A 54,895-nucleotide genomic window follows, 5' to 3' on the forward strand; every position below is an offset into this window, starting at 1 on the left:
ACCCTGGCTTACAAATGTCACGGTCGGCTCCTTCAATCAAGACTTGAATGACTCACAACCAGCCTGACTTAGAGGGGGCGTTTCGGTTTTGGATGCAGGAGGTGAGCGGGCGTTTCGGTTTTGGATGCAGGAGGTGAGCGGGCGTCCCGGGGAGGGTCTTTTCCGCCAGCGCGGGCGTAGGATTCATCCCGTAGGAGGTGGCCACATGAACCTTAGAATGAACACAGCCACAACCATCCTGCCGGTCGATGATGCAGCCCGCGCCCGCGCTTTCTACACTGAAAAGCTCGGACTTCCGCACCGCGGCAAGGCGGAGGACGGCAGCGAACTACTCGGCGCCGACGGCGGTCCCATGCTGCAGCTGATGCCGGTGGCGGACGGCAAGCATTCCGAGCACACGGCCTTGAGTTTTGAGGTTTCGGACATCGAGGCGACCGTCCGGGACATGGAAGCCAGGGGCGTGATGTTCCAGGATTACGACCTCCCCACGCTGCGGACGGAAAACCACATCTGCACCACCGAGTCGGAGAAGTGCGCTTGGTTCATGGATACGGAACACAACATCCTGTGCGTCCACCAGAACCTCGGCGGCAAGCTCGAGTACCAGGTCTAGTCAGGCACCAGGCCAAAACAAAGCAGCAGGGGTGCCCCGGTCCAACCGGGGCACCCCTGCTGCTTGTTTTCGTAAGGCCTTAGCTTTCGGCGCCGCCATGCAGGCCGTCGTCGCTGCTGTCATCCTCGGGACCCGTGCCGCGGCCGCCTTCGCTGCGGTCGGAAAGGTCCATGTTGCCGCGGGCCTCGTCCATGGTGGGGCCGCCGGAGGGGACGCTGTAAGTGTCCGGGCGGATGCCGTGCGACTGTTCCTCGATCAGGGCCTGCTCCTCGCTGAAGCGGATCACATTGGCCTCGTCGCCGGCGTCGCCGGGAACGTCCTCGCGGATCTTTGAGGGGTCCGGAATGATGAATCCGGCATCGGGTTCTTCCTTGGGGTGGCTCATGTTCTTTTCCTTCCTATCGGGTGGTTGTGCTGGCGGGCCGGTCGGTAAGGTCCACCTTGATATCCAAACTTTGATCGCCGCGCTTGACCTTGAAGCCTACGGTGTCGCCGGGGTTGCGCTTGCGCAGTTCCGCCAGGAGCTTCTCCGGCGTGGTGAGCTCCACGCCCTCAATGGACTGCAGGACGTCGCCCGGGCGGATCCCGGCACGCCCGGCAGGGCCGTCACTGTCCGCCGCGAGCACCACGACGCCGGCACCTTCCTGGATTCCCAGCTGGTCGGCGATCTGGGCCGTCAGTTCTCCCGGAGTGAGGCCCAGGTACGCGTGCTTGGCGCTGCCGTTGGCCAGCAGCTCTTCAGCCACGTCCACGGCGGTGGCGGCGGGAATCGCAAAGCCAAGTGACACAGCCCCGGCCGACGGCGGGATGTAGGCCTCGCTGATGCCGATCACTTCACCGCGCATATTGATCACCGCGCCGCCGGAGTTGCCGGGGCTGATGGGCGCGTCCGTCTGGATGAGGTCCACCAGCGAGAGGCTGTTCGACGCGGAGCCGGGGATGGAACGGTGGAGGCCGGAGATAATGCCGGCGGTGGCCGTGTTCTCGAAGCCAAGGGGGGAACCCAGGACCAGGGCGCCTTCGCCCACCTTGGGCAGGTCGCTCTGATAGGTGGGCTTCGGCAGGCCGGTGCGCTTGGCCTGCACCAGCGCAAGGTCCGTCACGGCGTCGCTGGCCTTGACGGTCCCTTCCACCCGCTGCCCGTCGGCGAACCCCACCTCAACGCTGGTGGCGCCGCGGATCACGTGCTCGTTGGTCAGGATCAGTCCGTCCGCCGAGTACACCACGCCGCTGCCCAGGCCGCCCTCCGTGAAGATGGTGACGACGGACGGCGAGAGGTTCTCCACGAGCTGCGGCAGGTTGGCCGCCGCCGTCCCGGAGCCGCCTTCCACCGGCGCAGCCGAACCTGGGGCGGAGGACACCGGTGCGGTGTTGGCGGAGGTCGACGACGGCGCCTGGCTTGAGGAGGTGCCGCTGGGGGCCGGGGGACTTGGCGTACCCGTGCAGCCGCTGAGTGCCAGGGCGGCCGTAAGGACGCCGCCGCCCAGCACTGTACGCAGGCGGCGTGAACGCTGCGGGTCGCTGGCCTGGCTCATCAGTACCTCCCTGCGGATGCTGGCTTTCTACCACCGTAGCCGGGGAGCGGGGAAAATACCAAGCACGCTTATTATCGCCGCCAGGGAGCCGGCTGCGAGCTTCCTACACGTCCGAGTGCAGGCCGTCGAACGCCATGGTGATGACGTCGTCGGCCAGCCGCTGCGGCGACAGGGAACCGCCCGGCTTGTACCACTCGACGATCGAGTTGATCATGCCGAACAGCAGCCGTGAGACCGTCCGTGGGTCGATGTCCTGGCGGAGCGAGCCTTCGTCGCGGGCAGCGGAAATCAGGGCCGCCACCTTGTGGTCGAAGGTGCGCCGCCGTTCCAGCGCGTCCCGCTCGATCTCGGTGTTGCCGCGGAGGCGCAGGAGGAGCGTGACAAAGGGCAGGCGGTCAACCAGCACAGCCACCGTCTGCCGCAGCACGAACTCCAGCCGTGCGTCGGCAGCTCCCGACGTTGCCTGCGGCTGCTCCAGGATGGACTCGAGGCCGCCCAGTGCGTGGTCAAGGGCGAGCTTGAGGAGATCGCCCTTGGACGGCACGTGGTGGTAGATCGCCGACTTTGAGATGCCCAGGTTGTCCGCCAGGATCCCCATTGACGTCGCGTCGTAGCCGTGGCGGTTGAAGACGTCGACGGCGATGCGCAGCACCGACTGTTGGTCGTACCCGGGCCGGCCCCGCTTCGCTGTGCCATTACCGGCGGTGCCGTTGGTGCTGGTGGTCTCAGTGGTGCGGGGCATAGTGGCTAGTTTCTCATGAACGGTCGGTCAGTCGGCGCAGGGCCGGCTACCCCTTGGGACGCAGGTCGTAAATCCGGCGCAGCTTGCCGTTGGACCGCTCGAGCGAACCCGGTTCCACGACGTTCACGGTGCACGAAGAACCCACGTGGATCTTGATCTGCTCCTTCAAGGTGCGTGCCGCCGTCGTGCCCTGCTCAACACTCACCGCGTCCCGGCGCTCGATCTTGACCGTCATCTGGTCCATCCGCTGGCCCTCGGGGCGGGTCAGTTCGAGCTGGAAGTGCGGGCTGAGCTCGGGGATCCGCAAAGCGATTTCCTCGATCTGGGACGGAAAGACGTTGACGCCGCGGAGGATGATCATGTCATCGCTGCGGCCGGTGATGCGGCCCATCCGGCGGTGCGAGGGGCGGGCCGTGCCGGGGAGCAGGCGGGTGAGGTCCTTGGTGCGGTAGCGGATGATGGGGAGGGCTTCCTTGGTGAGCGACGTGAACACGAGTTCGCCGTGCTCGCCGTCCCGCAGGACGTTTTCCTTGCCAACCACCGGGTTGAACGCGTCGATGATTTCGGGGCGGAAGTGGTCCTCCCAGATGTGGCTGCCGTCCTGGGTCTCCACGGCTTCGCCGGCGACGCCCGGGCCCATCACTTCGGACAGGCCGTAGATGTCGCACGCCTTGATGTTCATGGTGACCTCGAGCTCGTGCCGCATCTCCTCAGTCCACGGTTCGGCGCCCAGCACTGCGTACTTGAGGGAGGTGGAGGCGGGGTCGATCCCCATGTGGGCCATGGCGTCCGCGATGGTCAGCAGGTAGGTGGGGGTGGCCAGGATGGCGTCGGGCTTGAAGTCCTGGATCAGCTGGATCTGGCGTTCGGTCTGGCCTCCGGAGATGGGGATGACGGTGCAGCCCAGGGCTTCGGCTCCGGCGTGCGCACCCAGGCCGCCGGTGAAGAGGCCGTAACCGTAGGCGTTGTGGACCTTCATGCCCGGGCGGACGCCGGACGCGCGCAGGCTGCGGGCCACCAGCTTGGCCCAGTCCGCCAGATCCTGCTTGGTGTATCCGACGACGGTGGGCCGGCCCGTGGTGCCCGAGCTGGCGTGCACGCGGGCTACTTCAGCCTGTGGGACGGCGAACATGCCGAACGGGTATTCCTCGCGCAGGTCGTCCTTGGTGGTGAAGGGGAAGTTCCCCAAGTCGCTGAGCTCGCGCAGGTCGTTGGGGTGGATCCCGGCAGCGTCGAACTTGCGCTTGTACAGCGGCACGCGGTCATACGCATAGGCCACGGTGTGCTGCAGGCGGCTGAGCTGGAGGGCTTCGAGCTCATCCCGGGAGATGGTTTCCTCGCGGTCCAGGACGGCGTCGGTGCCGGCGGGTGCGGTTTCGGGGGCATGCAGGGTCATGGTTTTCCTACTTCTTGGGGATGGTGCGGCTGCGTCCGCGGAACTCGGCGATGAGCTCGCCCGGGGAACTGGGTTGGGTCTCGGCGGCCGGCACGGCGGCGTCGGCGGCAAAGATCTGGATGTCGTACAGGCCGCTGCGCCCGGCACTGGAGCGGCGGTCGGCGACGGCGGTCAACACCTGGCCGCGGAAGGCGGGCTTGAGGAAGTTGATGTCGACGCCGGAGGCCACGGTGATGGTGCCTTCTTCGCCGGGTGCAGGGTGGATGGGGTTGCACGCGAGGGCGAAGGCGGTGTCCCCGAACGCGAAGATCATTCCGCCGTGGGCCATGCCGAATCCGTTGAGCATTTCCTGCCGGAGGGTCATCCGGATGGTGGCGTGCCCGTCGCTGAGGGCGAGGACCTCGATTCCCATCCATTCGGAGGCGTAGTCGTTTTCCAGGATGGGGTGGGTGGCCCCGGAAAGTGTTGCTTCAGCCATGCGTCATTGCCTCCAGCTTTATTTACCGAATGTTCATTAGGTAATCCCATGAGGGGGTCCGGTGTCAAGAGGAAGCGGGATAAGGCACGACGTCGGGACGCACCTTGCGCGGCTGGGCCGCCCCTTCATCGATTGCTGCGTATCTGCCGTTTTCAGCGCCTAAAACGGCAGTTACGGAGCAGTCGACGCTGGGTCAGGCGCCCCGCGCACGGCCTCGGAGTGCAAGGATGGGGGGACCGGCACCAGCAAGAACAGCAAAGGGCGGACCATGGCAAAAGGCATCTACGTCAGCGCAACCACCCCGGGATCGGGCAAGTCCCTGATAGCCCTGGGCCTGGCCGATACGCTGCACCGGCACGCGGACAGGATCGGCTTCTTCAAGCCGGTGGTCCACGGGCCCTCCGCGGCGAATGACCCCATGCTGGCACTGATGAAGTCCCGCTTCGCCCTGGATGATGACCGGTGCCGCGGCGGCCTGACCTACGACGAGGTCCGCACGCTGCTCGCCGAGGGGAACCGGGCGGAGATCGACGCCAGGTGTGTGGAGATCTTCGCGGACATCGCCCGTCACTGCGACGTGGTGATCGTCGAAGGCACCGACCTGGTGGGCCAGGACTCCGCCGTCGAATTCGACCTCAACGCCCGGCTCGCCAACAACCTCGCCACACCCGTGGTGGCCGTGGTGGGCGCCAAGGGGCGGACCGTTCCCGAGACTGCTGCCGCCGTCGAAGTTGCGCGGAAGGAACTTGCCGCCGAAAAATGCGCGCTCCTGGCCATCATGGTCAACCGGGCGGACGCCGATGACCTGGACGCCATTGCGGCTGCCCTGAAGCCGGGTGCCTCCGGCCGGCCCGTGTACATCCTGCCGGAGCTGGAGGAGATCGCCCGGCCCACCACCGGCGAGGTGGCCCTGGCGCTGGGCGTGCGGCAGATCGCGGGGACGCCGGACATGGAACGCGACGTCAGGGACATCAAGGTGGCCGCCATGAACGTGGGCAACTTCCTTAATGTGCTCGATGAAGGCGCCCTGGTGATCGTGCCGGGGGACCGGGCGGACGTGATGGTGGCCTGTCTGGCATCCTCCTTCTCGCCGGAGTTCCCGGTGGCCTCGGCGCTCATCCTCACCGGCGGCCTGGCCCCGGACGCTAACATCTACCCGCTCCTGGCGCAGGCGCCGTTCCCGGTGTTCGCCACGGAAGATGACACGTACCAGACCGCCCGCCGGGTCTCCGAGGTCCGCAGCGAGATCTGGTCCGGCCACCGGCGCAAGGTTGCCTCCGCCCTGGGGCTCTGGTCCCGCCGCGTGGATGAGGCCGAGCTGGTGGAGCGCCTGCACCTGCCGAGGGCCGAGCGGATGACCCCGCTGCGGTTCCTCCACGACCTCATCGAGCGCGCCCGCGCGCAGCGGCGCCACGTGGTCCTGCCGGAGGGAACCGACGTCCGGATCCTGCGTGCAGCGGAAATCCTGCACCGCCGGGATGTCTGCGACCTGACACTGCTGGGCCCCGAATCCGACATCCGGGAACTGGCTGCTGCCAACGGCATCGATCTGTCCGGCATCAACGTCATCGACCCGGCCACCTCCGAGCTGCGCCTGAAGTTCGCCGAAAAGTACGCCGAACTGCGGGCACACAAGGGCGTGGACCTGCCCAAGGCCCTGGAAATCATGCAGGACGTGAGCTACTTCGGCACCATGATGGTCCAGCTGGGTGTAGTGGACGGCATGGTGTCCGGTGCGGCCCACACCACCGCCCACACCATCCGGCCGGCCCTGGAGTTCGTGAAGACCCGTGAGGGCGTGAAGATCGTGTCCTCGGTGTTCCTGATGCTCATGCCGGACCGGGTGCTGGTCTATGGCGACTGCGCAGTGAACCCGGATCCCAACGTGGAGCAGCTGGCGGACATTGCCCTGGCCTCGGCAGAGACCGCCGCCCAGTTCGGCGTGGAGCCGCGGGTTGCCATGCTCTCCTATTCCACCGGCGGCTCGGGCTCGGGGGAGGCCGTGGATGAGGTACGGCAGGCCACCGAGCTGGTGCGCACGCGCCGCCCTGACCTGGCAGTTGAGGGCCCCATCCAGTACGACGCCGCCGTGGACGCCTCGATCGCCGCGTCCAAGATGCCGGGCTCCTCGGTGGCCGGGCAGGCCACGGTGTTCATCTTCCCGGACCTGAACACCGGCAACAACACGTACAAAGCGGTGCAGCAGAGCTCGGGCGCCGTGGCCGTGGGCCCCGTCCTGCAGGGGCTGCGGAAGCCGGTCAACGACCTCTCCCGCGGCTGCACCGTGGAGGACATCGTGAACACGGTGGCCATCACGGCCATCCAGGCTCAGGTGCCGGTTCCGGTTCCGGCAACGCTTTAAACGTACGACGCCGGCACTTTGGCGAGTGCCGGCGTCGTCCCTTTGCTGAGGGCTGGGGAAACCTAGGCGGCTGCCGGGACCTTCAGCGGCTCGATCTTGCCAATCACGAACAGGTAGTTCGCGGCGCCAATGAGGGAGATTGCGCCGATGACCGCCAGCGGCGCCACGAAGGAGCCGGTCTGGTCAACCAGCACGCCGATCAGGATGGGCGTGAAGATGCCGGCCAGGTTGGACGCGAAGTTCTGCAGCCCGCCGATGGAGCCGACGTGGCGGGAGCTGGGCGCGACGTCCGCCGGCAGTGACCAGATGCCGGTTGCTGCCACGGTGAGGCTGGAGTAGGCGACGGACAGCAGTGCCAGCGCCATCCAGGCTTCCGGAACGAGCGCGGCAAACATGATGACCGAGCCGCCCGCCAGGCCGCCGGCAATGGCAGTCTTGCGGACCTTGCTGACGGGGGAGCCGGCCCGGACGGCGCGGTCGGCAAGGTAGCCCCCGAGCCAGCCGAACAGGACGGCGCAGATGCCGGGGATGGCGCCGAAGAAGCCCAGCTTGAGCAGGTCGAAGCCGCGTTCCTTGACCAGGTAGCTGGGGAAGAACGTGATGAAGAAGTAGATGGCGCTGTTCAGGCAGAAGAAGCCGAACATCATGCTCAGGATGGTGCGGTACTTGAAGAGCGAACGCCAGGGGAGTTTGGCCGCGCCTTCGTCATCGCTTGCCGCGCCGCGGGCGCCGCCCTCCTGGATGTAGGTGACTTCTGCGGCGTTGGCGCCGGCGTGCTCCTCCGGGCTGCGGTAATACTTCCACCAGACGGCGGCCCAGATGATGCCCAGGACGCCGATGATGATGAATACCGCGTGCCAGGAGGTGAAGGCGACGATCAGGGTGACGATCGGCAGCGCGATGACCGCTCCGACGCGCGAACCGGAGTCCCAGATGCTGGTGGCAAAGGCCCGTTCGCGGACCGGGAACCAGGTGGCCACCACCTTTGCCGCCGTGCTGGGTGCCGGGCTCTCGCCGACGCCGAGCAGGAAGCGGGCGGCGAACAGGGACCAGAAGCTGGACGCCGCTGCCGTAACCATGGTGAAGACGGACCACCACACGGCGGCCAGGGAGAACGAGCGGCGCGGGCCCACCTTGTCCACGTACCAGCCGGCTGCGAGCTGGAAGAAGTCATAGGCCCAGAAGAAGGCCGCAAAGATCAGCCCCTGTTGGGTGGCGGTGAGTTCAAAGTCCTTGCCCATGAACGGCAGGGCGACGCTAAGGCTGGAGCGGTCCAGGTAGTTGATGCTGAGGCCTATGAAGGCGAGCCAGATGATGACCCAGCGTTTGCGGGTCATCAGTCGGGGCTGCCGGGCGGGGTTGGCAGTGGATGTCTTACTTCCGAGCGTAGTCATGCGGTCTCCTTCGACATATACATGGCTTCGGGTGCGATATGCACGGGCGGGAGGGGGAGACGCGGAAGATGTCAGCGCCAAAATCATATAGGAATCTGGTTAATCATATAGATATTGTGATCCAGATCAAGTGTTGCTTCTGAAAAGGGGCGGAAGAAGAGGCCGGCCGTGCGTGGCTTATGATTCCCCCAGCAGCTCCAGAGCAATCAAAGCCCGTTCAACCAATGCAAGAGGTAATTGCGTGCCCCCACGTCAACCATCAGAACTTCCACGCGGCAAGGCTGCCGTTCCGGACGTCTACACGGCCATGCGGGCCTCCATCCTGGACGGCGAAATTGCCCCGGGCACCCGTATCAACATTGATGCCGTGGCCCGGAGCCTGGGGGTTTCGCAGACGCCTGTCCGCGAGGTGCTGCAGCGACTCGAGGGCGACAACCTGGTGGTGTACAACCCCGGGCGCGGTTACAGCACCACTCCGCTCCTGGGCCTGCCGGAGCTGCGCTCGCTGTTCGAGTTCAGGCTCCTGGTGGAACCCTGGGCGGCGCGTGCGGCCGCTGTGGACCGTCTGGCCAATCCGGCTGGGACGCTGGAAAAGGAACTGGCAGGCTTCCGGGACGCCATGAAGCGCAGCAGCAAGGACCTGCGGCAGGATCTGGTGGCCCACGACACCCGCTTCCACGACGCCATCCTGGCCGCGTCCGGAAACCCCGTGGTCCGTCATGCCTTTGCCCAGACGCACTGCCACCTGCACACCTTCAGGCTTTACCCTGCAGACGTGGACGGCGCCATCACGGTGGCTGAACACACCGCTGTGCGGGAGGCAATCGAGGCCTGCGATCCCGAGCGGGCAGAAGCGGCCATGACCACCCATATCCGCAACTCCTTCGACAGGTTTGCCAAGGCGTTCGACGGTGAGCTTGCTCCCCTGGAGGACAGCGGCCCGCCGCGGCGGCGGATTGTCACCGGCTAGCTCACGGCCGCGCGGCCCCGGTCCTTGGAGGGGCCGGGGCTTTTTCGCGCCTTGCGGCTATGGCAAATGACAGGCGGGGCTTGACCTGAATCACAGGTCCTATATGATTTTAGAAATTCGTATAGGAATCGAATCTTTCCCCTTCCCGCACAGTTGCCATCCGAAAGTTGAGATCCATGCCTTCCATTACGTCCGTCAAGACCCAGGACGTCCGTTTTCCCACATCCCTTGAACTTGACGGTTCCGATGCGGTCAACGTCGACCCCGATTACTCCGCCGCCTACGTGGTCATCCGCACCGATGCGGGCGACGAGGGCCACGGCTTTGTCTTCAGCTGCGGCCGCGGCAACGAGATCCTGACATCGGCCATCGATGCCTACGGGCGCCTGCTGGTGGGCCGCGACATCGACGAGCTGATCTCCGACCTGGGCGGCGCCTCCAGGCTCCTGGTCCACGACTCCCAGCTCCGCTGGCTGGGACCCGAAAAGGGTGTCACCCAGATGGCGTGCGGCGCCCTGGTCAGTGCCCTGTGGGACATCCGTGCCCGCCGCGAAAACAAGCCGCTCTGGCTCCTCCTTGCTGAGATGACGCCCGAGGAACTGGTGAGCGTGGTGGACTTCACCCACATCCGCGACGCCCTCAGCCCGGAGGAAGCCCTGGAGATCCTCCGCGCCGGCCAGGAAGGCAAGGCCGAACGGATCGCCGCGCTCAAGGCGGACGGCTTCCCGGCCTACACCACCTCCCCGGGCTGGCTCGGCTACAGCGACGAGAAGCTGGTCCGGCTGAGCAAGGAGGCCGCGGCAGAGGGCTTCTCCATGATCAAGCTCAAAGTAGGCGGTGACATCAACGATGACCGCAGGCGCATGGCCCTGGCCCGCGAGGCCGTGGGCGCCCTGCCCATCGCGATCGACGCCAACCAGCGCTGGGAGGTGTCCGAGGCCATCGAGTGGGTCAACCAGCTGGCCGAATTCAACCCCTACTGGATTGAAGAGCCCACCAGCACGGACGACATCCTGGGCCATGCCGAAATCCGCAGGGGTGTCACCCCGGTGCGGGTTGCCACCGGAGAGGCCGTGGCCAGCCGGATCGTCTTCAAGCAGCTCCTCCAGGCCGGCGCCATCGACGTCCTCCAGCTTGACTCCACCCGCGTGGCCGGCGTCAACGAGAACATCGCCATCCTGCTGCTGGCGGCAAAGTTCGGGGTTCCCGTCTGCCCGCACGCCGGGGGAGTGGGCCTGTGCGAACTGGTCCAGCACTTCTCCTTCTTCGACTACGCCGTGGTGGCCCGCAGTCAGGAAAACCGCATGATCGAATTCGTGGACCACCTGCACGAGCACTTCGCTGAACCCGTCCGTATCGTCGACGGCCGCTATGCCGCCCCGGCACTGCCCGGCACCGGCGCCGAAATGTTTGCCGCCTCCCGCACCCGCTGGGAATTCCCCAACGGCGCAGGTTGGCAGGAAGTGGGCAACCGGGCCGCTGTCACCGGCGGCTCCCTGGCCCCGGCAGCAGGAACCGGCCGATGAACGCGGCCCGGGAAGCAACGGCCGTCCTTGCTGCCCCCACCACCGTGGAGCAGCTGGACGCGGCGGTCACTGCCGCCCACCGTGGCTTTGAACAAGCCCGGTTGGCGGATCCGCAGCGGCGCGCGGGCTGGCTTGACGCCATTGCCGCCGGCCTGGAACAGGATGCTGCGGGGCTGGTGGAGGCCGCCGTCGCGGAAACGCACCTTGGGGCGGTCCGGCTGGAAGGGGAACTGAAGCGCACCGTGTTCCAGCTGCGGCTCTTCGCTGCGGAAATCCGCCAGGGTGAGCACTTCGACGCCACCATCGACCACGCCGACCCCAACTGGCCCATGGGCCCGCGCCCTGACCTTCGGCGCTGCAACGTTCCGCTCGGCGTGGTTGGCGTTTTCGGTGCCTCCAACTTCCCGTTTGCGTTCAGCGTGATGGGCGGGGACAGCGCCTCGGCCCTGGCCGCGGGCTGCGCAGTGGTCCACAAGGCGCACGACGCGCATGCGGGCCTTGCTGCCCGGACCGCGCGCACGGTGATCGATGCGCTGGAAGGTGCCGGGGCGCCGTCGGGCCTGTTCGCCGTGGTGACGGGACGGCAGGCGGGCGAGGCACTCGTGGACCACCACCTGGTCAAGGCCATCGGGTTCACCGGCTCCACCGCCGGCGGCCGGGCCCTGCTCAACCGGATCGCTGCCCGCCCGGAACCCATCCCGTTCTTCGGTGAGCTGGGCGGCATCAACGCCGTCTTCGTCACGGGCAAGGCCTGGGCAACCCGGCGGGCGGAAATCCTCACCGGCTACGCTGCCTCGTTCACCCTGGGAATGGGCCAGTTCTGCACCAAACCCGGGCTGCTGTTCGTCCCCGCCGGGCAGGCTGACGGCATCCGCCGCGAGCTGGAGCAGGCCCTGTCAGGGTTTACCCCCGCCCGGCTGCTCAGCCCCCGCCTGCACGACGGTTACGCCGATGCCGTCACCCGGCTCCGGGACAGCGGCGGAGTGAAGGTCCTGGTGGAAGGCAACTTTGCCGACGAGCCGGCCCCCACGGTCCTGCTCACCACCGCAACGGAGGTCCGGAAGAACCCGGACCTGCTCCGGCAGGAGATGTTCGGCCCGGCCAGCCTGGTGGTCGAATACGGCAACGAATCCGAGTTGCCGGACCTGGCGGGGCTCCTGGAAGGGCAGCTGACCACCACGCTGCAGGCCGAAGCTGACGACGACGTGGACGCCCTCGCCGCCAGGCTGGCGGACATCAGCGGCAGGGTCCTGTGGAACGGCTGGCCCACCGGCGTCACCGTCAGCTACGCCCAGCACCACGGCGGGCCCTACCCGGCCACCACCTCCAACACCACCTCGGTGGGGACGGCCGCGATCCGCCGCTTCCTGCGGCCCGTGGCCTACCAGTCATTCCCGGCGCAGCGGCTGCCCGAACCGCTGCGGGACAACAATCCCTGGCAGGTGCCGCAAAGGGTCGACGGCGTCTGGCAGCGTCCGTCCGGCCCCGCAGCCGGGTCCGTGACCACCCGGGAGGACAAGCAGTGAACGCCATAAGCCCTGAAGACGTCCAGGAAGTCCAAGGGGTCCTTCCCGAGGACGCGGACCAGGCCCTGCTGATCGGGCGGGTCTGGGATGTGGAGAGCGGCGGCCCGCGCGTTGTCGCCGTCAGCGGGGGCAGCATCTTTGACCTGCACCGCGTGGCCGGAACCGTCGCGGAGCTTCTCGAGCTGCCGGACCCCGCTGCTGCCGTCCGCTCCGCCCTCGCTGACCCCACCCTGGCCGAACCACGGTGGGAAACGGCCGCCGTCGTCAACGCTTCCCTGGCCGGTGACAGCAGCCGGACCAGGCTGCTGGCCCCCGTGGACCTCCAGGTCATCAAGGCCTGCGGCGTCACGTTCGTGGACAGCATGATCGAGCGGGTCATCGAGGAGCGCTGCGCCGGTGATGCCGGCCGTGCAGCCGAGGTCCGGGAACTGGTGGGCCTCGCCCTGGGCGGAAGCATCTCCGACCTGCGGCCGGGATCGCCGGAAGCCGCCGAGGCCAAACGCGTCCTGATCGCCGAAGGCCTGTGGTCGCAGTACCTGGAGGTGGGGATCGGCCCGGACCCGGAGGTCTTCACCAAGGCCCCGGTCCTGTCCTCGGTGGGCCTGGGCGCCGGCATCGGCATCCCGGCCTTTTCGTCCTGGAACAACCCCGAGCCGGAGCTGGTCCTGATCGCCACCTCCGCCGGCAAGGTGGTGGGCGCCACCCTGGGCAACGACGTGAACCTGCGCGACGTGGAAGGCAGGAGCGCGCTGCTGCTGGGCAAGGCCAAGGACAACAACGCCTCCAGCGCGCTGGGCCCGTTCATCCGGCTCTTCGACGGCACCTTCACCCTGGATACCCTGCGCGATGAGGAAATCCTGCTGCGCGTGGAAGGACCGGACGGCTACCTGCTGGAGGGCCGGAACAGCGTTTCCCGGATCAGCAGGCCCTTCGAGGAGCTGGTGGCGGCTACGTATGGAAAGCACCACCAGTACCCGGACGGGTTCGCGCTCTTCACGGGGACGCTGTTCGCCCCAACGCAGGACCGCGACATGCCGGGGCAGGGCTTCACCCACAAACGCGGCGACCTGGTGACCATCCGCAGCCGGCACCTCGGTGCCCTGATGAACAGGGTGGGCCCGTCCGAGGAACTGCCGGAATGGTCGTTCGGCCTTCGCCGGCTGCTCGCTTACTTGGCCGCGCAGCGGCAAGGGGCCCGCGCATAGTTGCCATGCAGAAAAGTACGACGCCGGCACTTTGGAAAGTGCCGGCGTCGTACTTTTTGCGCTGGTGTCCTTAGCTGTTGTCCGGCTTGGCCAGGCTGTCCGGGTCCTCCTGCTTGGCAGCTTCATCCGAGAGGCCCTGCGGGGTGAGGTCCAGGTCTTCCCGGTTCTCGGGTGCCTCGGGCGCTTCCCCAGTCTCCGCGGCCTTAAGGTTGCCGGTGTCATCCAGGGCCGGATTGGCGCCCTCCACGCCCGTGGGATCATTCTTGCTGCCGGAGTCCGGCTGCGCGTTGAGCGGGGCCGTGCTGCTGGATCCCGTGTTGGTGGGGTCGTTCTCGTCGATCGAATTGGGCTCGTTCGTCATGGAATTGTCCTCTCGGCGTGGTCCAGCCTTGTCCGCCGACCATAGGCACAGCCGCGCCCGATCCGCAAGGAATCAGCCGTGCGGCGCGGCACATATAGTGGGGGTTGAACTGCAGACGCCAGGCTGAGGAGGCCCCGCATGCTCGTGCTCGTCATCAACTCCGGTTCGTCGTCGCTGAAGTACCAGGTCCGTGATGTGGCCGCCGGGACGGTCCTCACCGAGGGGCTGATCGAGAAGATCGGCATGGGCAACGGCGGCGGCGGTGACGGCGAGATCGAGGGGCCGCGGGACCACGCGGAGGCGCTGGAGCAGGTGGACGCGGCGATCCACCAGGAGCTGGGCGACCTTGAGCTCGGCGCCGTGGGGCACCGGGTGGTCCACGGGGGCGAGCGGTTCGCCGAACCCGTGCTGGTGGACAACGAGATCACCCGTGCCATCGAACGGCTCAACCCGCTGGCGCCGCTGCACAACCCCGCCAACGTCCTGGGCATCCGCGCCATCACCAAAAAGTGGCCCACAATGCCGCAGGTGGCCGTTTTCGACACCGCCTTCCACCGCACGCTGCCCGAGCACGCCTGGCGGTACGCCGTCCCGGACGAGCTGTACACCAACCACGGCATCCGCCGCTACGGCTTCCACGGGACCTCGCACGAGTACGTGGCGCGCCGGTCGGCCGCGCTGCTGGACCTCCCCATCGAGGAGTTCGACGGCGTCATCGCCCACCTGGGCAACGGCGCCTCCGTCACCGCCATACGTGGAGGGCGGTCCGTGGACACGTCCATGGGCTTCACTCCTCTCGAGGGCCTGGTCATGGGCACCCGCTCCGGCGACCTGGACCCCTCCATCCTGGTGTTCCTTGGCCGCGCCGGCTGGACACCCGAGGACATCGACACCATGCTCAACCGGGAATCGGGGCTGAAGGGCCTGGCCGGCAACAACGACATGCGCTCGGTGGTGGAAGCCTCCGAGTCAGGTGACGGGAAGGCCGCGATGGCGCTCGCCGTGGCGTCCTACCGGCTGGCCAAATACATCGGCGGCTACCACGTGGCCGTCGGCGGGGCCAAGGCGCTGGTGTTCACCGCCGGGATCGGCGAGAACTCGCACCAGTTCCGTGCTTTGGTGGCGGACAAACTGGGCGCCTTGGGCATCGAGCTCGACGCCGGCCTGAACGCCGAGCGGTCAAAGGAGCCGCGCGTCATTTCCACGCCGTCCTCCGCCATTCCCGTCCTGGTGGTCCCGACGGATGAGGAACGTGCCATCGCGGAGGCGACTGCCGCCGTCGTCGGATCATCGACTGCTCCGTAACTGTCCTTTTGGGCGTGCAAAACGACGTTTTTGGAGCAATCGATGAACCATGGGTTAGCCTCGGTCCATGCCGCACATCAGCCTGCCGATCCGCACTGAACGGCTGGTCCTTCGCCGGTTCCACGGCGGCGACCTGGACGCCTTCCACGCCTACCACTCGTTGCCGGAGACCGCCCGGTTCCTGCCGGGCCCGGCCAAAAGCTACACACAGTCGATGGAGCGGGTGGGCCGGTACGCCAACTTTGCCTTTGATAAGGAAGGGGACTGGGTGGCCCTTGCCATTGAGGCGGCGGATGAGACCGGGCTGCAGGGTGAAGTGGTGCTCAAATGGCTGCCCGGGCGCGGCCAGGGCGAAGTGGGGTGGACCTTGGCGCCCGGAGCCCGCGGAAAGGGCTACGGCACGGAAGCCGCGGGGGCCGTCCTTAATCTCGGTTTCGGGGAGCTGGGCATGCACCGGATCGAAGCCCGGCTGGACGAGCTCAACGTGGCGTCGGCGTCACTGTGCAGCCGGCTGGGCATGCGGCTGGAGGCCCGGCACATCGACAAGTGGCACTACAAAGGCCAGTGGGCCACCGAGCTCATCTACGCCATCCTCGCCGATGAGTGGCGCATCGGCTCCGCCCGCTAGTTTTACGCCCGGCCCTTGAGGATCAGGTTCCAGTAGATTTTCGGGAACAGGTCCCGGTCCACCACCCAGGACAGTTTGCTCTCATTCCAGGTGGGCACCCGGGGAATGGTGGGCATGGGACGGTACCGGTCGTCGAATTCGGCGAAAACCACGGTGTCCCGCGACACGGTGAACGGACACACCGAGTAGCCGTTGTACTTCGCCGGCATCGGCTTGCCTTTCCGGGCTGCCACCAGGTTCTTCGCCACCACCTTTGTCTGCTTGCGCAGCGCCCCGCCCGACTTGGAGTTGGTGGTGCCTGCGGCGTCGCCCAGGGACCACACATTGGGGTAGCGCAGATGCCGGAGGGTTTGCCGGTCCACTTCCACGAACCCGCCCGCGTCACCGCCGGCCGGCAGATCCGTGGCCTTCAGCCAGTCCGGGGCCGACTGCGGCGGGACGGCATTGAGGACGTCATATACCAGGTCCTCGGTGATGTTGGCGGCGTTGTCCCGGATGGTTGCCCTGCGGCCGGCGGCGCTCACGGACACCAGTTCGCTGTTGGTCCGCAGTTCGATCCCGTACTCGGCGATCTTCCGGTCCAGCTCCCGGTCCACTTCCGGAACCCCGAACACCGTGGGGTAGGGCTGCACCATCACCACGCGGATCTTGTCCAGGACCCCCTGTTCACGCCAGTAGTCGCAGGCCAGGTACATGGGTTTCTGGGCTGCGCCGCCGCACTTGATGGGTCCGGCGGGCATCGTGAAGACGGCGGTGCCAGAGGTCATGCCGCTGAGCAGCGTCCAGGCCTTGGGGGCAAGATCGAACTCATAGTGGGAGGCGCCGTGGGGCGAGTGGACGGCCTCGGCCAGGCCCGGAACTGCGTCCCAGTCATACTGCAGCCCGGGGCACACCACCAGCTGGCCGTAGGCCACCGAGGCCCCGGACTCCAGGGCGACGGTGTTGGCATTGGCGTCCACGCCCGCCGCCGCATCCCGGATCCAGGTGACGCCCTGGGGGACAACCGAGTCCTGGGGCCGGATGGCTTCCTTGGCCTGGGCCCGGCCGCCTGCGATATGTGAAAACAACGGCTGGTACAGGTGGTGGTCCCGTGGCTCGATCACGGCCACGTCCTTGACGCCGTAGCGCTGCAACCTGGCGGCCAGCGAAATGCCGGCATTGCCGCCGCCGATGATGACCACCTCATGCTGGGCAGGCACGGCGCTACTTCTTCTCAGTCAGCGCGGATGCCTTGTGGGCCGCACGGGCGCCGGTCTTCTCCGACTCCACCACGTACTGCGGCTCATCCTCAGAGGCGCGATGCGTATTGCCATCGAGGTCGAAGTCGCTGGTCTTCTTTTCCACAATCCGGCCGTGCGTCTTGCCCTGCGAAGTGTTCCACTCCACGTGCGTTCCCTTGCTCAATGACATGCCCGCTCCTCTGGTCCCTGCGGAAAACAAGTGCCCCACAATAGTAAGCATGGTTAGCTTTTTCGGGGTACGCGGTTCGCCCATCCATTGCTCCGTAGCTGCCATTTAGCGGGCCGAAAACGACAGTTACGGAGCAATCGATGGGTTACTTCAGGTCAGGGGGCCGGTGGGGAGCAGTCGATGGGTTACTTCAGGCCGGCGCCGGGCAGCAGTTCGGTGGCGCCCAGGGCGTCGGCGATGAAGGCGTAGTCCCAGGCCCTTTCCCGCCACTGCACGTACCGGCCGGAGGCGCCGCCGTGTCCGCCGTCCATCTCGATCTTCATCACGATCGGTTCAGCTCCGGTGGTCTTGTTCCGCAGTTCCTGCACCCACTTGGCCGGCTCAACGTAGAGGACCCGGGTGTCGTTGAAGGACGTCACGGCGGCAATCTTGGGGTAGGCCACCTCGCGCACGTTCTCGTAGGGGGAGTAGGACTTCATGTAGGCGTAGGCCTGGGGGTCCGTGATGGGGTTGCCCCACTCCTCCCACTCCAGTGCGGACAACGGCAGGTCGGGGTCCAGGATGCTGGTGAGCGGGTCCACGAACGGCACCTGCGCCACGATGGCCGCGTACTTCTCCGGCGCCATATTGGCCACCGCGCCCATCAGGAGCCCGCCGGCCGAACCGCCCAGTGCAGCGATGCGGGAGGGATCCACCCATCCCGAGTTGGCCAGCCAGTCGGTGGCGTCCACGAAGTCGGTGAAGGTGTTTTTCTTGGTGAGCTTCTTGCCGTCCTCATACCAGTGCCGGCCCAGCTCGCCGCCGCCGCGGATGTGGGCGATCACGAACACCACGCCGCGGTCCAGCAGGGACAGCCGTGCGATACCGAAGCCGGGGTCCATGCTCATCTCGTAGGAGCCGTAGCCGTAGACCAGGCCCGCCGCCGTCGAATCCTGTTTCACGGCCTTGTGCCGCAGGACCGACAGCGGGATGCGCGTGCCGTCACCGGCCGTGGCCCATTCCCGCGTTGCCACGTAATCGCTGCCGTCATACCCGCCCAGCACGGGGCTTTCCTTGCGGAGCAGCAGCTCGCCGCTGGGCTGCTCCGGGGTGGGCAGGACGAAGTCGTAGATGCGCGACGGCGTGAAGTAGGACGTGTAGCCCAGCCGGATCACGGGCGCCTCGTAGTCAGAACCGCCCACCCCGGCGGTGTAGAGCTCCTCGTCGAACGCCGGTTCCACGGGCGCCTGTTGCGCGGGCGTGCCCAGCCCGGCCAGCCCCATCACCTGGACGCGCTCGATGGTGTCCTTGCGGATGGACACGATGAGGTGCGTGGCAGTGACGCCGGCACCGTTGACCCGGACGTCACCGGAATGTTCGACGACGGTCTGCCAGGCCTGTTCCGCCAGCGGCTTTTCCAGCTCGGCCGGGTCCGCCAGGGAGACCATGGAGTTGATGGCGCCGTGGTTGTGCGTGAGCAGGATCTTCTCTGCTTTTTCCCCGTTGGGGCCGTCCAGGAGGAAGGGCTCGGCCTCATACAGGATGCGCTCGTTCCGGGAAATCACCGTGCTGACGGCCTGATCGGGGTCGTCAAAGCGCAGCAGGCGGGTTTCGCTGTACTCCGAGCACCCGATGCCCAGCACCAGGTAGCGCCGGTCCGCGGAGAGCTCGAAGCCCAGCCACATGGCGGCGTCGTCCTCCTGGTACACCACCACATCGTCCGCCACGGGAGTGCCCAGGACGTGCGCCTTCAACTGGTACGGGCGCCAGGACTCGTCCACCACGGTATAGAAGAGGCGGCTGCCGTCCGGGGAGAACGCCACGCCGTAGAAGATGTTCTCGATGACGTCAGGCAGCAGTTCGCCGGTGCGAAGATCCTTGATCCGGAGCGTGAACCGCTCGTCGCCGGAGTTGTCCACGGCATACGCGTACAGGGTGCCGTCAACCGTGACGGCTGTGCCGCCCACAGAGAAAAACGGCTTGCCTTCAGCTTCCACGTTGCCGTCCAGCAGGACTTCCTCGCCGGGGATCTCCACCCCGGCTTCCACGGCCGGCGGAGTCCAGTCGGCCACGGCATCTCCGGTGTCCTGCGCCCTGACCCGGCAGTGGATGCCGTACTCCTTGCCCTCCGCGGAGCGGCTGAAGTACCACCAGTCGTCCTTGCGGTGCGGAACGGAAAGGTCGGTTTCCTGGGTGCGGCCCTTGATCTCCTGGAAGATGGCCTCGCGGAGCGGTTCCTGGTGCGCGGTAACAGCTTCCTGGTACGCGTTTTCGGCCCGCAGGTGCTCCACCACCTCGGCCGATTCCTTGTCCCGCAGCCACTCGTAGTTGTCCACGAACGTCTCCCCGTGGTGGGTGCGCTCGGTGGGAATCTTCTTGGCAACCGGGGGCGCCGGGATGGCAGTGCCGGGGGAATCCTGCAGGGAGGTGGAGGTCATGGATTCAATATATAGACCAGCCCGGACAAGTCGGCAGGCCGTTCGCTACCGGGGGAGAAGGGGCGGCCGGAAAGGGGCGAAAGACTCTGGGACCGTGCCCGCGGTTCCCGCCACGCTGGGAGGGCGGTGCAAGGAAAAGGAGAAGCCATGGACCTCGAATCCGGACCGGCGCCCCGGGCCAAAGCATGGCTGGCCGTGGCCCGCAGCGTGGGAACGTCCTGCGTCATGCTGGCCCGCAGGCAGGTGCACCTTCCCAAAGGCAATGTGGGCCGGGTGCTGCGTTTCGCCGACGGAAGCACCTCGCGGGTCTACCGGGAGACCGCCGTCGACCAGCAACCCGGGGAGCCCTGCGTCCTGGTGGTGGCCTTCACGCTCGGCCTGGTCCGCGGCCGGGCGCACCGCTTTTTCGAGGCGGAAAGCCTGCTGAACACCCCGCTCTTCGTCGGTTTTCCCGGGTTTGTCTCCAAGCTCTGGTGCGCCCACGACACGTTCGGCGCCTACCGCGGCCTGTATGAGTGGGACGGTGCCGCGCCGGCCCGCCAATACGCCGCGTCACTCTGGCGCGTCCTGGAACTGGTCAGCGTTCCCGGGTCCATCAGCTACAAGGTCCTGCCCGGGCTGCGCCGCGATGAACTGCTCGCCAATCCCGCCCTGATTGAGTCGCCAAGCCACCCCGACCACGCCTGGTGGCGCCTGGTTGGGCAGGGATGAAGCCGGGCGGGAATGCCGGGCAGGCAGGGCACGACGGCGGACACTGACGTTTTAGTGGTGGGCGCCGGTCCTGCGGGGCTCGCCACAGCACTCCAGGCTCACGCGCACGGCGCGACGGTCAGGGTGGTGGACCGGCGCGAACACCGGGCCCGGCCTTCCCGGGCCATGATGCTGCATGCCCGGGCCCTGGAGGGGCTCCGCCCGCTGGGCGTGGCCGATGAGTTGCTGAACCGCGCCGACACCGCTCCCGAAGCACGCATCCACCTGGGCCACCGCGTCATAGAAGCCCGCATGGGCCATGCAAACCTCCCTGATACCGCCTTTCCGCACCTGACTCTGGTCCGGCAGGCCGACGTCGAGGACGTGCTCTGGCAGGCGCTGCAGGCCCGGGGCGTGCCGGTGGACTGGGGCGTGGAGTTCCGTAGCCTGGGACCGGAGCGCAGCGTGGCGGAAGGCTTGCCGTCCGGCATTGGAATGGTCCATGCGGAACTGCGCGGGGTTGGCGGCAATGCTGAACGTGACCGTTCCGGGCACCATATCTCCCGGTTCCTCGCCGGCTGTGACGGGCAGTCCAGCACAGTCCGCAGCTTCACTGGAGCCCAGTGGCGCGGCGGCCCGTACCGGGTGGAAGCGGTCCTGGCGGATGTGGAGCTGGACGGCCGCCTGGATCCCGGGCTGCTGCATGTGGCGGTGGGGAACTCGGGGTTGGCGTTCCTCTTCGCGCTGGGGGAGGGGGCCTCCTGGCGCATGCTCGCCACCAGGCCGGCGCTGCCGCAATCCACCGCCCGCTTCGGCCAGCTGGGTCCGCCCGTTCCGTCCCAGGAGGTGGCCCGCCTGCTCCGGGAGTCGGGCCTGGGCGCAGCCGTGCGGGACGTGCGGTGGTCGGCCCAGGTCCCGCTGCAACACCGCCTGGCCAGTACGTTTGGTAGCAATCCCCTCTTCCTTGCCGGCGACGCCGCCCATGCCCACTCCCCGGCCGGCGGGCAGGGCATGAACAACGGCATCCTGGACGGCCTCAACCTGGGCTGGAAGCTCGGCTTCGCCGCGACGGCGGGAAGGCCGCTGCCGGAGCTGCTGGAAACCTACGGGCAGGAGCGGCGGATTGCCGCCCGGCATGTGCTGGCGCTGACGCACATCATCTTCTTCGGCGAAGCCTCGCCGCATCCGGTGGCCCGCCTGACCCGCAGCCTCCTGCCCGCGTTCGCTCCGGTCCTGCCGCTGCTGTTCCGCCGGCAGTGGCTCACCGCCAAAGGCATCAGGCTGCTGGCCCAGCCATTCGTGCGCTACCGGACCAGTGCCATTTCCCGTGACGGCACGCCCCTCGCCGGCGGATGGCCGAGGCCCGGTGAGCGGCTGCCGGACGCCGCCGTTACAGTGAACGGGCGGGCGGCCCGCCTTCACGAGCTGACCGCGGTGCCCGGCATCCACCTGTTGCTGGAGCGAGACGCCGGCCCCGGCGCCTTGGATGAAGACCCCACCCTGCGCGCGGTGGCCGGAAGGGGTTCCTTGCTGCATGTCCACCGCCTCGACAGCCACCCCGGCCGCGCCATCGTCGCGGTCCGCCCCGACGGCTACGTCGGCTTCCGCTGCGGGGAGCCGGACGCCGCCCAGCTGCATGCCTGGCTGCGGCTGGTGGGTGCCCTCCCGCCGTCGTGATGCTCCATCACCTATCGCTCCCAAAACCGCGTTTGGGGACCGTAAGTGATGGAGCAACGGGGAGGGGGAGGGTAGTTGCCGAAGGGCCGCAGGCGTATTCTGTTCAGTTCAAGGCACATCCGCCCAGCGTGAGAAGGGAAGTTCCATGACCATCCCGCCAGTGCACGAACCCGAGCCGTTCCCGCCTGAACCTGGTCCGGAGCCAACATCGCCGGATCCCACCCAGCCGCGTCCGCCCGGCCCCCCGTCTCCCAACCCGTTCCCTGCGCCCGCGCCCCCGGGCCCATTACCCGTCCCGGATCCGGGTCCAGCACCGCTTCGCCCGGACCCAACAAGGGACTGAATGGCGGAATCACACCTTTAGAGGGGCCTTCCATCCGTGCATCCGCATGGGGCGGAAGGCCCCTTTTCCGTGTCCTGGCAGGTCCGGAAAATCTTCAAAAAACCTTGTCCAAGCCCTTGAACACCTTTTCCTGCGGTGCTAAAAAATCTATATCAGCCACTACAGATCGGCTGATACGGAAAGTGTGTTGGACCGTCTCTTACGAGGAGGGCAGCCATGTTGATGCGAACTGATCCGTTCCGCGAGCTGGACAGGCTTACCCAGCAAGTCCTCGGAACCACTGCACGCCCGGCGGCGATGCCAATGGATGCATGGCGCGAGGACCAGGAATTCGTCGTGGCCTTCGATTTGCCTGGTGTCCCGGCGGACTCGGTGGACCTGGATGTTGAACGGAACGTCCTGACGGTGCGGGCGGAGCGTCCCGATCCTGTGGGCAAGGACACCGAGCTGATTGCCGCTGAGAGGCCGCGCGGCGTCTTCAGCCGCCAGCTGATCCTTGGAGACACACTGGATACGGAGAACGTCAAGGCCAGCTACGACGCCGGCGTCCTGACGCTGCGGATCCCGGTGGCTGAAAAGGCCAAGCCGCGCAAGATCGAGATCGAGACGAAGGGGGCCAAGCAGGAAATCGCCGCTTAGTTTCAACACAGACCCGGGAGGTGGCCATCTCTGTTGACTGCCTTTTTGGGGCGAATCGCCATTCTGTGCACGCCACAGCGCCAGACAGCGCACCGGCAGCTTAGGCCCTAACCTCCCGTCACGGTGGCCCCCGGCTTCGGCCGGGGGCCATCCGTATGTCCGGCGCCCGTGCTCCCGGGCTGTGCAGGTCCCGGGGTCAGGTGCCCAATTCCAGCATCAGCGCCGGGAGTTCGTCGGCAAGTTCACGGGCCAGGAACCCCAGCGGCCCCAGCCTGCTGGCCAGCCGGTCTGCCGCGGCCGCGTGCAGATGCGTCCCCCAGCAGGCTGCCTGCGCGCCGCTGGTTCCCCGGGCCCGCAGCCCGGCGATGGCGCCCGCCAGCACGTCACCGCTGCCGGAGGTGCCCAGCCCGCCGTAGCCCGTGGTGATTTTGTACAGTTCAGCTTCGTCCGAGGCCAGCCCGGGCGGCTGGGTGATCAGCCCCTGGCAGCTGACCACGGCGTCGAACCTTTGGGAGATTTCGGCGAGGTCCTTTTCCAGGTCATCCACGTCGCGTTCCAGCAGGATCCCGGCTTCGGTGGGGTTGGGCGTAAGGATCAGCCGGCCGCGCCACGGGTCCAGCTGGTCCTCCAGCGGCACCAGCGCACCCAGCGCGTAGGCATCGAGGACGACGGCGGCGCCTTCCTTGCTGCCAGCGTCACCCCCACCCTCGCGTTTGAGAAGCGCCTCCAGCAGCTCACCGGCAAGGTCCTGGTCATCGAGGCCTGGCCCGACCAGCAGGGCGTCGGCCCGGTCCAGATAGGAGGAGATGCCCTCCAGCTCAGGCCTGACCGATCCTTGCCCGGTCTCCGGCAGTCCGATCGCACCGCATTCGGGTATTGCCACCCCCAGTTGCACTGCCACGGACTCCGCAACGGCCAGGGTCAGCTTTCCGGCGCCCGCGCGCAGGGCTGCGGTGCCGGCCAGCAGGGCGGCGCCGGGGGTGGCCCGTGCGCCACCGACCACCAGCACCGATCCGCGTGAATACTTGTCCGCCCCCGGCGCCGGCAGCGGCCACTCCCGCAGCAGCGACGGCGTCACCAGGGTGGGGCCGGAGGACTCACCGCGGCCGGACACTGGTATCTCCCGCATGCTCGGTGACGGTGACGCCCTGCTCCGCCAGGTGGTCGGCCACATTGAAGCTCTCCAGCGTCCACGGCCCAACGCCTGAGGGGCGGACGAACCGGGTCAGCGAGGCGTTGAGGATGGCCTCCGTGGCTGCCAGGTCCAGGATTTCCTTCTCGCTGAGCCCTTCCAGCACATACCGGAACAGCATGATCACGGCGTCGTGGCACACCAGCATCACCCGGTGGCCCGTGCCCAGGCCGTTCAATTCCGCCAGGACGGACCGCAGCCGCAATGCCACATCCGCCCAGGATTCGCCTCCCGGCGGCCGGTAGTACAGCTTGCCCAGCCAGTCCCGGCGCTCTGATTCCTCGGGGTAGCGGTTCTCGACACCCAGCCGGGTGAGCCGGTCCAGGATGCCGAGTTCGCGGTCGCGGAGCCTCTCATCCGTGCGGACCTGAAGCGGCCAGCCGGCTGTTTCCACCGCAATCTCAGCCGTCTGGCGGGCGCGGGCATAGGGGGAGGAGACCACGGCGTCAGGGCGGAACTCCTCAGCGATCCGGCCCAACGCAATACCCAGCGCCTTGGCCTGGTCCCTTCCGGTAGCGGACAGGTCCACGTCCGCATCGCGGGCCGGAACCTCGATGACCTCCACGCCGGCCTCACGCGCCTCGGTGGCCGCAACGTTGCCTTCGCTCTCACCATGGCGGATCAGCAGCAGTTCCACCGCCCCGGCCTCCTGGACCGCCTCCGTCAGGCCGTCGTCGTTCGAAGTACTGTCGTTCAAAAGAATCACCCCGTCCTCACCGTGCCGATATGCCATGCCGAATGCAGGAACACTACCAACGGCGTACCCAGGGGGCGCCGGAAGATAACGGACGACGGCGGCCGGGCACCATGGGTGCGCGGCCGCCGGTGGAGTAACAGTTCCGGGCGGCGACCCGGAACTACCGCTCCGGCATCAGGACCTTGGAGAACACCGTGGCTCCATTGGCGTTGCGGAGGCTGGCGGTGAAGCTGTTGTCCTCGCCCAGCTGGACGTGCCCGAAGAACTGGTTGTCGCCGTCGCGCGGGGACTCCCCGGCAAAGCGCCCGGCCTTGGAGAACACCACCTCGGGCCCGAACGTGCCGTCCATCGCGTTGGGGCCGAAGGAGCCCGCGGCGATGGGCCCGGCCACGAACTCCCAGAACGGATCGAAGTCGGTGAAGGCGGCCCGCTCCGGGGAGTAGTGGTGGGCGGCGCAGTAGTGCACGTCGGCCGTCAGCCACACAGTGTTCTTCACGCCGTTGCGCTTGAAGGCGCTCAGCACCCCGGCGATCTCCAGCTCACGGCCCAAGGGGGCGCCGGCGTCGCGGTTGGACAGGCTTTCCTGGTTCACCGGGCCATCCGGCACCACGATGCCCAGCGGCAGGTCCGCCGCGATCACCTTCCAGGTTGCCTTGGACCTGGAGACCTCGCGGATCAGCCAGTCCACCTGCTCCTGGCCCAGGATGGAGGTGGCGTAGGGCTCCAAGCCGAACGTATTGGGGGACTTGAAGGTGCGCATGTCCAGGCAGAAGATGTCCAGCTGCGGGCCACGGCTGATCTTCCGGTAGATGCGGGCGGGCTGGTACTGGCCGGCGTCGTCGAACGTTCCCGGCCGCCAGATGGCCGAGCTGTCCGCGATGGGCATGTTTTCCTGCCACGCCTGCCGGCCGCGGGCAGCCAGGGTGTTGACGTCACGCACGGTGTAGCGGGAGTCGTCGATGATTTGGCCCGGGTACCAGTTGTTGTGGGTCTCGTGGTCGTCCCATTGGGCGATCACCGGGACGTCGGCGAACATGGCCCGCATATTGGCATCCATGGAGTTGTAGCGGTGCCGTCCGCGGAACTCGGTGAGTGTTTCGGCAACCTTGGAGACCTCCTCCGTCACCAGGTTCCGCCACACCTGGCCGTCCTTTTCCGTGACGGTCTCGGCGATGGGTCCGTCGGCGTAGATGGTGTCGCCGGAGTGGATGAAGAAGTCCGGGCGGGTCTGGTGCATGGCCCGGTAGCCGCGCATCCCGCCGATCTCCTCGTTGATGCCCCACCCCTGGCCCGCGGTGTCACCGGTCCACACAAAGCTTTGCGCGGACGACGCCGGGACCTCACCTCCGCTGCTTGTCTCACCGGTGCGGCCCCTGCCGTTGGCCGTCCCGGTGTCCGGCGCCGTGCGGAAGCTGCCGCGGACCGTCTCACCGGCCGCGCCGCCGTCGTCCTCGAAGCTTATCTCCAACGCGAAGCGGGTGTTGGACGGCAGGTTGCCGGCGTGGATTTTGGCGGTGAAGTCGGACGCCTGGGTGGCCCGGGGCCCGCGCAACACACGCTCAAAGGCGCCTCGGCCGCGGAGGATTTGGCCGCCGTCGTCCACTGCGCGCAGGACCGCGGTCATCCGCCCGGTACCCGAGGCGCGGGACCATAGCACGGCCGAATCGGAGGTGACGTCGCCGGTGGCGATGCCGCTGGGCAGGGTGAGGCGGTTGCGGACCAGCGCGACGCCGGCGGGGGATTGCCCTGGCACGCTGGCCTGTGCCGCGGCGGGCACGGACGCCAGCGCGGCGGCCAGGACCGACCCCTTGACGACGGTGCGGCGTGAAACGGTGGCGCGGGAGTTCTCAGTCATGCCCTCAGGTTTCCGCCGGCGGGCACACAGATTCTGTCCCGCCGGTGAACCCCGGGTAAGCCGCTGCTGAACAGGGCGTGGCGGCCCCGCCCCCTTTACGGAACCGCGAAGTCCCCGATCCTGCCTTCCCTGAGGGCGGCTGCAACGGCGTTGATTCCGCCGTAGTCCGGGAACACCACGGACTGTCCCGCCGCCATGCCCGTTCCGGCCGTGGGGAGGGTCAGGGTGCCGATCGCGTTCACGTCCAGGTTCCGCAGGCTGTACGCAAGGACCGCGGCCTGCACGGGATCGAATCCCTTGTCCACGGTCAGGCAGCAGGAGGCGTAATCGACCAGCGAGCGGACCGCATTGACATCGTTCAGGGCGCCGCCGGCGGTAAGGCGGGCGAGGATGGCCCGGAGCATGGTCCGCTGGTTCTGCACCCGCTGGTAGTCGCCGTCAGTGAATGCGTAGCGCTCGCGGCTGAACTCCAGGGCCGCCTGCCCGTCCAGATGGTTGATTCCTTGGGTGAAGGCGTGCTGGGTCTCGATCGTGGACTGGAAGGCGAAGGGGACATTGACGTCGATGCCGCCCAGGCCGTCTGTGAGAGCCTTGAAGCCGTTAAAATCCAGCATCAAGGTGTGGTCGATGGTGATGCCCAGCAGTTGCTGCACGGTCTGGGTGGTCAGATCGATGCCGCCGTACTGCAATGCTGCGTTGATCTTGGAGCCGCCAACACCGGGAACGTCCACCCAGAGGTCGCGCATGATCGAGATGACGTAAAGGGTATGGCGGTCCGCCGGAACATGCACCACCATCAGGGAATCGGCGCGGTGGTCCGAGGCCTCGCCGGTTTCCGCGGTGTGCGCCGCCTGCTCGCGTGCATTGCCGCGGCTGTCGCTGCCGATGACCAGTACGTTCATCGGGGTGGCAGGCAGATCCGGAATCGGGGCGGGTGGCGGCGGGGGAGCAGGAGCCGGCGGGGGTGTTTCAGAGGGCGTGGGGGTGGGCGTCGGGCTGGGCGACTGGGTCTGGGTGGCCGCAGGCTGCGCCTCCTTGCTCCCGCGGCTCAGGCTGAAGACCGCCACTCCTGCGGCCACCACAAGTGCCAGCGCCACCAGGGCGGCGATCCAGCGGCGCCGGCCCAACGCCGCAAGCCAGGCCGGCCGGTGCGAACCGGCGTTCCCGGCGTTGCCGGCGCCGGATGGATCAGAACCGCCTGGGATGCTCATGACGCCTCCACCTCATTGTGTTTGGTGGGATCAGTGTGCGTCCGGCAGGCCCTGGTTGGCTACAAGGTTGTCCAAACTGTCACCTGGGACGGCGTGCCGGAACCTGGGAAGGTGTGCCCCGGGGCGCCGCCGGGCAGCGGTTACGCGGTTCCGCTACCGGGACTGGGGCACGGTCCCGGGAACCGGCGCGTTGAGCCGGGCGTGGCGCAGGATGGACACAATCGCCGGTGCCAGCTGGTCCTCCATCTCGCGGTACACCTCGGGTGCGCGGCGGTACGGGTCCACGATGTCGTTGTCCGCGGAGTCGGCGGGGAGCGAAAGGTGCCGCACCCCGGCGGCGCGGGCCGGCAAGGCGCGCCACAAGGCGGCGTTGGCAGCGAGCGCGGTTTCGTCGTCGGACCCGTTGCTGGCGGGCAGGGCGCCGGGGGAAGGTACGACGGCGGCGGGCTGGCCGCCGTCTCCGGCGGCGGTTCGCTGGGCCAGGACATCCAGCATCCGGGCAAACTCCCTGATGGTGAACGTGCGCTTGAGCAGGGAGGCATCCAGCTGCAGGACCTCGCCGCGGTGCCCCGATGTCATGGTGAGTACCAGATCCACCCCGCGGAGGATCCTGGGTGTGAGCTGCCGTGCCGCGAACCCTTCGGGGTCGCCGCCGAAAGTCCGTACGATGTCCGCGGAAATGGGCTGCATGGGTTCGCCCACCAGTGCCCGGGTGCCCGCACTGGACACGTGGAAACCACCCGGTACCGCCTGGTCGAGTCCTGCCTGCAGCAGCCGTTCAGCCACGGGGGAGCGGCAGATGTTGCCGGTGCAGACGGTGAGGATTCGTACTGGCGCGGAAGTGTCCAAGGAGATTTCTCTTTTCCCAGCTGGTGACGGATCCGTTCGGACCCGTGCCTTTCAACTTAACACGCGACGGCGCGGCGGCGGCTTCCAGAGCTGGGTGCCGCCGCCGCGCCGTGTGCATGCTCGGGCCGGCAGGCGTGCCGGTTAGAGCGTGGTCAGCAGCTGCTTCATCTGCGTGATTTCCGCCTGCTGCGCGTCCACGATGTCGTGGCCCAGCTTCACGGCGTCGGGGAATTTGCCGGCGCTGATTTCCTGCTGTGCCATGTCGATGGCGCCCTCATGGTGGCCGATCATCTGCTCGAGGAACAGCCGGGCGGCCTCGGTGCCGGTGGCGGACTTCAGCTTGTCGATGCCGGCGTCGTCCACCATGCCGGTCATGCCGTGTCCGGAGTGGTCGCTCATCATGGTGGGCACATTCCAGCCCTTGAGCCAGCCGGTCATCTGCTCGATCTCCGGTGCCTGGGCCGCCTTGATCTTGGTGGCCAGGTCGGTCACCTCTGCGGGCATGCCGGGTTTGGCCAGAATGATGCCGCTCATCTCCACCGCCTGGGCGTGGTGGGGGATCATCATCTGGGCAAACATGATGTCCGCCTGGTTATGGTCGGCATTCGCGCTGGGCATCATCCCGGCGCTTGGCATGGTGCTGGCCATGGGGTTGGAGCTGCCGTGGTCCATGGGCATGCTGTTGCCGGAGCCGGAATCTGCCGCGCATCCTGCGAGGCCCAGGGAGACGGCCAGGGCAGCAGCGATGGACAGGGTCTTGATAGTGGTGTTCATGGTTGTCCTTCAGGGAGGTAATGGAACTGGGCCGGGTTGTTTGGCGCAGTCCGGTTTACGTCCGGCTGATGGACAGGTCGCTGGGTGTGGGGCTGGGCGGCAGGTAAGCGTAGGCAGGGCCCGGGTTGCCGGCCGCGGGCAGCAGCGGCAGGACGGCAAGGGTTGCCTGCGGCGGGACAACGGTCACAGGGCCGCCCGGGGCCGTTGGGACACAGGGCGCCGCGGACTCCCTGGCCCCCGGGCAGGAGTCGCCGCAGGTGGCCGGTGCAAGGGCGGGCGCGTCGGTGGAAGCGGCGGTGGCAGGGTGGCCGGCATGGGAGGGATGGCCGCCCACAATGGAATGGACGACGGCGGTGGTTCCGGCCGGTGCCGCGTGGGAGGCAGCGCCGTGCGAGGCGTGGCCGGCGGTGAGCACATGCATGCCCAGCAGTCCGGCGATGACGGCCAGGGTGGCCGCCAGCAGCCACGCCCGGCGCAGGAGGTACGCCATGGTGCGGGTGGTCATGACGTTGCCTCCTTCCGGTCGGTCTGCAGTCTTCAACGTACCTCGGACGGGTTCAGTTTCAGGCGCCGCAGCAGCTGGGCGTTCAGGGCCACCACGATAGTGGACACGGACATCAGTACCGCACCGGCCGCGGGGGACAGCACCACCCCGGCGAAGGCAAGGACGCCTGCGGCCAGCGGGACGGACAGGATGTTGTAGCCGGTGGCCCACACCAGGTTCTGCCACATCTTCCGGTAGCTGGCCCGGGAGAGGTCCACCATGGACAGCACCGCCCGCGGGTCGTTCCCGGCCAGCACCACGCCGGCCGATTCCATTGCCACGTCGGTTCCGGCGCCAATGGCGATGCCCACCTCGGCGCGGGCCAGCGCGGGAGAGTCGTTCACGCCGTCGCCCACCATGGCCACCTTCATGCCCCGGCCCTGCAGCTCGGCCACTTTCTTGTCCTTGTCCGCGGGGAGGACCTCGGCGAACACCTCGTCGATGTCCAGGTCCGCTGCCACCGCCTGCGCCACCTGGTGGGCATCGCCGGTGACCATGGCCACCTTGACGCCGCGCCGCTGCAGGGCCGAGACGGCCTGCCGCGACTCCGGCCGCACCGCGTCCTCCATGCTCACGGCACCCAGGACCTTGCCGTCGTCCACCACGTGGAGCACGGCGGCTCCACGGTCCATCCAGCCCCGGGTGCTGGCGGCCAGGGTGTCGGGTTCGACGACGCCGAGCTCGCGCAGGAGCGCCGGCCCGCCCACGTGCAGCGTACGGCCGTCCACGGTGGCCCGGACGCCGCGTCCAGTCAGGGATGTGAAGTCCGTGGCCCCGGGCAGTGCCAGGTTCCGGGCCTTGGCAGCGCGGACGATGGCCCGCGCCACTGGGTGTTCGCTGTCCGACTCGACGGCGGCGGCAAGGGCCAGCACGGCGTCAGCCTGGGCGCCTTCTGTCACGGCAATGTCCTTCAGCTCCGGCTCTCCCGTGGTCAGGGTGCCGGTCTTGTCGAACAGGACCACGTCGATGGTGCGCATCCGCTCCAGCGCCATGCGGTTCTTGATCAGCACCCCGGCCCGGGCAGCCTGCTCCGTGGAAATGGCGATGACCAGGGGGATGGCCAGCCCCAGGGCGTGCGGGCAGGCGATGACCAACACGGTGACAGTGCGGGTAACGGCATCGGGAACGCTTCCCAGCAGCGTCCAGGCGATGAAGGTCAGGACACCGGCGCCGGCGGCAAAGTAGAAGAGGAATGCTGCTGCGCGGTCCGCGAGGGCCTGGGCCCGTGAAGATGACGCCTGCGCCTCTTCCACCAGCCGCTGGATTCCGGCCAGGGCGGTCTGGTCGCCCACGGCCGAGACACGTACCCGGACACTGCTGTCCGTGGCCACGGTTCCGGCCACCACCGGGTCGCCGGACCCGCGTGCCACGGTTTTGGATTCCCCGGTAATCATGGACTCATCGAACTCGGCCTGCCCGTCCACTACGGTTCCATCCGCCGGCATGCGGGCGCCGGGGCGGACCAGGACCAGGTCGCCGGGGGTGAGCTGGGACACGGGCACCGTTTCGGTGCCGCTGTCCGTAATGCGTTCGGCTTCGTCCGGCAGCAGCGCGGCCAGGGCATCCAGGGCCCCTTGCGCCGAACCCAGGGCCCGCATCTCGATCCAGTGGCCCAGGAGCATGATGGCCACCAGCAGGGCCAGCTCCCACCAGAAGTCCAGATCGAAGCCGCCGATTCCCAGGCTGGTGATCCAGGATGCGGCGAATGCCACCGAAATGGCCATGCCGATCAGCAGCATCATGCCCGGGGTGCGGTCCTTCACTTCCTGCAGGCCGCCCCTGAGGAATGGCTGGCCGCCGTAGAAGAAGATCATCGTGCCCAGGACCGGCGGGATCCAGGCGGAGCCGGGGAATTCCGGCGGCATGTAGCCCAGGAGATGGGCCATCATGGGGCTGAAGTAGACCACCGGGACGGCGAGGGCCAGCGTCAACCAGAACCGGTTCTTAAACATGGCCGTGCTGTGCCCTGCATGCTGGCCGTGGGTGTGGACAGTATGGTCGTCGTCGTGCTGGCCATGTCCGGCGTGCTCCATGTGGCCGGCACCATGCGCCGGCGGCTCGGTCAGGGTCCCGCTGGGTGGCTGGTCATGGTCGTGCGGGCCGCTGTGGTGGCGCATGTCGTGGTGGTCTTGCATTGTTCCTCCTTGGAGGCAGTCGCTGCCCGGTGATACCGGACCGGCGGAAAATGGGGGCCGCGCCGGGGCGCGGCTGCCTTATGCCAGAGCGTAACCTGCGGCGGTCACGGCCTCGCGGACGTCGGCATCGGATGCCGAACCCTTCACGGTCAGCCGGGACCGGCCGCCGGGGACCAGGTCAATGGACGCCGACGTCACGCCCGCAACCGCGGACACGGCCGTTTCCACTGACCGGACGCAGTGCCCGCAGGTCATACCCTCCACGGCGAAGTCACGCTGGAAGGAGGCGCCGGCGTCGAAATTTCCGACGGCGGACGAGGGCTGTTGTGCGGCATCCGAAGGCTGGGTGTCCGCTTGCTCAGGGGCCCCGGCAGGAGTGCAGTTGCAGCCGGAGGAAGCGAGGGGGAGCTGGGGACGGTTCCCGATGAACATGTCAGTTCCAATCCGTTGAGGTAATCAAGGAGCGCTGGGGTTGAACGGCTGTGAAGGCGGGTGCAGGCACCAGCCGGGACATACCACTTCACTGACAACAGTTCCAACATACCCCCTAGGGGTATAGAGGTCAAGGACCTGCTAGCGTACTTTGCCGGCCGGTGCCATAGGACCTATCGCACTACCTTCCGTTGCCCGGGAAGACCATACTTGGATTAGTGAGGAGAGCCCGCCCGCTGGGGGCTGGCCGTTGCGCGGGAGGTTAACCTGTGACGGAGCTCAGCGACCTTTATACGTATTCGAGTGCACTCGGGGACAGCGAAAACGATGCCGGTATCTTCCGGGTGGAGATGGGGGCTGCAGGCCCAACGTTCCATTGGTCGGACGGCATGTTCCGGCTGCATGGCTACCAGCGCGGCGAGGTCGTCCCCAGCATGGAACTGATCTTCGCCCATAAGCATCCCGATGACAGGGAGCGGTGCGAAGAGATCCTGGGGCAGGTTTCCATGACCGGCGGGTTCTTCTGCATGTACCACCGGATTGTTGATGCCCGCGGCAGGATCCGGCGCGTACTGACGTCAGGCGAGGCGATCCTGGGCGCGGATGGATCGGTGGCGGCGTTCGAAGGCGTCACGGTGGACCTCAGCCGGACGCTGCAACGTGAAACGGAACAGACGGCGCGGGAAGCAGTGGAGGGCGCCACCGCAACCCGCACGGTGATCGACCAGGCCAGGGGCATCCTGATGGGCCAGCTGAAGCTTGGCTCTGACGATGCCTTCCAGATGCTGGTAAGCACCAGCAGCCACCGCAACGTCAAGCTGGTGGTGGTGGCGGCGGAGTTGGTCCAGCTGGCCAATTCCCCGGAAGCGCGGATCTACCTGGACCGGGCCGTGCGGGCCATCTCACTGACAGGACGGGCGGACCGCACCGGAGGCCGCCGCGCCGGATAGCGGCCCATTTCCCGGTAAGATGGCTGGAGGTGCGCCGGGAAGTCTGGTCGGCATGGATTTGCCGAACCCGGATTTAAGGACACCGCATGAACTCCACCACGCCTTCGCCGACACCGCCCACGCCAAGCCGAAACAAGTTTTTCGGCTCCACCGTCTTCTCACGCGGCAGCTACGCCGAGGCGCTGCGTATTACGGAGATCCTTCGCAAGGAGACCGTGGGAGGCGCCCTCCTGGTCGCGGCTGCCGTGATCGCCCTCATCTGGGCCAACTCCCCGGCGTCGGACAGCTACTTTGCCCTGCGGGATTCCAAGGTGGGCTATGAGCCGTGGCACCTGGAACTGAGCCTGGGGGCATGGGCGGCGGACGGCCTGCTGGCCATCTTCTTCTTCCTGGTGGGCCTGGAACTCAAGCGGGAATTCGTGGCCGGCGACCTGCGGCAGATCAGCAAGTCCATCGTGCCGGTAGCCGCCGCCGTGGGCGGCGTGGTGGTCCCGGCGGTGATTTACGCCGTCGTCAACCTCGCCAGCCCGGAAACATTGCGCGGCTGGGCCATTCCCACGGCAACGGACATTGCCTTCGCCGTGGCCGTGCTGGCCATCATCGGCTCCCACCTGCCCAGCGCGCTGCGGATCTTCCTGCTGACGCTGGCCGTAGTGGATGACCTGATCGCCATCACCATCATCGCGTTCTTCTACTCCAGTGACATCCAGGCCGCACCGCTGCTCCTGGCACTCATCCCGCTGGGGATCTACACCTTGCTGGCTCAGAAGTACCGCCGCTTCTTCGGCCGCCATGCAGCCGCCGCGTGGCTGATCCTGCTGCCCCTGGGCGCCGCGACCTGGGCACTGGTGCACGCCTCCGGCATCCACGCCACCGTGGCCGGGGTGCTCCTGGGCTTCGCCATCCCCGTGATCCGGTCGCAGGCCTCGGGGGGACCCGAGGCCGGTCCCGGGCTGGCCGAGATTTTCGAACACCGGTTCCGTCCGATCTCCGCCGGCGTGGCCGTTCCCATCTTCGCGTTCTTCTCCGCCGGCGTGGCCGTTGGCGGGTGGGAAGGCCTGGGTTCGGCCTTGTCGGACCCGGTGGCGCTGGGCATCATCCTGGGCCTGGTCCTGGGCAAGCCGATCGGCATCATGGGCACCACGTGGATCCTGACCAAGGCCACCAGGGCAAGCCTGGACAGCTCCTTCAAATGGATCGATGTGTTTGGCGTTGCGCTGCTGGCAGGGATCGGGTTCACCGTCTCCCTGCTGGTGGCAGAACTCAGCTTTGGCCACGGCAGCCTGCATGATGACCACGCCAAGGTGGGCATCCTGGCCGCCTCACTGATCGCCGCGCTGCTGGCCACGGCCGTGCTGCGGACACGGAACCGGCAGTACCGCGTCGCCGAAGAGCTGGAGCGGGTGGACTCGGACCAGGACGGCGTTCCGGATGTCTACCAGGAACGCGCCTGAGCCGAACTAGCGGCGAACGGACCTGCGGCCGGCAACTGCCTCCGCAGTTCCAACCAGGAGCACCGAGGCGATGACCGCCACGATGAAGCCCAGGAAGTTCAGTTCGAAGATATTGCCTGTTCCCAGCAACGAGGCAACCACGCCGCCGATAACGGAGCCAACAAGGCCCAGCAGCAGCGTGGCCAGCAGGCCCAGGTTCTGCCTGCCCGGCTTGATGAGGCGGGCCAGCGCGCCGATAACCAGGCCCGCAATGATGAATCCAATCATGGTCTGTGCTCCTAAGTGGTGGCCGGAAGTCGCACCATTGTAAGCATGCTTACTACCGGGGGGCCACCGGCCGTCCCAGCCCACTCCGCAGAACCCAGGCGGCGCACACCCTGCCGGGCGAGGGGTGCTCAGGCCATAGCGGCCGGGCTGGCCTCCGGTGCCGGTTCCACATGGCGGATCTCCAGAGCCTCGGGGTCCAGCAGCTTGCGCGTGCCGGTCCGGGCGTCCAGGATCCAGAACAGTTCGAGGTGCGGGACGACGTCGGTCACCCGGCCCCTGTGGAAGAGCCTGCCCCTGTGCCACGCCTCGATCTGGTCCCCGATGCGGAGCTGGGCGGTGCGTACTCCTTGTGCCTCCATAATGGGCTGCCTCCTGCTGTTGTATCCCCGTAAGCACAGCTTGCCGTGAAGACGTTGCCGGAGTGTTTCCGCCCGGTGTTTTTTCTGTGTCGGGGCAGGGCCGGAGGTCAGTCCTCCATGGGGAACGCGACGGCTTCGCCCACAACCCGCAGGCACAGCTCCATGCCGGGCCGGGCGATCGAGGCGTTCCAGTGCCGGATGGTGATCACTTCGCCGCCGCCGGGATACCGGTGGTCGGCGTGCTCTGCCACTTCCTGGGGTACGTTCAGCTTCAGCCGCACCGTGGTTTCGGGGCCGAAGTAATCGGTGTCCACCACTACGCCGCGGATGGGGCCGTCCTCGGCGATGCGGATCTGTTCGGGCCGCAGCATCAGCTGCACGCGTCCCTGCGCCGGCGGCCTCCGCACCGGGATACCGCCCAGGGAGCAGGTGGCCAGAGATCCTTCCAGCCAGGCGTCCAGGATGACGGCGTCGCCCAGGAACTCTGCGGTGGCCCGGTCCGCGGGGCGGGTGTACACCACGAAGGGGTTGCCGATCTGGGCCAGCTTGCCGCCGCGCATGACGGCCACTTGGTCGGCGAAGGAGAGGGCCTCGGCCTGGTCGTGCGTGACCAGGATGGTGGTGACGCCGGCCTCGGCCAGGACCTTGGCCACGGCGCGGCGGGTGGCAACGCGGAGCCCGGCGTCCAGGGCCGAGAAGGGCTCGTCCAGGAGCATCAGCTCCGGTTCGCGTGCCAGCGCCCGGGCCAGGGCCACCCGCTGCTGCTGGCCGCCGGAGAGCTGGTGGGGCCGGCGCTTGGCCATGGCGGCATCGAGGGACACCATCTCCAGGAGTTCGGCCACGCGGGCGGCGACGGCGCGGCGGCCGCCCTCGAGCTTGGCGGCATCAAGGCCGAAGGCAACGTTCTGGCCCACCGTGAGGTGCGGGAACAGGGCACCGTCCTGGGCCACGTAGCCGATGTGCCGTTTGTGCGCGGGAAGCCAGGCGCCCTCACCGGCCACCAAGGTTCCGTTCAGGGAGATGCTCCCGGTGTCCGGGTGTTCGAATCCGGCGATCAGGCGCAGGAGGGTGGTCTTGCCGGAGCCGGACGGGCCCACGATGGCGGTGGTTCCGCCCTTTGCCACGGACAGGTTGACGCCCTTCAGGACCGCCTGCGGACCGAAGTTCTTGGTGACGTCCGTGATCTGCAGGTGGCTGTTGGTGGTTGCGGCCACGGAGGGTGCCACCCGGTGTTCGGGCAGCCGGCGGGTTGATGGTGCAGTCACTGTCCGGCTACTTTCTTGGACTGTTGGAAGAGGAGGTAGGTCATGGGGGCCGAAAGCAGGATCATCAGCAGGGCGTAGGGAGCGGCGCCCGCGTAGTCGATTTCGCTGCTCTTGCTCCAGAACTCGGTGGCCAGGGTCCTGGTGCCGTTGGGGGACAGCAGCAAGGTGGCGGTGAGTTCGTTGGCGATGGCAAGGAACACCAGGGCTGCCCCGCCCGCGGCGGCAGGGGCGGTGAGCCGCAGGGTAACGCGGATGAAGGCCAGCAGCGGGGGCTTGCCCAGTGCCTGGGCGGCCTCGTCGAGTTCCTTGGGGGCCTGGGCCAGCCCGGCCCGGAGATTCACGAGGGCCCGGGGGATGAACAGGAGCACGTACGCCGCCACCAGCAGCCCCGCGGTCTGGTATACCCCGGGCACCAGGCGGATGCTGACGGTGACGAACGCCAGGGCCACTACGATGCCCGGCATGGAGCTGGTGACGTAGTTGGACAGCTCCAGCGACTTGCTGAACCATCCGGGATGCCGGACGGCGAGGTAGGCCATGGGGAAGGCCACCACGGTGGTGGCTGCGGCGCCGGCAAGCCCGTAGCTGAAGGTGGTGAGGAGGGCGGGCAGGAACTCGGACGCGGTCCAGATGTCCGCCCCGCCGGCCAGGATCCACCGGATGACGTAGAACAGCGGGAGGCCGAACGCCAGGGCGGTCAGCGCCAGCAGGAAAAGCTGCGCGGGCCACTGGTAGGCGTGCAGCGGGAGCCGCAGGGCCTTGCCCTGGACGCCGGATCCGATGCGGGCGTAGCGGGCGGTGCCGCGGCTGCGGACCTCCGCCAGCAGCAGGAGCAGGCAGAAGAGCACCAGGACGCTGGCCAGCATGTTTCCGGCGGCGCCGTTGAACGTGGACTGGTACTGGGTCATGATCGCGGTGGTGAAGGTATCGAACCGGATCATGGCGAACGCGCCGTATTCGGCCAGCAGGTGCAGCCCCACCAGCAGCGCCCCGCCGGTCATGGCGATCCGGAGTTGGGGGAAGACCACGCGGAAGAACGTGCGCCAGGCGCCGAGCCCCAGGGCCGCGGCGGACTGCTCAATGGCCGGGTCCAGCCGGCTCAGGGTGGCGGCGGCGGGGATGTACACCAGCGGGAAATAGGACAGGGTGGAGATCAGGATGCCCGAGCCCAGGCCGCCAAGTGACGGGACGGCGGTAACCCACGCGTAGCTGTTCACGAAGGCCGGGACGGCCAGCGGAGCAGCCAGCAGCACGGCCCAGACCCGGTGGCCGCGGAGTTTGGTCCGTTCCACCAGCCACGCCCCCGCCACGCCAAGCAGCAGGCACAGCGGGATGGTGGCGGCCATCAGGAGCAGGGTGTTCAGCAGCAGCTCGCCCACGCGGGGCCGCAGGATGAGCCCGACGGCGGTGTCCCACCCGGTTGCCACCGTCATGTAGGCCACGTACCCCAGCGGGACGAGGGAGAAGAGGGCGATCAGCACAGCCAGGACGGACACCGCGGAAACGCCGAAAGGCGGGCGGGGGCTGTTGCCCCTGCCCGCCGTCGTCGTGCTCCGCCTGGCGGGAGCCGATAGATCGGTGGTCACGGAATTAGAGGAGTCCGGCCTGGGTCATCAGATCGGTGACCTTTTCGGAGTTGAGCTTGGCGGCGTCAATCTTGGGAGCCTGCAGGTCCTTGATGGGAACCAGCTTGTCGTTGGCGGGGACGTCCGAGCCAATGGCGTACTCGAAGGACGTTCCGTTCTTGAGGACTTCCTGGCCCTTCTTGCCCGTGATGAACTTCAGGAACTGCTGTGCCGCGGCCGCGTTCTTGGAGGACTTCAGCACCCCGCCGCCGGAGACGGACAGGAATGCGCCCGGGTCCTGGTTCTTGAAGTAGTACGGGGTGACGTTGCTGGAGTTCTCGCCGGTCTTGGCCTGGTCGCCGTAGTAGTAGTAGTGGTAGATCAGTGCCGCATCCACTTCACCGGCGTTGACGGCCTTCATGGCCGTGCTGTTGCCCTTGTACGCCTTGGAGTTCTCCTTCATGCCCTTCAGCCACTCCTCGGTGGCGGCCTCGCCCTTCAGTTCCAGCAGGGCGGAGACAATGGCCTGGAAGTCCGCGCCGGTGGGGGAGGCGGCCCACTTGCCCTTCCACTCCGGCTTGGCCAGGTCAAGCATGGACTTGGGCAGCTGGTCCTCGGTGACCTTGGTCTTGTTGTACACCAGGACCGTGGACCGGGCTGCGATGCCCGTCCACTTGCCGGTGGACGGAGCGAACTCGGCGGGAACCTGGGCCAGGGTGTCCTTGTCGACGTCGGCGAACAGGCCGGCGTTCTCCACCTGGGTCATGGCGGGGGAGTTTTCGGTGAGGAACACGTCCGCCGGGGACGCCTGGCCTTCCTGGATGATCTGGTTGGACAGCTCCGTGTCCGAGCCCTGGCGCATGGTCACCTTGATGCCGGTTTCGGCCGTGAAGGCGTCCACCCATTCCTTGGTGAGGCTCTCGTGCTGCGCGTTGTAGACCGTGATCTCACCCGAGCCGGCGCCGCCGGACGCGGCGGAGGAACCGTTGCCGGCGGGGGTGGCACCGCCGCAGGCGGTCAGGCCAAGAGCTGCGGTGGCGGCGAGTGCGATGCCGGCCAGCGCGCTGTTGCGGATCTTCATTGAGGCTGCTTTCGGTGGGGAAAAAGTCTGCGTGAACCTAAGTCCTGGGGCACCGGAAAACAGTGCCTATGTCAGGAAACTGTAGGGTAGGCAAACCTAAGCTCCAAGCCGGAAAGCGCTTTAAGTGACCAGGTTCACATCAATTACGAAAACATGGCGTGACCTAATTGGTAACTCCTTAAACCTTGCCCGCGGAGGGCCCACCGATGGCGTTCCGGGGCTGCGCGTCAAAAGCAGCCTGCGCGGCCTACTTGTTCGGGTTGGGGTCGCGGACGTCGTCTTCACCGATGTCCGCGGCACCCAGGACATCAGCCGCGGGGCCGTGCGCCGGCGGGTGCAGCCGGACACTCAGCTCCGGGTGGTGCAGGTCCAGGGCAGGCCGCTCGGAACGGATCCGGGGCAGGGACGTGAAGTTGTGGCGGGGCGGCGGGCAGGATGTGGCCCATTCCAGTGATGCGCCGAAGCCCCAGGGATCGTCCACGGTGACTTTCTTGCCGGCCCGCCACGTGATGTAGACGTTCCAGAAGAACGGGATGAGCGACGCTCCCAGGAGGTAGGAACCCACGGTGGAGAACTGGTTCATGAAGGTGAAGTTGTCCTCCGGCATGTAGTCCGCGTACCGGCGGGGCATGCCCAGGACGCCCAGCCAGTGCTGGATCAGGAACGTGGCATGGAAGCCCAGGAAGAGCATCCAGAAGTGGATCTTGCCCAGGCGTTCATTAAGCATGGTGCCGGTGAACTTGGGCCACCAGAAGTAGAACCCGGCGAACATGGCGAACACCACGGTGCCGAACACCACGTAGTGGAAGTGGGCCACCACGAAGTAGGTGTCCGAGACGTGGAAGTCCATGGGCGGGGAGGCCAGGATGATGCCGGTGAGGCCGCCGAAGAGGAACGTGGCCAGGAACCCCATGCTCCAGAGCATGGGCGTCTCAAAGGTCAGCGAACCGCCCCACATGGTGCCGATCCAGTTGAAGAACTTCACGCCGGTGGGCACCGCGATGAGCATGGTCATGAAGGCGAAGAACGGCAGGAATATTGCGCCCGTCACGTACATGTGGTGCGCCCATACCGTCACCGAGAGGGCCGCAATGGCGATGGTGGCGTACACGATGCCCTTGTAGCCGAACAGGGGCTTGCGGCTGAAGACCGGGAAGACCTCGGACACGATGCCGAAGAACGGCAGCGCAATGATGTACACCTCGGGGTGGCCGAAGAACCAGAACAGGTGCTGCCAGAGGATGGCACCGCCGTTGTCCGGATCGAAGATGTGGGCACCGAACTTCCGGTCCGCGCCGAGCGCGAACAGGGCTGCAGCCAGCGGCGGGAACGCCATCAGCACCAGGATGGCCGTGACCAGCGTGTTCCAGGTGAAGATGGGCATCCGCCACATGGTGAGCCCCGGGGCGCGCATGCAGATGATGGTGGTGATGAAGTTGACGGAGCCCAGGATGGTGCCGAAGCCGGACAGCGCCAGGCCGAAGACCCACAGGTCACCGCCGATGCCCGGGGTGAAGGTGGTGTTGGACAGCGGCGCGTAGGCGAACCAGCCGAACGAGGCGGCGCCCTGCGGGGTGATGAACCCGGACACCGCGATGGTGGAGCCGAACAGGAAGAACCAGAAAGCCAGCGCGTTCAGGCGGGGGAACGCCACGTCAGGGGCGCCGATCTGCAGCGGCATGATGACGTTGGCGAACCCGGCGAACAGCGGCGTGGCGAACATCAGCAGCATGATGGTGCCGTGCATGGTGAACAGCTGGTTGTACTGTTCCTTGGTCTGCAGGATCTGCATGCCGGGTTCGAACAGCTCGGCGCGGATCAGCAGGGCCATCACCCCGCCTGCGCAGAAGAACACGAAGGACGAGATCAGGTACATGTACCCGATGGTCTTGTGGTCGGTGGAAGTGATCCAGTTGACGACGATGGTGCCTTTGGAGCGCCGGACCACTGCCGGTGCCGCAGTGGCCGCGGTTCCGCCCATTCTCTGGCCTGTGGTGGTCATGTCGGTGCCCTCCTTTACTCTGCTGCTTCCGGGGCCTGCGGTGACGGGGCTGAGAGCGGCTGCCTGACGTATTCTTCGCCGAGGCTGCCGGTGTTGCCCTTGGCCTTCAGGTCGGCGATGTGGCTGTCATAATCCTGCTGGCTTACCACCCGGACCTTGAAGAGCATTTCGGAGTGGTACTCGCCGCAGAGCTCGGCACACTTGCCCATGTATTCGCCGATGCGGTTGGGGGTGATGTTGATGTAGGGGTTGTACTGTTCGTGGCCCGGGTACAGGTCGCGTTTCTGGAGGAAGTCCACCACCCAGAAGGAATGCTGCACGTCGCGGGACTGCAGGTGCAGTTCCACTTTCTTTCCCACCGGAAGGTAGAGCGTGGGCAGCCGGTCCGGGGCGCCATAGCCGCCGGTCAGGTGGGCCTGTTGTCCGGCGTCCTCGTGGACCTGCTCCTTGACGTAGTTGAAATCCCAGGACCATTGCTTGCCGAAGACGTCAATCACGACGTCCGGGTCGGGATAGCGTGCATCGATGGCCCGCTGTTCCCGGTCCGTGAAGACGAACAGGACGCCGATGACGATCAGCGGAATGGCCAGGTAGAACACTTCCAATGGAAGGTTGTAGCTCAGTTGCGCGGGGAACCCTACAGTGTTCTTCCTGCGCCGGTAGGCCACGATGACCCAGATCATCAATCCCCAGGTGATGATGCCCACTACCAGGGCGGCGATCCAGGAATTGACCCACAGGTCGGTGATCAGTGCCGTGTTGTTGGTGGTGTCGCGGGCTCCGGGCAGGAAGCCGCGGGAAACCAGATCCGAGCAGGAAGTCAGTGCGGGCAGCACCACGAGGACTGCGCCCAGCCCTGCCAGGCGCCGCATGCTGTGGTTTTTGGATGGCTTGTTACCCACGTATGGTCCCTCCGGCATGCTCCAGAAGCCCAACTGCATGAGCCCGCCACTGGCCCGGGGACCAGCGGGTTGTGTGCCTTACCCTACGCGCGGAGGATGCTGATGGGAAGGGGTTGTGCAGCGGCCGGCAAACTGCCGCCGGGCACCCCTCCGCGTGGAAGGACAGCCATGGATTCGGAGAGCATGACCATAGCGGCAGGGCAGTTCCGGGCCGGCACGGACAAAGCCAAAAATACGACGGCGGCAGGGCGGCTGATTGCGGAGGCTGCGGCCGCGGGGGCGGACCTGGTGGTCCTCCCCGAGTCCAGCCTGTACGGCACCAGCGAACCGGCCACCGCCATTGCGGCCGTTGCGGAGGACCTGGATGGTCCCTTCATCCGCAGCATCGCCGGCTTTGCGAAGGAGCACGCGATAGCGGTGGTGGTGGGGACCTACGAGAGAACGGAAACCGGCCTGCCGTACAACACCCTGGTGGCGCTGGACAGCCAAGGGAACATCCTGGGCTGCTACCGGAAGGTCCACCTCTACGATGCGTTTGGGTACCGGGAAAGCGATGGCATCTCGGCGGGCAGTGCCGAGGAACCCCTGGTGTTCAGCCTTGGCGGGTTCCGGTTTGGTGCCTTCACCTGCTACGACCTGCGTTTTCCGGAGAGCGCCCGGGCAGCCGTCGACGCCGGAGCGGACATCCTGCTGGTGCCATCCATGTGGATCCGCGGACCGGGCAAGGAGGACCACTGGTCCACGCTGGCCAGGGCGCGGGCCATCGAGAACACGGCCTACGTCCTGGCGGCCAACCAGTGCGGCCCCCTCGCCACCGGCTTTTCGGTGGCCGTGGATCCGGCCGGGGTGGTGGTGGCCAACGCGGGTGAGGAACCGGGCCTGATCGTGGCCCGGCTCAGCCGGGAACGGCTGGAGCAGGTGCGCAGGCGGGTGCCGGTACTCGCGAACCGGCGCTACGCCGTCGTACCTCTTCCGGAGCCTGCTTCACGGTCGAGGCCGCGGGGCTGAGGGCAGACGCGCGGCTAGCGCGTCCCGGCCCAGACGGACACTGCCCCGGAGTGGCCGGTCAGGATGCTTTGGTACACCAGGAACAGTCCGGCCAGGATGCCCAGCGCCGACGTGGCAGGGAGCAGCCAGCGGGATCCCAGGAGCCCGCGAAGACCCCGGAAGGCGGGCAGCCGCGTCAGGAGCGAAGGGAAAGCGGCAACGATCTGGGCGGCCACGGCCACCAGGAACAAGACGGTGACGTAGCGGAGGAAACTTCCCTGGTGGCCGTGATCCTCAATGAGCCGGGACACCCCCTTGGCCTTCTCCAGCTGTTCCCCCGCTTCGGCGGTGATCACGGACAGCGGGACCAGCAGCAGTGCCAGGACTCCCAGCGGCCAGGCCAGGTACCGCCTGCTCCGCCGCAGCAGCGCGAACACCACTGCTGCAACCCCGGCCAGCGGGGCCAGGACCACCACGCCGTGAATCAGCAGAATATGGGCCGGAAGGCCGGCAATCTCCAGCACGTGGAACTCCTGATCGGTAGCGGGTGTCTGTGGGAAAAGACTAGGCGATGCCGGTGGTGCCCAGCAGGCTTCCCACCGCGAACGTGAAGGCCATGGCCAGCGCCCCGCCCACCACCAGCCGGATGGTGGCCTTGCGCTTGGAGCTCCCGCCGATTTTGGCGCTGATGGTGCCGGTCAGTGCGAGCGCCAAAATGACGGCAACAAACGTGACCGGGATCCGTGCCTCTTCGGGCGGGAAGATGATGGCCAGCATGGGCAGCACGGCGCCGACGGTAAAGGCGATGGCGGAGGCGAAGGCTGCGTGCCAGGGGCTGACCAGTTCCTCTTCGTCAATGTTCAGTTCGGCGGAGAGGTGGGCCTTCAGGGCATCCTTTGCCGTCAGTTCCTCGGCAACTGTCCGGGCCGTGGCTTCGCTAAGTCCCTTGGCCTGGTAGATGTGGGCGAGTTCTGCCAGTTCGCCGTCGGGATCGTCCCTGAGTTCCTGGCGTTCCTTTTCGATCAGGGCCCGTTGGCTGTCACTCTGGCTGCTGACGGAAACGTATTCGCCCAGGGCCATGGACACCGCCCCGCCCACCACGGCGGCGGTGCCTGCCACCAGGATGGGGGCCAGGTCATTGGTCACGCCGGCCACGCCCACCACTGTGGCCGCCACGGAGACGATGCCGTCGTTCGCGCCGAGGACGCCGGCCCGCAGCCAGTTCAGCCGGGCTGCCACGCTGCTGTCGTGCGGTTCGTTGTGGCTCAGCTTGAGGGTTTCAGACATGCTGGCAGTAAAGCACCGTACGGATCACGGTGCCACGAAGGTTTGCATCCCCTAACAGACGGGCGGTCGCAGAGGTTGGAACAACTTTGCCTGACGTCAGCTCGGGCCGATGGGTCCCATGCCTTTCATCTGGTCGGCACACGGTGCGTGCAGCGGCGGCTTCTCTGCGATGATTTCGTTGCATGCCAGGGCCAGCAGGTCACGCTGGATGACGGGCAGGGAGATGAGGCCCTGCAGGTAGGCCTGGACCTCATACTCGCCGGCGGAACCGGTCATGCTGAAGTAGCGCAGCCAGAGTTCTCCCACCGTGATGTCAGCGGCGGTCAGGGCGTCCCTAAGCTGCCCACGCTGCTCCGGTTCATGCGGATCAAAACCCATCGCTGCCCCCTATGACCCCGCGGGCGGCACCCTGGTGGCCAGTTGCTCACTGACCTCAACCAAGGTGGCACCTGACACCCGCGCGTTTTGGATCAATTGCTGCAGGGCGCGCTCATGGCTGATGCCCTGCCGTTCCATCAACATCCCGCAGGCACGGTTGACGGTGTCCCGGCTGGCCAGGCTGGCCTTGAGGCTTTCCGCCATCCGCAGCGGGGCTTCCGTCCCTTGGATGTGGGCCAGCAGGGTGGCTGCCGTTTCTGCAAAAAGGGACAGGGCCCGTCCGGTTGACTCGTCGTATTGGCCCGGCAGCGCCGAATAGATCTTGAAGGCACCCAGCGCTTCCTTGCCAACCACCAGCGGCGCACTCACCACCGACCGGACCGGGAGTGACGCCACTGCGGATTGCCAGCGCGGCCAGCGGGTATCCGTTTGGAGGTCCTCGATGATGACCACTGTGCCAGTCGCCCATGCCGTAAGGCAGGGGCCCTCGCCGAGCTCGTACTGGGCAGCGTCGAGCTTCTCCACCAGTGAATCGGTAGCGGCGCTGCTCGTGCGCTTGCCCGCGGCATCCATCAAGGACACTCCGGCACCGGGACTGCCAGGCAGCGACTCCTTGATGGCCTGGGCCAGGAGTGCCACCGCGCGGTCCACCTTCTCCTCCGTCAGCAGGAGCCCGCGGATGCGGGCCACGGCCGCGGTCAGATCGTCCAGCGGCAGCTGCGTCATCCCGGCACCGGGTCATCATGATCTGGAATTTCCATCTGGAACCCGCAGGCGCAGCGCAGCACACTGGTTGCCAGGTACACGCCCAGGGCCTCGGGCAGCCGCTGGCTCACGTAACTGCCGTGGATGGTGCGCATCTCCGCGCCGGCAGCGCCCATCGGTTCTCCGCAGTGCATATAGTGCCCGTTGGCATACAGCACATCCAACTGGGTGGACATCAGGCCACCGCCGGGTAGCTGTAGAGGATGTAATCAGCGGCGGCAGGACCCGTCATCCGCAGGTGGCTGTTCCGGACGTCCACGCCGCAGCGCAGCATGCCTGCCCGGAAGGCCTGATCGGATTTTGGCGCCCGGCCGTGCAGGGCCGCCCAGCTCACGTACAGGCCGTAGAGGCAGTCGGGACCCAAGGGAAATTCATCGAAGGGGTCCGGGTGCGTGGCTTCGTCAAGGAACTGCTGGAATTGCGACAATGCCATGTTAAAGGCTCTTTCGCTTCTGCATCCTGCGCCGCCGTTGCACTACAGCAGCTACTCCACGCCGGCCTGTGCAGGGGGCCGGGGGAGGACGGGGCATGATTCCCGTCACAAGTTCGAATTTACCTGAGCAGTCGGGGGATGTACAGCAGGGCCTGGGAGCTCTGTACCAACGCCAAACCTTTGGGTACCGTAAAACAAGTAAGCGTACTTACTAAGTTCCAAGAAGGACCCCAAAGGACAAAGGGAGGACCCATGAACAACCCATCGCAGGACAACAACGCTCCCCGCCACAGCGACCTGCCCCTTCCGGATTACGACCATTTGCCGGTGGCTACCCTGCCCACGCGGATCACGGGCCTGACCGAATCGGACGTGCAACAGCTGATCAGCTACGAGAAGGCACACGGGAACCGGCTGCCCGTCCTGCAGGTCCTGGAGCACCGCCTTCAGGCCTTGCAGAACGGGGCGGAGCCAAGCGGCTCCCAGACCCCGCCCACGCCCGAGGTGTCCGGCGGCCAGGGCCCGCAGCAGCCTGCCAGCGTGCCCGGACCTCCCGTCAACCCGCCGTCCCAGGGCGTTCCTACCAATCCTGCACAACCGCGCTAGCGGGACGGTTAGGCAGGGCGCGCGGATATGGAGGGCGAAGAGCACGACGACGTCGGGCGCCTGCGTGCAGGCGTCCGGTCACGTGAGGCGGAATTGGAGCGGCGGCTGGCGGAGTGGGTGCGCGTCCCGGGCATCCTGGGAGTGCCCGAACACTCCCAGGACCTGCTCCGTTCCGCCAACTGGCTCGCCGGCGAATTCCGTGAAGTGGGCTTCCCCGTGGTGGAGGTGCTGCCCACGGGAGAGTCCCACGCCGTGTACGCGGAGTGGTGCAATGACGCCGGAGCGCCAACGGTCCTGGTCTACAGCCACCATGACGTCCGCGAGGTGAAGCCGGAGAACTGGGCCATGACGGCGCCTTTTGAACCGGTACTCCGCGAAGGCCGGCTGTACGGCCGGGGAAGCTCCGACGCCAAGGGCCAGATCCTGGCGCATTTTGAGGGGCTCCGGGCCCACCTGCAGGAGACGGGCACGCCGAAGATCAACCTGAAGTTCCTCATTGAAGGGGAGGAAGAAGGCGGCTCACCGCATCTGGCCAAGCTGCTGGCGGACAACGCCGAACGGTTCGCCGCAGACCTGGTCCTCTTTTCCGACACCCTCCTCTGGCACGCCCGGCACCCGGCCGTCTGTGTCAGCCTGCGCGGCATGCTCAGCGTGCACCTGGAGGTGTACGGGCCCGGGCGGGACGTGCACAGCGGCGCCGTGTCCGGTAACGCACCCAACCCCGCCTTTGAGCTCGGCCGGCTGCTGGGGCTCCTCCACGACCAGGACGGCCGGGTGGCAGTTCCCGGCTTTTACGACGACGCGGCGCCGGACCCGGCCGGCCTCCGGAACGCGCTGGCGGACCTGCCCTTCAGCGAAGAGGACTGGCTGGCCCGCTCCGAAACCGGCGCCATCACCGGCGAGAAGGGATACACCGTGCTGGAACGGCTGTGGCTGCGCCCCGCCGTCGAGGTCACCTCCATCATTGCCGGCGACGCGCTGGGCGTGTCCCGCGCCGCCGTACCCGCTGTTGCCTCGGCGGACCTCAGCTTCCGGACAGTTCCCGGCCAGCGCCTGGAAAAAATCGCCGAGCAGCTGCAGGAGTGGGTGGCCGGCACCATCGGCGACGCCTACGGGTTCAGCCTGGTCCCGGACCTGGAAACGGCGCAGGAACCCTACCTGACGCCTGACCATCCAGCCGTCGCCGCCCTGGAAAAGGCCATGGCGCGTGGTTTTAACGCCGAACGGGCTGGGCGGATGGGCAACGCCGGCGGCGGTCCCGCCGAGCTGCTGGGACGCAGCCTCTCGGCGCCCGTACTCTTCTTTGGCACCGGCCTGGTGGAGGACCACTGGCACGACAGCGACGAGAGCGCCAGCCTGGACGTGCTGATGGACGGGGCCCTGACGCTGGCTTGCTTCTGGGACGAACTTGCAACCATGCAATGGGAGAAGGGCGACGACGATGGACACCTACGGCAATGACGGCACCGGCGGCGCCGGCGCGGGTAAGCGAACGTTCGGCATTGAGGAGGAGCTGCTCCTGGTGGACGCCGCAAACGGCGAAGCCGTGCCCATGGCAGGAGAGCTCCTGAACCTGTACGTCCGCCCTCTGGTGGCCGGGGCCGGGCCCGTCCTCACCGCCGAGTTCCAGCAGGAAATGATCGAGGTGGTCACCCCGCCGCACGCTACTTTGGCGACGCTTGAGCGGGACATCGTGGCGGGACGGGCCGTCGCCCACCAGGCGGCAGAGGACGTCGGGGTCAGGGTGGCCGCCCTGGGTACCTCACCGCTCCCGGCCGATCCCCATCCCGTGCAGCTCCGCCGGTTCAAGGCCATGACGGAGGAGTACGGGCTGACGGCAAGGGAACAGCTCACCTGCGGCTGCCACATCCATGTCTCGGTGGAGTCGTCGGAGGAAGCGGTGGCTGTGCTGGACCGGATCCGCATCTGGCTGCCGGTGCTGATCGCGCTCAGCGCCAACTCGCCGTTCTGGCACGGCAGGGACAGCGGTTATGCCAGCTACCGCTCGCAGGTGTGGAACCGCTGGCCCTCCGCCGGGCCGCTGGAGATCCTGGGCACCCCGGATGCCTACCACCAGCTGGTGCACGACATGGTGAGCACCGGCGTCGCCCTGGACGAGGGCATGATCTACTTTGATGCCCGCCTCTCCCGGCACTACCCCACGGTGGAGATCCGGGTGGCCGACGTGTGCCTGCGTCCGGAGAACACCGTGCTGCTGGCGGGCATCGCCCGGGGCCTGGTGGAAACGGCGGCACGCGAATGGCGGGAGGGGACGCCGCCGGTGGCGGTGCCGTCCGCGCTGCTCCGGCTGGCCGGCTGGAAAGCCGGCCGCTGGGGCCTGCGGGGCGAGTTGCTCGATCCCCAAACGCACCGACCGGCGCCCGCGCTCGCCGTCGTAAATTCCCTGCTGAACCATATCCGCGGGGCGCTGGAGGACATGGATGACCTGCAGCGGGTGGAGGACCTGGTGGACAGGGTGCTCGCCGGCGGCACCGGTGCAGTGCGGCAGATCGAGGTGCTGCACCGGACGGGGGACCTGGAGAGCGTGGTCCGTGACGCTGCGGACTGCACTGTGTCCTGAAGCCGGGCGCGGCGGGCGTCAGTACGTGGTCGCGTCGGGCAGGATCAACGGCGGCAGCGGAGCCTGGTTGAAGTCGAAAGAATTGGCCAGATCCCCCAGCTGCGGATTGTTCTCGCGGACCCCGGGGCGGTTGTCCGGCCGGCCGTCGGTGGCGGGGTCGATGCGTTCGCCGCCCAGGAAGTCATCCTCGATGAACTTGAAGTAGGCGTCCTGGCTGAGGACCTGGTGGTCGATGTAGCCCCTTTTGGCGTAGGGGCTGATCACCAGGGCCGGCACGCGCAGGCCAAACCCGGCGTTGTCCACCACAGGCGGCTGGACATGGTCGTAGAACCCGCCCCAGTCGTCCCAGTTCAGGAAGATGGCGGTGCTGTCCCAGTCCGGGCCGCTCATGACGGCGTTGACCAGCCCGGCAACATACTGCTGTCCGGTGCTGACTTTGGCCGGCGGGTGTTCGCTGACCTCATCGCTTGGCGCCACCCAGCTGACCGCGGGAAGCCTGCCCTGCCGGGCATCCTCGTAGAAACCACTCAATGATTTGATGTTGCCCTGCTGGCCGTTCTCCTTGACCGTGTCGAAGTACGGAAGCGGGTTCCAGCGGCCCGGCGTCTCGGCGTCCTGCTCAATGGGATCGCAGGTGGCGGCATCGTTCCGGCAGTCCGGCTCGGTGCCGCTGAACACGTAGTACGCCCATGGCACCGAGTGTTTGTGGAGCAGGTAGGTCAGGTCGGTCCAGGCGTAGCTCGGCTGTTTCAGGTTCTTGGCTGCTCCCGCCAGCTTCTCCTTCAGGGCGGCCGGAAGGTCCGCCACGTCCACTGCGGCCTTGCAGGTGGGATAGGAATCGGTGCGTTTGCAGCTGGCCGTGGCCAATTGCCGGGCCTGGCCGGCAAGGCCGGGGTCTGCGCCCGCTGCTTCCAGCGCCTCGCGGCAGGGCTGCACGTCCTGGCTTTCCTGGCACTTGCCGATCAGGCTGTCATCGAAAGCTTCCTTCTCCGGTTCATTGTCCAGGCCCTCGAGCGCGTCCACGCACGACGCCGGGTCCCCGGCCTTGGTGCACTTGGCCGACCATTCCGAGACCATATAGAGGTGGGCCTGCAGGCTTCCGGCTGCGGCGGAGGTGAACATGTGGTCCTGCAGCACGAAGTTGTCCGCGTAGGCCCAGTAGGTGGGCAGCTGCTTCCGGTCGTGGTAGCCCATCACGTCGGTTTTCCTGGACTTGTACCTGCAGTCAGTGGCCTCCGGCTCACAGTGGGCGATGTCCTTTTCCGCCTGGGCCACGAACCCGTCCATGGCACCGTTGTTGATGTCCGCCGCCGCGTCCGCCGGGCTGTGCGGGCCGCCGTCGTTGCTGTCCGACGAATCGTAGAACGGCGCCACGCAGCCGCCCCGTGCCGGGTCCGGGAGGCAGGCGGCCGGCTTGCCGTCCTTCATGGGAATCCCGTCGGCACCCGGGTAGGTGCCGAAGTAGCTGTCGAAGGACCTGTTCTCCTGGGTAATGATCACCACGTGCTTGATCTTGGCGATCCCCGTTTCAGTTCCGTTTGCGGCGGGTGGGCCTGGACGCAGCGTGGTGGAAAGTACGACGGCGAGCACCACCAAAACCGCCACCGTCACGGCAGCAGCCAGGGCAGTCCGCCGTCGTCCTTTCGCTGGAAAGCCCACCTTAGGAGGCCCGCTGGAAGACGTCGCCGCCGAAGGCCTTCACCCCGGGGTCCGCCGCCATTCCCAGCCGCGGGAGGTGGAAGAGGTCCTCGATGGTGGCCAGCAGGCTGTAGTGGTTGTAGGGCTGCTCCGACGATCCGCCCGCTGCGCTGAACGGGGACAGGACCAGGGCGCCCACCTTGCCCCCGGCGGCACCCCCGGCCGGGCTTCCCGCCTCTCCCGCCGGCGGGCCGCCCGTGTCCCCGTCAGTCTCGTCGAAGGTGATCACCAGCATGCCGTCCTGCTTGTACGCCGGGGACGACAGGATGGCGGGCACCTGGTCCTTAAGCCACCCGTCAGCCGCCGCCAGGCCTCCCGGGCTGCCGTCGGCGCAGCTGGCATCATGCCCGTCGTGGCACAGATTGGGCGTGATGTAGGCCAGGTCCGGAGTGGTGGCCACGGACTTCAGGTCATCCGCAAGGTGGGACAGGTTGACCACGTTCCTGGCGCAGTCCCCGGAGGAGATGACGGAGCGGAAGTAGACAAAGGGATTGTGGTGCGTGGAGTACTCCTCATCCGGGGTGGCCCGGATGTGGTCGTCGGCTTCCCCGAGGGCCGGGTGCTCACAGGGCTGCTGCATGTCCTCCATGTAGCCCTTCCACGTTTTGCCCTGGGTGGTGAGCTGGCCGGCCACGGTCTGGGTGTCCTTCGGGTAGACGCAGCCGTTGCCCTGGAGCGTGCCGTCCGGGCCGGTGCCGGTGGTCCTGAACGCGGTGTAGGTGCCGCAGTCCTCCCTCGTGCTCTTGTTGGGCGGCTGGCCGGAAATCTGAGCCAGGTAGTTGGGCAGCGAGTGGTGGCCTATGCCGTAGTAGTTCTGCAGCAGCACGCCCTGCTCCCGGAGGGTTTCCGACAGATAGGGGGCGGGGGAGCCGACGCCCCACACCACGTCGTAGCCCTTGTTTTCGAGGTTGATGACGAACACGTGCCCAGGGCTGCCCGACCGGCTTGGCGGGACCGGCTGGATGCTGCGGAACTGCGACGGAGCCGGCGCAGGGGTGGCCGGCTGGCAACCCGCCAGGACGGATACCAGCAGGGGCGCCACCAGGAGCAGGGCGGGAGCCGGCCATCGGCGGGCCTTCATCCGGGGAGCTGAACGGTGTTCCATGTCCGGCCTCTTTTGGTCGCAGCTGTTGCCCTGCCCGGCCGCCTTTGCAGCAGCCGGGCCGGGCAGGTGTGGCTCCCCAGCACTGCCGCCACTCTTGCACACCGGGGCTGCGTTGTGCAGGGGCAATCGCTGTGAATTAACCGTGAATTGGGTTGCTGACCCCGGAGTCCAGCGGTCAGCTGACCTTTTGGCGGTAAACACCGGCGGCCGCGGCGACAGCCAGCACGAGGATGCCGGCAAGCCAGGCGAGGGCCGTCCAGATGCCGGCACCCACCGCTTCCTGCGCGAACAGGGCGCGGATGGTATCGACAATGGAGGTTACCGGCTGGTTTTCGGCGAACCAGGCCACCGGGCCGGGCATGGAGTTGGTGGGAACGAACGCGGAGCTGATGAACGGCAGGAAGATCAGCGGGTAGCTGAAGCCGCTGGCCCCGTCCACGGTCCTGGCCAGCAGCCCGGCGATAACGGCAATCCACGTCAGGGCCAGGGTGAAGAGGAGGAGGATTCCGACGACGGCGAGCCAGGCGGCCACGGAGGCGCCGGTTCGGAATCCCATCAGCAGGGCCACGCCCACCACGATGGCCAGTGCGCTGAAGTTGGCGGCCAGGGACGTGAGCACGTGGGCCCACAGAACGCTGGGCCTGGCCACCGGCATGGACATGAACCGTTCGAAAATGCCGCCCTGCAGGTCCAGGAACAACCGGTAGGCGGTGTAGGCGACTCCGGACGAAATGGTGATCAGCAGGATGCCGGGCAGCAGGTAGTTGACGTACGGCCCGCCCGAGCCGGTGTTGATTGCCCCGCCGAAGACGTAAACGAACAGCAGCATCATGGCCACCGGCGTCACTGCCGTGGTGATGAGGGTGTCCGGGCTGCGGAGGATGTGCCGGAGCGAGCGGCCGGTCAGGACCCGGGTATCGCTGAAGAGATGGGAGGTCATCAGCTGTCCTTTCCGACGAGGGCGAGGAAGACGTCCTCGAGTGAGGGCTGTTTCTCGACGTATTCAACGGTGGCGGCGGGAAGGAGCCGCTTGAGTTCGGGAAGGGTTCCATTCTGGATGATGGTGCCCTGATGCAGGATGGCGATCCGGTCGGCCAGGTGTTCGGCTTCGTCAAGGTACTGCGTGGTGAGCAGCACGGTGGTCCCCTGGGCGGCCAGCCGGCGCACGGTGTGCCACACTTCGAGGCGGGCCTGCGGATCCAATCCCGTGGTGGGCTCATCGAGGAAGATGACCGGCGGGTTGCCGATCAGGCTCATGGCGATGTCCAGCCGCCGCCGCATGCCCCCTGAATAGGTGGATGCCCTGCGGTTCCCGGCTTCGGTCAGTGAAAACGAGTCCAGGAGCCCGTCAGCGATCTCTGCGTGGTTGCGAAGGTGCCGCAGCCTGGCCACCAGCACCAGGTTTTCCCGGCCCGTCAGAACGTCGTCCACCGCGGCGAACTGGCCCGTGAGGCTGATGGAGCCGCGCACCCCTGCCGGCTCCGCGCCGACGTCGTACCCGTTGACTGTGGCGGTTCCCGCGTCCGCCTTCAGGAGGCTGGACAGGATGCGCACCAGCGTGGTCTTGCCGGCGCCATTGGAGCCGAGGAGCGCGAAGATGCCTCCCCGCGGTACCTCAAAGTCGACGCCCCGCAGCACGTGCAGGTCCTTGAACGACTTTTCGATGCCCCGCACCCGGATGGCGGGCTGCAGGGCCTGGTCAGTGGTCATGACCGGTCCTTTCTTCTTTGTGGACAGTCAGGCGCCGTCAGCGGCAGCCTGGTTGATGGCCTCCGCCAGGCGCTGGCGCTCCTTGTTGATCCATTGGCCGTCTGAATAGTTGCGGATGAAGGTTTCGGCGAACTCCACGGGGTCCTCTCCCACGATGTCGCGGATGGGGGTGCCGTCCGCGGCGGCCCCTTCGATCAGGTCGGCGAGGTCCTCGAGCATTTGCATGAGGACATCGCCCTTGACGATGGCGGCGGCGTAGGTGAAGTACCGTTCCAGTGCATCGATGGTGGTCCGGTAGCTGCCCGGCAGCTGTTCCTTGCGGGCCTTGTAGACGCGCCAGCGTTTCTTGTCGTCGAAGGAACCGGTGACTTTTTCGAGCCATCCCTGGGCCATGGTCATTCTCCTTTTTCCTGTTGTTGGTTGCGGTGCAGGTGCCCGATGCGTTCGGCGAGGAAGCTCCAGGTGTTCCAGAACTCCGCAAGGTAGCTGCTTCCCGCGGCGTTCAGCGTGTAGACCTTGCGCGGCGGCCCTTTCTCGGAGGGAACCTTTGCCACGTCCACGAGGCCGCGTTGTTCGATGCGGACCAGCAGCGCG

55 protein-coding genes (1 of these 55 cut by a window edge) are annotated in these 54,895 nt (G+C 67.1%); 17 read left to right on the forward strand and 38 right to left on the reverse strand.

Going from position 1 to position 54,895, the window contains the following annotated elements; genetic code table 11:
• The first annotated feature begins 217 nt into the window (after positions 1–217).
• Positions 218–613, forward strand: coding sequence for a VOC family protein (locus ACR65K_RS00005; RefSeq protein ID WP_440150819.1), 396 nt, complete (start codon positions 218–220; stop codon positions 611–613).
• Between the two features lie 79 nt (positions 614–692).
• On the opposite strand, the gene ACR65K_RS00010 is transcribed toward ACR65K_RS00005, so the two are convergent.
• The 5 genes from ACR65K_RS00010 to ACR65K_RS00030 all read right to left on the reverse strand — a co-directional run bounded on the left by ACR65K_RS00010 (position 693) and on the right by ACR65K_RS00030 (position 4,764).
• Positions 693–998: a hypothetical protein gene (locus ACR65K_RS00010; protein WP_056328852.1), complete on the reverse strand. Its 306-nt coding sequence runs from the start codon at positions 996–998 to the stop codon at positions 693–695.
• Positions 999–1,011: 13 nt separating this feature from the next.
• Entirely contained in the window at positions 1,012–2,148 is a 1,137-nt protein-coding gene (locus ACR65K_RS00015) for a S1C family serine protease (RefSeq protein ID WP_440150820.1), read from the reverse strand.
• A 103-nt stretch (positions 2,149–2,251) separates the two neighbouring features.
• Positions 2,252–2,890: a TetR/AcrR family transcriptional regulator gene (locus ACR65K_RS00020; RefSeq protein ID WP_440150821.1), complete on the reverse strand. Its 639-nt coding sequence runs from the start codon at positions 2,888–2,890 to the stop codon at positions 2,252–2,254.
• A gap of 46 nt (positions 2,891–2,936) precedes the next feature.
• On the reverse strand, positions 2,937–4,286 hold the full coding sequence (gene paaK / locus ACR65K_RS00025; protein ID WP_440150822.1) for a phenylacetate--CoA ligase PaaK: 1,350 nt from the start codon (positions 4,284–4,286) through the stop codon (positions 2,937–2,939).
• A gap of 7 nt (positions 4,287–4,293) precedes the next feature.
• The gene (locus ACR65K_RS00030; protein ID WP_440150823.1) at positions 4,294–4,764 is read right to left on the reverse strand and encodes a hotdog fold thioesterase; all 471 of its coding nucleotides are present in this window, start codon (positions 4,762–4,764) and stop codon (positions 4,294–4,296) included.
• A gap of 268 nt (positions 4,765–5,032) precedes the next feature.
• Between ACR65K_RS00030 and pta the strand changes: the two genes are divergently transcribed.
• A complete protein-coding gene (gene pta, locus ACR65K_RS00035) occupies positions 5,033–7,126 on the forward strand; it encodes a phosphate acetyltransferase (protein ID WP_056328867.1) in 2,094 nt (697 codons plus the stop codon).
• Positions 7,127–7,188: 62 nt separating this feature from the next.
• On the opposite strand, the gene ACR65K_RS00040 is transcribed toward pta, so the two are convergent.
• On the reverse strand, positions 7,189–8,520 hold the full coding sequence (locus tag ACR65K_RS00040) for an MFS transporter (protein WP_056328870.1): 1,332 nt from the start codon (positions 8,518–8,520) through the stop codon (positions 7,189–7,191).
• A 241-nt stretch (positions 8,521–8,761) separates the two neighbouring features.
• Between ACR65K_RS00040 and ACR65K_RS00045 the strand changes: the two genes are divergently transcribed.
• From ACR65K_RS00045 to ACR65K_RS00060, 4 genes are all read left to right on the forward strand, one after another.
• A complete protein-coding gene (locus ACR65K_RS00045; protein WP_440150824.1) occupies positions 8,762–9,490 on the forward strand; it encodes a GntR family transcriptional regulator in 729 nt (242 codons plus the stop codon).
• A 176-nt stretch (positions 9,491–9,666) separates the two neighbouring features.
• On the forward strand, positions 9,667–11,016 hold the full coding sequence (locus ACR65K_RS00050) for an L-fuconate dehydratase (RefSeq protein ID WP_440150825.1): 1,350 nt from the start codon (positions 9,667–9,669) through the stop codon (positions 11,014–11,016).
• Positions 11,013–12,542, forward strand: coding sequence for an aldehyde dehydrogenase (NADP(+)) (locus ACR65K_RS00055; protein WP_440150826.1), 1,530 nt, complete (start codon positions 11,013–11,015; stop codon positions 12,540–12,542). Before ACR65K_RS00050 ends, ACR65K_RS00055 begins: the two co-directional genes overlap by 4 nt.
• Positions 12,539–13,747, forward strand: coding sequence for a fumarylacetoacetate hydrolase family protein (locus ACR65K_RS00060; protein ID WP_440150827.1), 1,209 nt, complete (start codon positions 12,539–12,541; stop codon positions 13,745–13,747). The genes ACR65K_RS00055 and ACR65K_RS00060 overlap by 4 nt, the downstream gene beginning before the upstream one ends.
• Positions 13,748–13,817: 70 nt before the next feature.
• On the opposite strand, the gene ACR65K_RS00065 is transcribed toward ACR65K_RS00060, so the two are convergent.
• Entirely contained in the window at positions 13,818–14,108 is a 291-nt protein-coding gene (locus tag ACR65K_RS00065; RefSeq protein WP_056328883.1) for a hypothetical protein, read from the reverse strand.
• A gap of 138 nt (positions 14,109–14,246) precedes the next feature.
• Between ACR65K_RS00065 and ACR65K_RS00070 the strand changes: the two genes are divergently transcribed.
• Together ACR65K_RS00070 and ACR65K_RS00075 are read left to right on the forward strand one after the other, a co-directional pair.
• A complete protein-coding gene (locus tag ACR65K_RS00070) occupies positions 14,247–15,413 on the forward strand; it encodes an acetate kinase (RefSeq protein ID WP_440150828.1) in 1,167 nt (388 codons plus the stop codon).
• A gap of 67 nt (positions 15,414–15,480) precedes the next feature.
• Positions 15,481–16,041 (forward strand): GNAT family N-acetyltransferase, encoded by a 561-nt coding sequence (locus tag ACR65K_RS00075; protein WP_440150829.1) that lies wholly within the window; start codon positions 15,481–15,483, stop codon positions 16,039–16,041.
• Positions 16,042–16,043: 2 nt separating this feature from the next.
• On the opposite strand, the gene ACR65K_RS00080 is transcribed toward ACR65K_RS00075, so the two are convergent.
• From ACR65K_RS00080 to ACR65K_RS00090, 3 genes are all read right to left on the reverse strand, one after another.
• Positions 16,044–17,240: an NAD(P)/FAD-dependent oxidoreductase gene (locus tag ACR65K_RS00080; RefSeq protein WP_440150830.1), complete on the reverse strand. Its 1,197-nt coding sequence runs from the start codon at positions 17,238–17,240 to the stop codon at positions 16,044–16,046.
• Positions 17,241–17,244: 4 nt separating this feature from the next.
• Positions 17,245–17,451, reverse strand: coding sequence for a hypervirulence associated TUDOR domain-containing protein (locus ACR65K_RS00085; protein ID WP_056328894.1), 207 nt, complete (start codon positions 17,449–17,451; stop codon positions 17,245–17,247).
• Between the two features lie 185 nt (positions 17,452–17,636).
• A complete protein-coding gene (locus tag ACR65K_RS00090) occupies positions 17,637–19,868 on the reverse strand; it encodes a S9 family peptidase (RefSeq protein WP_440150831.1) in 2,232 nt (743 codons plus the stop codon).
• A gap of 147 nt (positions 19,869–20,015) precedes the next feature.
• Between ACR65K_RS00090 and ACR65K_RS00095 the strand changes: the two genes are divergently transcribed.
• The 3 genes from ACR65K_RS00095 (at position 20,016) to ACR65K_RS00105 (ending at position 23,217) form a co-directional block, all read left to right on the forward strand.
• Positions 20,016–20,579: a hypothetical protein gene (locus ACR65K_RS00095; protein ID WP_440150833.1), complete on the forward strand. Its 564-nt coding sequence runs from the start codon at positions 20,016–20,018 to the stop codon at positions 20,577–20,579.
• Between the two features lie 12 nt (positions 20,580–20,591).
• On the forward strand, positions 20,592–22,235 hold the full coding sequence (locus ACR65K_RS00100) for an FAD-dependent monooxygenase (RefSeq protein WP_440150835.1): 1,644 nt from the start codon (positions 20,592–20,594) through the stop codon (positions 22,233–22,235).
• A gap of 559 nt (positions 22,236–22,794) precedes the next feature.
• Positions 22,795–23,217 carry an Hsp20/alpha crystallin family protein gene (locus tag ACR65K_RS00105; RefSeq protein ID WP_056328906.1) on the forward strand — a complete coding sequence of 141 codons (423 nt, stop codon included), beginning with the start codon at positions 22,795–22,797 and terminating at the stop codon, positions 23,215–23,217.
• A gap of 196 nt (positions 23,218–23,413) precedes the next feature.
• Here the strand turns inward: ACR65K_RS00105 and ACR65K_RS00110 are convergent, their stop codons facing one another.
• The 9 genes from ACR65K_RS00110 to ACR65K_RS00150 form a co-directional block, all read right to left on the reverse strand.
• The gene (locus ACR65K_RS00110; protein ID WP_440150837.1) at positions 23,414–24,346 is read right to left on the reverse strand and encodes an NAD(P)H-hydrate dehydratase; all 933 of its coding nucleotides are present in this window, start codon (positions 24,344–24,346) and stop codon (positions 23,414–23,416) included.
• Positions 24,315–25,142, reverse strand: a complete 828-nt coding sequence (locus tag ACR65K_RS00115; RefSeq protein ID WP_440150838.1) for a histidine phosphatase family protein — start codon at positions 25,140–25,142, stop codon at positions 24,315–24,317. Before ACR65K_RS00115 ends, ACR65K_RS00110 begins: the two co-directional genes overlap by 32 nt.
• Before the next feature lie 124 nt (positions 25,143–25,266).
• Positions 25,267–26,961, reverse strand: coding sequence for an alkaline phosphatase D family protein (locus tag ACR65K_RS00120; RefSeq protein ID WP_056328912.1), 1,695 nt, complete (start codon positions 26,959–26,961; stop codon positions 25,267–25,269).
• 95 nt (positions 26,962–27,056) lie between these two features.
• Positions 27,057–28,172 carry an LCP family protein gene (locus ACR65K_RS00125; protein WP_056328914.1) on the reverse strand — a complete coding sequence of 372 codons (1,116 nt, stop codon included), beginning with the start codon at positions 28,170–28,172 and terminating at the stop codon, positions 27,057–27,059.
• 153 nt (positions 28,173–28,325) lie between these two features.
• Positions 28,326–29,021: an arsenate reductase/protein-tyrosine-phosphatase family protein gene (locus ACR65K_RS00130; protein WP_440150839.1), complete on the reverse strand. Its 696-nt coding sequence runs from the start codon at positions 29,019–29,021 to the stop codon at positions 28,326–28,328.
• A gap of 141 nt (positions 29,022–29,162) precedes the next feature.
• Positions 29,163–29,795 carry a DUF305 domain-containing protein gene (locus ACR65K_RS00135; protein ID WP_056328920.1) on the reverse strand — a complete coding sequence of 211 codons (633 nt, stop codon included), beginning with the start codon at positions 29,793–29,795 and terminating at the stop codon, positions 29,163–29,165.
• Positions 29,796–29,850: 55 nt separating this feature from the next.
• The gene (locus ACR65K_RS00140) at positions 29,851–30,300 is read right to left on the reverse strand and encodes a hypothetical protein (RefSeq protein WP_440150840.1); all 450 of its coding nucleotides are present in this window, start codon (positions 30,298–30,300) and stop codon (positions 29,851–29,853) included.
• Positions 30,301–30,332: 32 nt separating this feature from the next.
• Positions 30,333–32,474 carry a heavy metal translocating P-type ATPase gene (locus ACR65K_RS00145; RefSeq protein WP_440150841.1) on the reverse strand — a complete coding sequence of 714 codons (2,142 nt, stop codon included), beginning with the start codon at positions 32,472–32,474 and terminating at the stop codon, positions 30,333–30,335.
• Positions 32,475–32,552: 78 nt separating this feature from the next.
• Positions 32,553–32,906 (reverse strand): heavy-metal-associated domain-containing protein, encoded by a 354-nt coding sequence (locus tag ACR65K_RS00150; protein WP_440150842.1) that lies wholly within the window; start codon positions 32,904–32,906, stop codon positions 32,553–32,555.
• Between the two features lie 269 nt (positions 32,907–33,175).
• Between ACR65K_RS00150 and ACR65K_RS00155 the strand changes: the two genes are divergently transcribed.
• Entirely contained in the window at positions 33,176–33,856 is a 681-nt protein-coding gene (locus ACR65K_RS00155) for a PAS and ANTAR domain-containing protein (protein WP_056328933.1), read from the forward strand.
• 86 nt (positions 33,857–33,942) lie between these two features.
• Positions 33,943–35,310, forward strand: a complete 1,368-nt coding sequence (nhaA, locus tag ACR65K_RS00160) for a Na+/H+ antiporter NhaA (protein ID WP_440150843.1) — start codon at positions 33,943–33,945, stop codon at positions 35,308–35,310.
• Between the two features lie 6 nt (positions 35,311–35,316).
• Here nhaA and ACR65K_RS00165 read toward each other — a convergent pair whose 3' ends face one another.
• From ACR65K_RS00165 to ctaC, 7 genes are all read right to left on the reverse strand, one after another.
• Positions 35,317–35,577 (reverse strand): GlsB/YeaQ/YmgE family stress response membrane protein, encoded by a 261-nt coding sequence (locus ACR65K_RS00165; RefSeq protein ID WP_056328938.1) that lies wholly within the window; start codon positions 35,575–35,577, stop codon positions 35,317–35,319.
• Between the two features lie 128 nt (positions 35,578–35,705).
• Complete coding sequence (locus ACR65K_RS00170) at positions 35,706–35,936, reverse strand: hypothetical protein (RefSeq protein WP_056328941.1); 231 nt, start codon at positions 35,934–35,936, stop codon at positions 35,706–35,708.
• A 107-nt stretch (positions 35,937–36,043) separates the two neighbouring features.
• Entirely contained in the window at positions 36,044–37,201 is a 1,158-nt protein-coding gene (locus ACR65K_RS00175; RefSeq protein WP_200946083.1) for an ABC transporter ATP-binding protein, read from the reverse strand.
• On the reverse strand, positions 37,198–38,787 hold the full coding sequence (locus ACR65K_RS00180) for an ABC transporter permease (RefSeq protein WP_200946085.1): 1,590 nt from the start codon (positions 38,785–38,787) through the stop codon (positions 37,198–37,200). Before ACR65K_RS00180 ends, ACR65K_RS00175 begins: the two co-directional genes overlap by 4 nt.
• A 4-nt stretch (positions 38,788–38,791) precedes the next feature.
• Positions 38,792–39,847, reverse strand: a complete 1,056-nt coding sequence (locus tag ACR65K_RS00185; RefSeq protein WP_056328947.1) for an iron ABC transporter substrate-binding protein — start codon at positions 39,845–39,847, stop codon at positions 38,792–38,794.
• Positions 39,848–40,094: 247 nt separating this feature from the next.
• Positions 40,095–41,849, reverse strand: a complete 1,755-nt coding sequence (gene ctaD, locus ACR65K_RS00190) for an aa3-type cytochrome oxidase subunit I (protein WP_440150844.1) — start codon at positions 41,847–41,849, stop codon at positions 40,095–40,097.
• A gap of 14 nt (positions 41,850–41,863) precedes the next feature.
• A complete protein-coding gene (ctaC, locus tag ACR65K_RS00195) occupies positions 41,864–42,721 on the reverse strand; it encodes an aa3-type cytochrome oxidase subunit II (protein ID WP_235565037.1) in 858 nt (285 codons plus the stop codon).
• 198 nt (positions 42,722–42,919) lie between these two features.
• Between ctaC and ACR65K_RS00200 the strand changes: the two genes are divergently transcribed.
• Positions 42,920–43,759 carry a carbon-nitrogen hydrolase family protein gene (locus ACR65K_RS00200; protein ID WP_235565038.1) on the forward strand — a complete coding sequence of 280 codons (840 nt, stop codon included), beginning with the start codon at positions 42,920–42,922 and terminating at the stop codon, positions 43,757–43,759.
• Positions 43,760–43,773: 14 nt separating this feature from the next.
• Here the strand turns inward: ACR65K_RS00200 and ACR65K_RS00205 are convergent, their stop codons facing one another.
• The 6 genes from ACR65K_RS00205 to ACR65K_RS00230 form a co-directional block, all read right to left on the reverse strand.
• Positions 43,774–44,262 carry a hypothetical protein gene (locus ACR65K_RS00205; RefSeq protein ID WP_056328955.1) on the reverse strand — a complete coding sequence of 163 codons (489 nt, stop codon included), beginning with the start codon at positions 44,260–44,262 and terminating at the stop codon, positions 43,774–43,776.
• Between the two features lie 40 nt (positions 44,263–44,302).
• Positions 44,303–45,025, reverse strand: a complete 723-nt coding sequence (locus ACR65K_RS00210; RefSeq protein ID WP_056328957.1) for a VIT1/CCC1 transporter family protein — start codon at positions 45,023–45,025, stop codon at positions 44,303–44,305.
• Positions 45,026–45,121: 96 nt separating this feature from the next.
• Entirely contained in the window at positions 45,122–45,403 is a 282-nt protein-coding gene (locus ACR65K_RS00215; protein ID WP_056328959.1) for a hypothetical protein, read from the reverse strand.
• Positions 45,404–45,412: 9 nt separating this feature from the next.
• Positions 45,413–46,129, reverse strand: coding sequence for a GAF and ANTAR domain-containing protein (locus tag ACR65K_RS00220; protein ID WP_056328962.1), 717 nt, complete (start codon positions 46,127–46,129; stop codon positions 45,413–45,415).
• Entirely contained in the window at positions 46,126–46,344 is a 219-nt protein-coding gene (locus tag ACR65K_RS00225) for a hypothetical protein (protein ID WP_056328965.1), read from the reverse strand. Before ACR65K_RS00225 ends, ACR65K_RS00220 begins: the two co-directional genes overlap by 4 nt.
• Positions 46,344–46,601 (reverse strand): hypothetical protein, encoded by a 258-nt coding sequence (locus tag ACR65K_RS00230; RefSeq protein WP_056328967.1) that lies wholly within the window; start codon positions 46,599–46,601, stop codon positions 46,344–46,346. Before ACR65K_RS00230 ends, ACR65K_RS00225 begins: the two co-directional genes overlap by 1 nt.
• Positions 46,602–46,853: 252 nt before the next feature.
• Between ACR65K_RS00230 and ACR65K_RS00235 the strand changes: the two genes are divergently transcribed.
• Genes ACR65K_RS00235 through ACR65K_RS00245 form a run of 3 tightly spaced genes read left to right on the forward strand, consistent with a single transcriptional unit; the run spans position 46,854 to position 49,788 of the window.
• A complete protein-coding gene (locus ACR65K_RS00235) occupies positions 46,854–47,207 on the forward strand; it encodes a DUF8129 domain-containing protein (protein ID WP_440150845.1) in 354 nt (117 codons plus the stop codon).
• Positions 47,208–47,234: 27 nt separating this feature from the next.
• On the forward strand, positions 47,235–48,668 hold the full coding sequence (locus tag ACR65K_RS00240; RefSeq protein WP_440150846.1) for a M20/M25/M40 family metallo-hydrolase: 1,434 nt from the start codon (positions 47,235–47,237) through the stop codon (positions 48,666–48,668).
• Positions 48,649–49,788 (forward strand): carboxylate-amine ligase, encoded by a 1,140-nt coding sequence (locus ACR65K_RS00245; RefSeq protein ID WP_440150847.1) that lies wholly within the window; start codon positions 48,649–48,651, stop codon positions 49,786–49,788. Before ACR65K_RS00240 ends, ACR65K_RS00245 begins: the two co-directional genes overlap by 20 nt.
• 18 nt (positions 49,789–49,806) lie before the next feature.
• Here the strand turns inward: ACR65K_RS00245 and ACR65K_RS00250 are convergent, their stop codons facing one another.
• The 6 genes from ACR65K_RS00250 to ACR65K_RS00275 all read right to left on the reverse strand — a co-directional run.
• On the reverse strand, positions 49,807–51,399 hold the full coding sequence (locus ACR65K_RS00250) for an alkaline phosphatase family protein (RefSeq protein ID WP_440150848.1): 1,593 nt from the start codon (positions 51,397–51,399) through the stop codon (positions 49,807–49,809).
• Positions 51,400–51,448: 49 nt separating this feature from the next.
• Positions 51,449–52,591: an alkaline phosphatase family protein gene (locus ACR65K_RS00255; protein WP_440150850.1), complete on the reverse strand. Its 1,143-nt coding sequence runs from the start codon at positions 52,589–52,591 to the stop codon at positions 51,449–51,451.
• A gap of 175 nt (positions 52,592–52,766) precedes the next feature.
• Positions 52,767–53,531: an ABC transporter permease gene (locus tag ACR65K_RS00260; protein WP_440150851.1), complete on the reverse strand. Its 765-nt coding sequence runs from the start codon at positions 53,529–53,531 to the stop codon at positions 52,767–52,769.
• Entirely contained in the window at positions 53,531–54,301 is a 771-nt protein-coding gene (locus tag ACR65K_RS00265; protein ID WP_440150853.1) for an ABC transporter ATP-binding protein, read from the reverse strand. Before ACR65K_RS00265 ends, ACR65K_RS00260 begins: the two co-directional genes overlap by 1 nt.
• 27 nt (positions 54,302–54,328) lie before the next feature.
• Complete coding sequence (locus ACR65K_RS00270; protein ID WP_440150855.1) at positions 54,329–54,694, reverse strand: DUF1048 domain-containing protein; 366 nt, start codon at positions 54,692–54,694, stop codon at positions 54,329–54,331.
• Between the two features lie 2 nt (positions 54,695–54,696).
• A protein-coding gene (locus ACR65K_RS00275) for a PadR family transcriptional regulator (RefSeq protein WP_440150856.1) crosses the window boundary here: on the reverse strand, positions 54,697–54,895 show its 3' portion. It continues 146 nt past the right edge of the window; only the last 199 of its 345 coding nucleotides appear in the window; the start codon falls outside the window, past its right edge — the gene reads right to left on this strand; its stop codon occupies positions 54,697–54,699.

The organism is Arthrobacter sp. SAFR-179 (assembly GCF_059414945.1).

Bases quoted from the DNA above. Each gene is read 5' to 3' on its own strand.
- ACR65K_RS00005 (WP_440150819.1), top strand. From the start codon at position 218: ATGAACACAGCCACAACCATCCTGCCGGTCGATGATGCAGCCCGCGCC.
- ACR65K_RS00010 (WP_056328852.1), bottom strand. From the start codon at position 998: ATGAGCCACCCCAAGGAAGAACCCGATGCCGGATTCATCATTCCGGAC.
- ACR65K_RS00015 (WP_440150820.1), bottom strand. From the start codon at position 2,148: ATGAGCCAGGCCAGCGACCCGCAGCGTTCACGCCGCCTGCGTACAGTG.
- ACR65K_RS00020 (WP_440150821.1), bottom strand. From the start codon at position 2,890: ATGCCCCGCACCACTGAGACCACCAGCACCAACGGCACCGCCGGTAAT.
- paaK (WP_440150822.1), bottom strand. From the start codon at position 4,286: ATGACCCTGCATGCCCCCGAAACCGCACCCGCCGGCACCGACGCCGTC.
- ACR65K_RS00030 (WP_440150823.1), bottom strand. From the start codon at position 4,764: ATGGCTGAAGCAACACTTTCCGGGGCCACCCACCCCATCCTGGAAAAC.
- pta (WP_056328867.1), top strand. From the start codon at position 5,033: ATGGCAAAAGGCATCTACGTCAGCGCAACCACCCCGGGATCGGGCAAG.
- ACR65K_RS00040 (WP_056328870.1), bottom strand. From the start codon at position 8,520: ATGACTACGCTCGGAAGTAAGACATCCACTGCCAACCCCGCCCGGCAG.
- ACR65K_RS00050 (WP_440150825.1), top strand. From the start codon at position 9,667: ATGCCTTCCATTACGTCCGTCAAGACCCAGGACGTCCGTTTTCCCACA.
- ACR65K_RS00055 (WP_440150826.1), top strand. From the start codon at position 11,013: ATGAACGCGGCCCGGGAAGCAACGGCCGTCCTTGCTGCCCCCACCACC.
- ACR65K_RS00065 (WP_056328883.1), bottom strand. From the start codon at position 14,108: ATGACGAACGAGCCCAATTCGATCGACGAGAACGACCCCACCAACACG.
- ACR65K_RS00070 (WP_440150828.1), top strand. From the start codon at position 14,247: ATGCTCGTGCTCGTCATCAACTCCGGTTCGTCGTCGCTGAAGTACCAG.
- ACR65K_RS00075 (WP_440150829.1), top strand. From the start codon at position 15,481: ATGCCGCACATCAGCCTGCCGATCCGCACTGAACGGCTGGTCCTTCGC.
- ACR65K_RS00085 (WP_056328894.1), bottom strand. From the start codon at position 17,451: ATGTCATTGAGCAAGGGAACGCACGTGGAGTGGAACACTTCGCAGGGC.
- ACR65K_RS00090 (WP_440150831.1), bottom strand. From the start codon at position 19,868: ATGACCTCCACCTCCCTGCAGGATTCCCCCGGCACTGCCATCCCGGCG.
- ACR65K_RS00095 (WP_440150833.1), top strand. From the start codon at position 20,016: ATGGACCTCGAATCCGGACCGGCGCCCCGGGCCAAAGCATGGCTGGCC.
- ACR65K_RS00100 (WP_440150835.1), top strand. From the start codon at position 20,592: ATGCCGGGCAGGCAGGGCACGACGGCGGACACTGACGTTTTAGTGGTG.
- ACR65K_RS00105 (WP_056328906.1), top strand. From the start codon at position 22,795: ATGTTGATGCGAACTGATCCGTTCCGCGAGCTGGACAGGCTTACCCAG.
- ACR65K_RS00110 (WP_440150837.1), bottom strand. From the start codon at position 24,346: ATGCGGGAGATACCAGTGTCCGGCCGCGGTGAGTCCTCCGGCCCCACC.
- ACR65K_RS00115 (WP_440150838.1), bottom strand. From the start codon at position 25,142: ATGGCATATCGGCACGGTGAGGACGGGGTGATTCTTTTGAACGACAGT.
- ACR65K_RS00120 (WP_056328912.1), bottom strand. From the start codon at position 26,961: ATGACTGAGAACTCCCGCGCCACCGTTTCACGCCGCACCGTCGTCAAG.
- ACR65K_RS00125 (WP_056328914.1), bottom strand. From the start codon at position 28,172: ATGAGCATCCCAGGCGGTTCTGATCCATCCGGCGCCGGCAACGCCGGG.
- ACR65K_RS00135 (WP_056328920.1), bottom strand. From the start codon at position 29,795: ATGAACACCACTATCAAGACCCTGTCCATCGCTGCTGCCCTGGCCGTC.
- ACR65K_RS00140 (WP_440150840.1), bottom strand. From the start codon at position 30,300: ATGACCACCCGCACCATGGCGTACCTCCTGCGCCGGGCGTGGCTGCTG.
- ACR65K_RS00145 (WP_440150841.1), bottom strand. From the start codon at position 32,474: ATGCAAGACCACCACGACATGCGCCACCACAGCGGCCCGCACGACCAT.
- ACR65K_RS00150 (WP_440150842.1), bottom strand. From the start codon at position 32,906: ATGTTCATCGGGAACCGTCCCCAGCTCCCCCTCGCTTCCTCCGGCTGC.
- nhaA (WP_440150843.1), top strand. From the start codon at position 33,943: ATGAACTCCACCACGCCTTCGCCGACACCGCCCACGCCAAGCCGAAAC.
- ACR65K_RS00165 (WP_056328938.1), bottom strand. From the start codon at position 35,577: ATGATTGGATTCATCATTGCGGGCCTGGTTATCGGCGCGCTGGCCCGC.
- ACR65K_RS00170 (WP_056328941.1), bottom strand. From the start codon at position 35,936: ATGGAGGCACAAGGAGTACGCACCGCCCAGCTCCGCATCGGGGACCAG.
- ACR65K_RS00185 (WP_056328947.1), bottom strand. From the start codon at position 39,847: ATGAAGATCCGCAACAGCGCGCTGGCCGGCATCGCACTCGCCGCCACC.
- ctaD (WP_440150844.1), bottom strand. From the start codon at position 41,849: ATGACCACCACAGGCCAGAGAATGGGCGGAACCGCGGCCACTGCGGCA.
- ctaC (WP_235565037.1), bottom strand. From the start codon at position 42,721: ATGCGGCGCCTGGCAGGGCTGGGCGCAGTCCTCGTGGTGCTGCCCGCA.
- ACR65K_RS00200 (WP_235565038.1), top strand. From the start codon at position 42,920: ATGGATTCGGAGAGCATGACCATAGCGGCAGGGCAGTTCCGGGCCGGC.
- ACR65K_RS00210 (WP_056328957.1), bottom strand. From the start codon at position 45,025: ATGTCTGAAACCCTCAAGCTGAGCCACAACGAACCGCACGACAGCAGC.
- ACR65K_RS00215 (WP_056328959.1), bottom strand. From the start codon at position 45,403: ATGGGTTTTGATCCGCATGAACCGGAGCAGCGTGGGCAGCTTAGGGAC.
- ACR65K_RS00220 (WP_056328962.1), bottom strand. From the start codon at position 46,129: ATGACGCAGCTGCCGCTGGACGATCTGACCGCGGCCGTGGCCCGCATC.
- ACR65K_RS00225 (WP_056328965.1), bottom strand. From the start codon at position 46,344: ATGTCCACCCAGTTGGATGTGCTGTATGCCAACGGGCACTATATGCAC.
- ACR65K_RS00230 (WP_056328967.1), bottom strand. From the start codon at position 46,601: ATGGCATTGTCGCAATTCCAGCAGTTCCTTGACGAAGCCACGCACCCG.
- ACR65K_RS00235 (WP_440150845.1), top strand. From the start codon at position 46,854: ATGAACAACCCATCGCAGGACAACAACGCTCCCCGCCACAGCGACCTG.
- ACR65K_RS00240 (WP_440150846.1), top strand. From the start codon at position 47,235: ATGGAGGGCGAAGAGCACGACGACGTCGGGCGCCTGCGTGCAGGCGTC.
- ACR65K_RS00245 (WP_440150847.1), top strand. From the start codon at position 48,649: ATGGACACCTACGGCAATGACGGCACCGGCGGCGCCGGCGCGGGTAAG.
- ACR65K_RS00255 (WP_440150850.1), bottom strand. From the start codon at position 52,591: ATGGAACACCGTTCAGCTCCCCGGATGAAGGCCCGCCGATGGCCGGCT.
- ACR65K_RS00260 (WP_440150851.1), bottom strand. From the start codon at position 53,531: ATGACCTCCCATCTCTTCAGCGATACCCGGGTCCTGACCGGCCGCTCG.
- ACR65K_RS00265 (WP_440150853.1), bottom strand. From the start codon at position 54,301: ATGACCACTGACCAGGCCCTGCAGCCCGCCATCCGGGTGCGGGGCATC.
- ACR65K_RS00270 (WP_440150855.1), bottom strand. From the start codon at position 54,694: ATGGCCCAGGGATGGCTCGAAAAAGTCACCGGTTCCTTCGACGACAAG.